General features: G+C 63.4%; 57 protein-coding genes. 36 read left to right on the top strand and 21 right to left on the bottom strand.

The window, feature by feature from the left end; genetic code table 11:
* Nucleotides 1–194 precede the first annotated feature (194 nt).
* Nucleotides 195–572: a nuclear transport factor 2 family protein gene (locus tag CQ020_RS21650; protein ID WP_024818586.1), complete on the top strand. Its 378-nt coding sequence runs from the start codon at nucleotides 195–197 to the stop codon at nucleotides 570–572.
* Between the two features lie 61 nt (nucleotides 573–633).
* On the opposite strand, the gene CQ020_RS21645 is transcribed toward CQ020_RS21650, so the two are convergent.
* From CQ020_RS21645 to CQ020_RS21620, 6 genes are all read right to left on the bottom strand, one after another.
* Nucleotides 634–1,437 carry an aldolase/citrate lyase family protein gene (locus CQ020_RS21645; protein ID WP_105693937.1) on the bottom strand — a complete coding sequence of 268 codons (804 nt, stop codon included), beginning with the start codon at nucleotides 1,435–1,437 and terminating at the stop codon, nucleotides 634–636.
* Complete coding sequence (gene hpaH / locus CQ020_RS21640; protein ID WP_105693936.1) at nucleotides 1,422–2,207, bottom strand: 2-oxo-hept-4-ene-1,7-dioate hydratase; 786 nt, start codon at nucleotides 2,205–2,207, stop codon at nucleotides 1,422–1,424. The genes CQ020_RS21645 and hpaH overlap by 16 nt, the downstream gene beginning before the upstream one ends.
* 3 nt (nucleotides 2,208–2,210) lie before the next feature.
* A complete protein-coding gene (gene hpaD, locus CQ020_RS21635; RefSeq protein WP_105693935.1) occupies nucleotides 2,211–3,305 on the bottom strand; it encodes a 3,4-dihydroxyphenylacetate 2,3-dioxygenase in 1,095 nt (364 codons plus the stop codon).
* A 103-nt stretch (nucleotides 3,306–3,408) separates the two neighbouring features.
* The gene (gene hpaE / locus CQ020_RS21630; protein WP_105693934.1) at nucleotides 3,409–4,920 is read right to left on the bottom strand and encodes a 5-carboxymethyl-2-hydroxymuconate semialdehyde dehydrogenase; all 1,512 of its coding nucleotides are present in this window, start codon (nucleotides 4,918–4,920) and stop codon (nucleotides 3,409–3,411) included.
* Between the two features lie 95 nt (nucleotides 4,921–5,015).
* On the bottom strand, nucleotides 5,016–5,672 hold the full coding sequence (locus CQ020_RS21625; protein WP_105693933.1) for a GntR family transcriptional regulator: 657 nt from the start codon (nucleotides 5,670–5,672) through the stop codon (nucleotides 5,016–5,018).
* On the bottom strand, nucleotides 5,665–7,146 hold the full coding sequence (locus CQ020_RS21620) for a fumarylacetoacetate hydrolase family protein (RefSeq protein ID WP_258142155.1): 1,482 nt from the start codon (nucleotides 7,144–7,146) through the stop codon (nucleotides 5,665–5,667). Before CQ020_RS21620 ends, CQ020_RS21625 begins: the two co-directional genes overlap by 8 nt.
* Nucleotides 7,147–7,381: 235 nt before the next feature.
* On the opposite strand from CQ020_RS21620, the gene CQ020_RS21615 reads away from it, so the two are divergent.
* On the top strand, nucleotides 7,382–7,951 hold the full coding sequence (locus tag CQ020_RS21615) for a YdeI family protein (RefSeq protein WP_105693931.1): 570 nt from the start codon (nucleotides 7,382–7,384) through the stop codon (nucleotides 7,949–7,951).
* Nucleotides 7,952–8,078: 127 nt separating this feature from the next.
* Nucleotides 8,079–8,783, top strand: coding sequence for an alpha/beta fold hydrolase (locus CQ020_RS21610; RefSeq protein WP_105693930.1), 705 nt, complete (start codon nucleotides 8,079–8,081; stop codon nucleotides 8,781–8,783).
* 9 nt (nucleotides 8,784–8,792) lie between these two features.
* On the opposite strand, the gene CQ020_RS21605 is transcribed toward CQ020_RS21610, so the two are convergent.
* Nucleotides 8,793–9,215: a hypothetical protein gene (locus CQ020_RS21605; protein WP_105693929.1), complete on the bottom strand. Its 423-nt coding sequence runs from the start codon at nucleotides 9,213–9,215 to the stop codon at nucleotides 8,793–8,795.
* A 595-nt stretch (nucleotides 9,216–9,810) separates the two neighbouring features.
* On the opposite strand from CQ020_RS21605, the gene CQ020_RS21600 reads away from it, so the two are divergent.
* The 3 genes from CQ020_RS21600 to CQ020_RS21590 all read left to right on the top strand — a co-directional run bounded on the left by CQ020_RS21600 (nucleotide 9,811) and on the right by CQ020_RS21590 (nucleotide 11,470).
* Nucleotides 9,811–10,080, top strand: a complete 270-nt coding sequence (locus tag CQ020_RS21600; protein ID WP_024818596.1) for a GlsB/YeaQ/YmgE family stress response membrane protein — start codon at nucleotides 9,811–9,813, stop codon at nucleotides 10,078–10,080.
* A complete protein-coding gene (locus CQ020_RS21595) occupies nucleotides 10,073–10,333 on the top strand; it encodes a hypothetical protein (protein WP_105693928.1) in 261 nt (86 codons plus the stop codon). Before CQ020_RS21600 ends, CQ020_RS21595 begins: the two co-directional genes overlap by 8 nt.
* Nucleotides 10,334–10,552: 219 nt before the next feature.
* Nucleotides 10,553–11,470: an AraC family transcriptional regulator gene (locus tag CQ020_RS21590; RefSeq protein ID WP_258142154.1), complete on the top strand. Its 918-nt coding sequence runs from the start codon at nucleotides 10,553–10,555 to the stop codon at nucleotides 11,468–11,470.
* 7 nt (nucleotides 11,471–11,477) lie between these two features.
* Here CQ020_RS21590 and CQ020_RS21585 read toward each other — a convergent pair whose 3' ends face one another.
* The 3 genes from CQ020_RS21585 to CQ020_RS21575 all read right to left on the bottom strand — a co-directional run bounded on the left by CQ020_RS21585 (nucleotide 11,478) and on the right by CQ020_RS21575 (nucleotide 14,635).
* On the bottom strand, nucleotides 11,478–12,281 hold the full coding sequence (locus CQ020_RS21585) for a DUF1206 domain-containing protein (protein WP_258142153.1): 804 nt from the start codon (nucleotides 12,279–12,281) through the stop codon (nucleotides 11,478–11,480).
* A gap of 119 nt (nucleotides 12,282–12,400) precedes the next feature.
* Nucleotides 12,401–12,604: a hypothetical protein gene (locus CQ020_RS21580; RefSeq protein WP_105693926.1), complete on the bottom strand. Its 204-nt coding sequence runs from the start codon at nucleotides 12,602–12,604 to the stop codon at nucleotides 12,401–12,403.
* Nucleotides 12,605–12,724: 120 nt separating this feature from the next.
* Nucleotides 12,725–14,635 carry a DUF2264 domain-containing protein gene (locus CQ020_RS21575; RefSeq protein ID WP_105693925.1) on the bottom strand — a complete coding sequence of 637 codons (1,911 nt, stop codon included), beginning with the start codon at nucleotides 14,633–14,635 and terminating at the stop codon, nucleotides 12,725–12,727.
* A gap of 191 nt (nucleotides 14,636–14,826) precedes the next feature.
* Between CQ020_RS21575 and CQ020_RS21570 the strand changes: the two genes are divergently transcribed.
* The 14 genes from CQ020_RS21570 to CQ020_RS21505 all read left to right on the top strand — a co-directional run bounded on the left by CQ020_RS21570 (nucleotide 14,827) and on the right by CQ020_RS21505 (nucleotide 24,703).
* On the top strand, nucleotides 14,827–15,333 hold the full coding sequence (locus CQ020_RS21570) for an Asp23/Gls24 family envelope stress response protein (protein ID WP_105693924.1): 507 nt from the start codon (nucleotides 14,827–14,829) through the stop codon (nucleotides 15,331–15,333).
* Nucleotides 15,330–15,521 (top strand): DUF2273 domain-containing protein, encoded by a 192-nt coding sequence (locus CQ020_RS21565; protein ID WP_024818603.1) that lies wholly within the window; start codon nucleotides 15,330–15,332, stop codon nucleotides 15,519–15,521. The genes CQ020_RS21570 and CQ020_RS21565 overlap by 4 nt, the downstream gene beginning before the upstream one ends.
* The gene (locus CQ020_RS21560; RefSeq protein ID WP_105693923.1) at nucleotides 15,518–15,964 is read left to right on the top strand and encodes a hypothetical protein; all 447 of its coding nucleotides are present in this window, start codon (nucleotides 15,518–15,520) and stop codon (nucleotides 15,962–15,964) included. Before CQ020_RS21565 ends, CQ020_RS21560 begins: the two co-directional genes overlap by 4 nt.
* Entirely contained in the window at nucleotides 15,961–16,542 is a 582-nt protein-coding gene (locus tag CQ020_RS21555) for a hypothetical protein (protein ID WP_105693922.1), read from the top strand. Before CQ020_RS21560 ends, CQ020_RS21555 begins: the two co-directional genes overlap by 4 nt.
* Complete coding sequence (locus CQ020_RS21550) at nucleotides 16,539–17,144, top strand: hypothetical protein (protein WP_105693921.1); 606 nt, start codon at nucleotides 16,539–16,541, stop codon at nucleotides 17,142–17,144. The genes CQ020_RS21555 and CQ020_RS21550 overlap by 4 nt, the downstream gene beginning before the upstream one ends.
* A 95-nt stretch (nucleotides 17,145–17,239) precedes the next feature.
* Nucleotides 17,240–17,470 carry a CsbD family protein gene (locus tag CQ020_RS21545; RefSeq protein WP_105693920.1) on the top strand — a complete coding sequence of 77 codons (231 nt, stop codon included), beginning with the start codon at nucleotides 17,240–17,242 and terminating at the stop codon, nucleotides 17,468–17,470.
* 112 nt (nucleotides 17,471–17,582) lie between these two features.
* Nucleotides 17,583–18,167 (top strand): RNA polymerase sigma factor, encoded by a 585-nt coding sequence (locus CQ020_RS21540; protein WP_024818608.1) that lies wholly within the window; start codon nucleotides 17,583–17,585, stop codon nucleotides 18,165–18,167.
* Complete coding sequence (locus CQ020_RS21535) at nucleotides 18,164–18,811, top strand: Asp23/Gls24 family envelope stress response protein (RefSeq protein WP_146116682.1); 648 nt, start codon at nucleotides 18,164–18,166, stop codon at nucleotides 18,809–18,811. The genes CQ020_RS21540 and CQ020_RS21535 overlap by 4 nt, the downstream gene beginning before the upstream one ends.
* The gene (locus CQ020_RS21530; RefSeq protein ID WP_258142152.1) at nucleotides 18,808–19,176 is read left to right on the top strand and encodes a hypothetical protein; all 369 of its coding nucleotides are present in this window, start codon (nucleotides 18,808–18,810) and stop codon (nucleotides 19,174–19,176) included. Before CQ020_RS21535 ends, CQ020_RS21530 begins: the two co-directional genes overlap by 4 nt.
* Before the next feature lie 84 nt (nucleotides 19,177–19,260).
* On the top strand, nucleotides 19,261–20,361 hold the full coding sequence (locus CQ020_RS21525) for a substrate-binding domain-containing protein (protein WP_105693919.1): 1,101 nt from the start codon (nucleotides 19,261–19,263) through the stop codon (nucleotides 20,359–20,361).
* 108 nt (nucleotides 20,362–20,469) lie between these two features.
* The gene (locus CQ020_RS21520) at nucleotides 20,470–21,777 is read left to right on the top strand and encodes a sugar ABC transporter substrate-binding protein (protein ID WP_105693918.1); all 1,308 of its coding nucleotides are present in this window, start codon (nucleotides 20,470–20,472) and stop codon (nucleotides 21,775–21,777) included.
* A 57-nt stretch (nucleotides 21,778–21,834) separates the two neighbouring features.
* A complete protein-coding gene (locus CQ020_RS21515) occupies nucleotides 21,835–22,791 on the top strand; it encodes a carbohydrate ABC transporter permease (protein WP_105693917.1) in 957 nt (318 codons plus the stop codon).
* Nucleotides 22,788–23,702, top strand: a complete 915-nt coding sequence (locus tag CQ020_RS21510; protein WP_105693916.1) for a carbohydrate ABC transporter permease — start codon at nucleotides 22,788–22,790, stop codon at nucleotides 23,700–23,702. The genes CQ020_RS21515 and CQ020_RS21510 overlap by 4 nt, the downstream gene beginning before the upstream one ends.
* The gene (locus CQ020_RS21505; protein ID WP_105693915.1) at nucleotides 23,699–24,703 is read left to right on the top strand and encodes a hydroxyacid dehydrogenase; all 1,005 of its coding nucleotides are present in this window, start codon (nucleotides 23,699–23,701) and stop codon (nucleotides 24,701–24,703) included. The genes CQ020_RS21510 and CQ020_RS21505 overlap by 4 nt, the downstream gene beginning before the upstream one ends.
* 68 nt (nucleotides 24,704–24,771) lie before the next feature.
* Here CQ020_RS21505 and CQ020_RS21500 read toward each other — a convergent pair whose 3' ends face one another.
* Both CQ020_RS21500 and CQ020_RS21495 read right to left on the bottom strand, forming a co-directional pair.
* Nucleotides 24,772–25,164: an STAS/SEC14 domain-containing protein gene (locus CQ020_RS21500; protein WP_105693914.1), complete on the bottom strand. Its 393-nt coding sequence runs from the start codon at nucleotides 25,162–25,164 to the stop codon at nucleotides 24,772–24,774.
* 125 nt (nucleotides 25,165–25,289) lie between these two features.
* On the bottom strand, nucleotides 25,290–26,705 hold the full coding sequence (locus CQ020_RS21495) for an MFS transporter (RefSeq protein WP_105693913.1): 1,416 nt from the start codon (nucleotides 26,703–26,705) through the stop codon (nucleotides 25,290–25,292).
* A 78-nt stretch (nucleotides 26,706–26,783) separates the two neighbouring features.
* On the opposite strand from CQ020_RS21495, the gene CQ020_RS21490 reads away from it, so the two are divergent.
* Nucleotides 26,784–28,013, top strand: coding sequence for a GAF domain-containing sensor histidine kinase (locus CQ020_RS21490; protein ID WP_105693912.1), 1,230 nt, complete (start codon nucleotides 26,784–26,786; stop codon nucleotides 28,011–28,013).
* A gap of 123 nt (nucleotides 28,014–28,136) precedes the next feature.
* Here the strand turns inward: CQ020_RS21490 and CQ020_RS21485 are convergent, their stop codons facing one another.
* Together CQ020_RS21485 and CQ020_RS21480 are read right to left on the bottom strand one after the other, a co-directional pair.
* Complete coding sequence (locus CQ020_RS21485; RefSeq protein WP_258142151.1) at nucleotides 28,137–29,543, bottom strand: serine/threonine-protein kinase; 1,407 nt, start codon at nucleotides 29,541–29,543, stop codon at nucleotides 28,137–28,139.
* A 229-nt stretch (nucleotides 29,544–29,772) separates the two neighbouring features.
* Nucleotides 29,773–30,414, bottom strand: a complete 642-nt coding sequence (locus CQ020_RS21480; RefSeq protein ID WP_105693911.1) for a TetR/AcrR family transcriptional regulator — start codon at nucleotides 30,412–30,414, stop codon at nucleotides 29,773–29,775.
* A gap of 112 nt (nucleotides 30,415–30,526) precedes the next feature.
* Here CQ020_RS21480 and CQ020_RS21475 point away from each other — a divergent pair, with 112 nt between their 5' ends.
* The 5 genes from CQ020_RS21475 to CQ020_RS21450 all read left to right on the top strand — a co-directional run bounded on the left by CQ020_RS21475 (nucleotide 30,527) and on the right by CQ020_RS21450 (nucleotide 36,427).
* Nucleotides 30,527–31,987 carry a cytosine permease gene (locus CQ020_RS21475; protein ID WP_258142150.1) on the top strand — a complete coding sequence of 487 codons (1,461 nt, stop codon included), beginning with the start codon at nucleotides 30,527–30,529 and terminating at the stop codon, nucleotides 31,985–31,987.
* Nucleotides 31,984–33,222 (top strand): serine hydrolase, encoded by a 1,239-nt coding sequence (locus CQ020_RS21470; protein WP_105693910.1) that lies wholly within the window; start codon nucleotides 31,984–31,986, stop codon nucleotides 33,220–33,222. Before CQ020_RS21475 ends, CQ020_RS21470 begins: the two co-directional genes overlap by 4 nt.
* On the top strand, nucleotides 33,219–34,856 hold the full coding sequence (locus CQ020_RS21465; RefSeq protein ID WP_105693909.1) for an amidohydrolase: 1,638 nt from the start codon (nucleotides 33,219–33,221) through the stop codon (nucleotides 34,854–34,856). The genes CQ020_RS21470 and CQ020_RS21465 overlap by 4 nt, the downstream gene beginning before the upstream one ends.
* Before the next feature lie 135 nt (nucleotides 34,857–34,991).
* Entirely contained in the window at nucleotides 34,992–35,585 is a 594-nt protein-coding gene (locus CQ020_RS21460; protein ID WP_105693908.1) for a histidine phosphatase family protein, read from the top strand.
* 113 nt (nucleotides 35,586–35,698) lie between these two features.
* On the top strand, nucleotides 35,699–36,427 hold the full coding sequence (locus CQ020_RS21450; RefSeq protein WP_146116681.1) for a hypothetical protein: 729 nt from the start codon (nucleotides 35,699–35,701) through the stop codon (nucleotides 36,425–36,427).
* Nucleotides 36,428–36,570: 143 nt separating this feature from the next.
* Here the strand turns inward: CQ020_RS21450 and CQ020_RS21445 are convergent, their stop codons facing one another.
* Complete coding sequence (locus CQ020_RS21445; protein WP_105693905.1) at nucleotides 36,571–36,855, bottom strand: hypothetical protein; 285 nt, start codon at nucleotides 36,853–36,855, stop codon at nucleotides 36,571–36,573.
* A 17-nt stretch (nucleotides 36,856–36,872) separates the two neighbouring features.
* Complete coding sequence (locus CQ020_RS21440) at nucleotides 36,873–37,517, bottom strand: TetR family transcriptional regulator (RefSeq protein ID WP_105693904.1); 645 nt, start codon at nucleotides 37,515–37,517, stop codon at nucleotides 36,873–36,875.
* 134 nt (nucleotides 37,518–37,651) lie between these two features.
* Between CQ020_RS21440 and CQ020_RS21435 the strand changes: the two genes are divergently transcribed.
* The gene (locus CQ020_RS21435) at nucleotides 37,652–39,322 is read left to right on the top strand and encodes an APC family permease (protein WP_105693903.1); all 1,671 of its coding nucleotides are present in this window, start codon (nucleotides 37,652–37,654) and stop codon (nucleotides 39,320–39,322) included.
* Entirely contained in the window at nucleotides 39,323–40,225 is a 903-nt protein-coding gene (locus tag CQ020_RS21430; protein WP_105693902.1) for a carbon-nitrogen hydrolase family protein, read from the top strand.
* Nucleotides 40,226–40,302: 77 nt separating this feature from the next.
* Here the strand turns inward: CQ020_RS21430 and CQ020_RS21425 are convergent, their stop codons facing one another.
* Together CQ020_RS21425 and CQ020_RS21420 are read right to left on the bottom strand one after the other, a co-directional pair.
* Entirely contained in the window at nucleotides 40,303–40,533 is a 231-nt protein-coding gene (locus CQ020_RS21425; protein ID WP_024818630.1) for a DUF6458 family protein, read from the bottom strand.
* A gap of 118 nt (nucleotides 40,534–40,651) precedes the next feature.
* The gene (locus CQ020_RS21420; protein WP_105693901.1) at nucleotides 40,652–41,548 is read right to left on the bottom strand and encodes an SDR family oxidoreductase; all 897 of its coding nucleotides are present in this window, start codon (nucleotides 41,546–41,548) and stop codon (nucleotides 40,652–40,654) included.
* Between the two features lie 117 nt (nucleotides 41,549–41,665).
* On the opposite strand from CQ020_RS21420, the gene CQ020_RS21415 reads away from it, so the two are divergent.
* Nucleotides 41,666–42,268 carry an XRE family transcriptional regulator gene (locus CQ020_RS21415; RefSeq protein WP_105693900.1) on the top strand — a complete coding sequence of 201 codons (603 nt, stop codon included), beginning with the start codon at nucleotides 41,666–41,668 and terminating at the stop codon, nucleotides 42,266–42,268.
* The gene (locus CQ020_RS21410; RefSeq protein WP_105568100.1) at nucleotides 42,265–43,194 is read left to right on the top strand and encodes a DMT family transporter; all 930 of its coding nucleotides are present in this window, start codon (nucleotides 42,265–42,267) and stop codon (nucleotides 43,192–43,194) included. Before CQ020_RS21415 ends, CQ020_RS21410 begins: the two co-directional genes overlap by 4 nt.
* A 94-nt stretch (nucleotides 43,195–43,288) precedes the next feature.
* Here the strand turns inward: CQ020_RS21410 and CQ020_RS21405 are convergent, their stop codons facing one another.
* Nucleotides 43,289–44,371, bottom strand: a complete 1,083-nt coding sequence (locus CQ020_RS21405; RefSeq protein WP_105693938.1) for an NAD(P)-dependent alcohol dehydrogenase — start codon at nucleotides 44,369–44,371, stop codon at nucleotides 43,289–43,291.
* A gap of 181 nt (nucleotides 44,372–44,552) precedes the next feature.
* Between CQ020_RS21405 and CQ020_RS21400 the strand changes: the two genes are divergently transcribed.
* Nucleotides 44,553–45,215, top strand: coding sequence for a TetR/AcrR family transcriptional regulator (locus CQ020_RS21400; protein ID WP_105568071.1), 663 nt, complete (start codon nucleotides 44,553–44,555; stop codon nucleotides 45,213–45,215).
* A gap of 99 nt (nucleotides 45,216–45,314) precedes the next feature.
* Nucleotides 45,315–47,174 (top strand): glycoside hydrolase family 15 protein, encoded by a 1,860-nt coding sequence (locus CQ020_RS21395; RefSeq protein WP_105568072.1) that lies wholly within the window; start codon nucleotides 45,315–45,317, stop codon nucleotides 47,172–47,174.
* Here CQ020_RS21395 and CQ020_RS21390 read toward each other — a convergent pair.
* The gene (locus CQ020_RS21390; protein WP_105568073.1) at nucleotides 47,143–47,355 is read right to left on the bottom strand and encodes a hypothetical protein; all 213 of its coding nucleotides are present in this window, start codon (nucleotides 47,353–47,355) and stop codon (nucleotides 47,143–47,145) included. The two genes, CQ020_RS21395 and CQ020_RS21390, sit on opposite strands and share 32 nt — an antisense overlap.
* Before the next feature lie 350 nt (nucleotides 47,356–47,705).
* On the opposite strand from CQ020_RS21390, the gene CQ020_RS21385 reads away from it, so the two are divergent.
* Nucleotides 47,706–49,106, top strand: a complete 1,401-nt coding sequence (locus tag CQ020_RS21385; RefSeq protein ID WP_105693899.1) for a glutamate decarboxylase — start codon at nucleotides 47,706–47,708, stop codon at nucleotides 49,104–49,106.
* 21 nt (nucleotides 49,107–49,127) lie between these two features.
* Complete coding sequence (locus CQ020_RS21380) at nucleotides 49,128–49,988, top strand: class II glutamine amidotransferase (protein ID WP_105568131.1); 861 nt, start codon at nucleotides 49,128–49,130, stop codon at nucleotides 49,986–49,988.
* A gap of 186 nt (nucleotides 49,989–50,174) precedes the next feature.
* Here CQ020_RS21380 and CQ020_RS21375 read toward each other — a convergent pair whose 3' ends face one another.
* On the bottom strand, nucleotides 50,175–51,557 hold the full coding sequence (locus tag CQ020_RS21375; RefSeq protein ID WP_105693898.1) for an MFS transporter: 1,383 nt from the start codon (nucleotides 51,555–51,557) through the stop codon (nucleotides 50,175–50,177).
* Nucleotides 51,558–51,708: 151 nt separating this feature from the next.
* Between CQ020_RS21375 and CQ020_RS21370 the strand changes: the two genes are divergently transcribed.
* Together CQ020_RS21370 and CQ020_RS21365 are read left to right on the top strand one after the other, a co-directional pair.
* Nucleotides 51,709–52,635: a helix-turn-helix domain-containing protein gene (locus tag CQ020_RS21370; RefSeq protein ID WP_105693897.1), complete on the top strand. Its 927-nt coding sequence runs from the start codon at nucleotides 51,709–51,711 to the stop codon at nucleotides 52,633–52,635.
* 366 nt (nucleotides 52,636–53,001) lie between these two features.
* Nucleotides 53,002–54,563 (top strand): DUF222 domain-containing protein (locus CQ020_RS21365; RefSeq protein ID WP_374956265.1); only part of this gene is annotated, 1,562 nt, incomplete at its 3' end.

Here is a 54,563-nt window from a genome sequence, read left to right as displayed (position 1 = left end):
TTACCCAGCCCCCAGCACTGACCCGGCCCCCGCGAAACGCAGTAAAACAGCAGAAACCAGCCGGCCGTCGTCGTGCATTCCGACCGGCAACTGGGAAGGAACGCAGGACGCCCGCACACCAACCGGGGAGGAACGTTCGGTGAAAGCAACAAACCACCGTTGAACCCACCGGCCCCGGAGGGTAGAACGGGTAGATGACCAACGACGTGAACTCTTGGATGGACAAGTACGAACGAGCGTGGACCTCGAATGAGCCCGACGACGTCCGGGCACTCTTCACCGAGGATGCCGTCTACTACGACAAACCCAACACGGATAAACCGTGGAACGGCCACGAAGAGATCGTCAAAGCGTGGGCCGACGCCGGCGACAAGCCCGAGGACTGGACGTTCGAATGGAACCTTCTGGGCCAGGACGGCGATACGGTTTTCGTCCAAGGCCTGACCACGTATCTCAACGGGGACCCCACCTACGACAATCTGTGGGTGATCCGCTTCGCCGAAGACGGACGCGCCCGCGAATTCACCGAGTGGTACATGGCTCGCAAGAACACCCCACCCTCGCCCAACTGAGTCGCAGTTCAGGCCGTTCTGAGCGCTCAAAACGGCCTGAACTGCGACTCAGTTGGGTCCGTCAGTAGCTTTCGCGCTCGGCCGTCTCGGACACAGGGATGAATTTTGAGGCGAAACCCTCGGACGCGCGGGCCAGCACCGCAACATCGGCGCCGACCAGCACAAAGGAGGCACCGGCGTCGAGATAGGCCCGGGCGGTTGATTCGTTGAAGGCGTTCACGCCGGCGGGCTTACCTGCCGCTTTCGCGGCTTCAAGGCAATGCTCGACGACGGCCCTCACCAAGGGATTTTCCTGCTGTCCCAGCAGGCCCATGGAGGCTGCGAGGTCCGAGGGGCCCAGGAAGATGCCGTCCACGCCGTCGACGGCCAGGATCTCCTCCACCGCCGACGCCGCAGCTTCGGACTCAATCTGGACCGTGAGGCTGATGGTCTCCGAGGCGGAAGCCAGGTAGTCCGGGACACGGTTCCAGCGTGCGGAACGGGCCAGTGCGGATCCGACGCCGCGAACACCGTGCGGAGGGTAGCGGACCGCGGCAACCGCAGCTGCGGCGTCAGAGGCCGAGTTCACCATGGGGATCATCAGGTTCTGCACGCCGAGGTCGAGGTACTGCTTGATGACCACGGTGTCGTTGACCGGTGGTCGGACCATGGCCTGCACGGGGTAACCGCTGACGGCATGGAGTTGGGCGAGGATCGATTCGAGGCCGTTGGGACTGTGCTCGGCGTCGATCAGTACCCAGTCCAGGCCGGATCCGGCGCAGATCTCGGCCACCAGCGGGCTGCCGGAGCAGATCCACATGCCAGCCAGCGGGCGGTCTGCCTCGGAGAGTGCCGAGTAGAAGGTGGGGTTTAGTCGAATTGGCATGTCACCACTCCCAACGGTCCGTAATCCGCGTGCACGGTATCACCTTTGTACACCCACATCGGGCGCGTAAACGAGCCCGCCAGGATGATGTCCCCGGCCTTCATCGAGTCACCGTGGGCGGCGATCTTGTTTGCCAGCCAGTGGACACCGTTGGCCGGGTGGTCCAGCACTCCGGCTGCGACGCCGGTCTCTTCCACTGTCTGGTTTTTGTACAGGATGGCGGAGACCCAACGGAGGTCGACGGCGTCCGGCCGCACCGGGCGGCCGCCCACCACCATGGCGCCCATCGCGGCGTTGTCCGAGATGGTGTCCACGATGGTCCGGCCCTCCATTTCAATCCTGGAGTCCAGGATTTCGAGGGCCGGAACCACGTAATCAGTGGCGTTGAGGACATCGAAAATGGTGCAGCCGGGCCCCTTCAAGGCACTCTTCAGCACGAACGCCAGTTCCACCTCAACCCGTGGGTGCGTGTACTTGTCCCACTGCACGGAGCACCCGGTATCCAGGACCATGTCATCAAAAATGGCACCATAGTCTGGTTCGGTGATGCCCGTAGCGGCCTGCATGGCCTTGGACGTCAGGCCGATCTTCCGCCCCACCAACGTGCGCCCGGCTTCCTCGTTCCGCCGCCGCCACAACTGCTGCACGGCGTAGGAATCCTCCACCGTCATATCGGGGTAGCGGGCAGTCAACCGAGGAACCGGTGTACGGTTACGGCCGGCTTCGAGGAGCTCGTCGGCAATGGCTTCGATCGTCTTCGCGTCCATCATCTTTTAGACCTGCGCCCCCAGCTTGAAGCCCTCGGCAGCCTCGCCGGAAGCACCGTCGGGGCGGGTGTAGGAGAAGCCGTCGGCACCCACGGTGACGGCCATTTCGGACTTGTCCTCGCGTTCAATGATGGGTTGCGGGTTGCCGTCGAGGTCCAGGACCAGGGAGGCCTCGGTGTACCAGGACGGGACTACCGGGTTGCCCCACCAGTCGCGGCGCTGGTTATCGTGGACGTCCCAGGTGACGGTGGGGTTATCCGGATCGCCGGTGTAGTAGTCCTGGGTGTAGATCTCCACGCGGTGGCCGTCCGGGTCCAGGATGTAGAGGTAGAACGCATTGGACACGCCGTGGCGGCCGGGGCCGCGTTCGATCCGGTCGGAGATGCGCAGGGCACCCATCTTGTCGCAGATCTGGATGATGTTGTGCTTTTCGTGCGTGGAGAACGCGATGTGGTGCAGGCGGGGTCCGTTGCCGCCGGTCAGGGCGGTGTCGTGCACCGTCTGCTTGCGGTGCATCCACGCGGCGTACGTGACGCCGTCGGAATCCTTGATGTCCTCGGAGACGCGGAAGCCGAGGTCCTCCAGGTACTTGCGGCCGCGCGGGACGTCCGGGGTGACCTGGTTGAAGTGGTCCAAGCGGACCAGTTCGCCAGCGGAGTAGAGGTCGTAGCGCTGGGTGAGGCGTTCCACATGCTCCACGTCGTAGAAGAACTCGTAGGGGAAGCCCAGGGGGTCTTCCACGCGGACGGAGTCGCCAACGCCCTTGGTGAAGCCTTCCTTGCGGCGCTCTACACGGCAACCCAGCTCGCGGTAGTACGCCTCGGCGGCATCCACTTCGGCCGGGGACTTCACGCGGTATGCGAAGGCTGCAGCTGCGGCGACCGGGCCCTTGCGGAGGACCAGGTTGTGGTGGATGAACTCCTCGAAGGAGCGAAGGTAGATGGTGTTCTCGTCTTCCTCGGTGACGTGCAGGCCGAGGAGGTCAACGTAGAACGCGCGGGACTTGGCCAGGTCCGTGACCACCAGTTCCAGGTACGCGCAGCGGACGATATCCGGTGCCGGGACCGTGGGTGTGGGGATGGGGCCGGTGAAGTTGCTCATGGAATTCTCTCTTCGTTGAAAGGGTGGTGTGGGAACCCAACTGAGTAGCAGTAGATGCCGTTTTGGAGGCTCAAAACGCGCACTATTGCGACCTAGTTGGGTACTAGGCGCCGAATTTAGGTGTGTGAACGGAACCGAGCGTGATGTGCACGGCCTGCTGGTCGGTGTAGAAATCGATGGAGCGGTAGCCGCCCTCGTGGCCCAGGCCGGAGGCTTTCACGCCACCGAACGGGGTGCGGAGATCGCGGACGTTGTGGCTGTTGAGCCACACCATGCCGGCCTCCACGTTCTGGGAGAAGTTGTGGGCCCTGGTGAGGTTCTGGGTCCAGATGTAGGCCGCCAGGCCGTACTTGGTGTTGTTGGCCAAGGCGAGGGCTTCGTCGTCGTTCTCGAAGGGCGTGATGGCCACGACGGGACCGAAGATTTCCTCTTGGAAAATCCGTGCGTCAGGCGCGACGTCGGCAAACACCGTGGGTGCGATGTAGTTGCCTTCGGGCAGGTGGTCGGGTCGGCCGCCGCCGGCCAGGAGCCTGCCTTCGGACTTGCCGATCTCCACGTATGACGCCACCTTGTTGTAGTGCTCCGGGTGAACCAAGGCGCCAACCTGGGTCTTGGGATCGTGGGGATCGCCCACCACGATGTTCTTGGCCCGGGCAGAGTACTTTTCGCAGAATTCGTCGTAGATGGCCCGCTCAACCAGGATGCGGGAGCCGGCGGTGCAGCGTTCGCCGTTGAGCGAGAACACCCCGAACAGCGCCGAATCGATCGCGGCGTCGAGGTCGGCATCGGCGAACACGACGCACGGGGACTTGCCGCCGAGCTCCATGGACAGGCCTTTGAGGTTGGCTGCGGCGTTGCGGAAGATGGTCTGGCCCGTGGTGGTCTCGCCGGTGAAGGAGATCAGGGGTACGTCAGGGTGCTTCACCAGGGCATCGCCGGCTTCTTCGCCCAACCCGTTGACCAGGTTGAACACACCATCCGGGAGACCTGCGTCCTTGAAGATCTGTGCCCAGAGAGACGCGGACAACGGCGTGAACTCGGCAGGCTTCAGGACCACGGTGTTGCCGGTGGCCAGAGCCGGGGCGAGCTTCCAGGACTCCAGCATGAACGGGGTGTTCCACGGCGTGATGAGGCCGGCGACGCCGATCGGCTTGCGGTTCACGTAGTTGATCTGCGAGCCGGGAACCTTCATGGCGTCGTCGAACTGGGCAACGATCAGGTCTGCGAAGAAGCGGAAGTTCTCGGCAGCCCGGAGCGCCTGGCCCTTGGCCTGGGTGATCGGCAGGCCGGTATCGAACGTCTCGAGTTCGGCGAGGCGGGCTTCCTGGGCCTCCACCGCATCAGCGATCTTGTTCAGCACACGGGCACGTTCGCGCGGCTTCATCTTCGGCCACGGGCCATTGACGAAGGCTTCCCGTGCCGCGGCGACGGCGAGGTCAATGTCTTCCTTCTGGCCCGCAGCAGCAGTGGCGTAGTTGCCGTTGGATACCGGGTCCAGGACGTCGAACGTCTTACCGGAAACGGAGTCAACGAACTCGCCGTTGATGAAGTGCTGGATGTGGGACGGAAGGTTCTCGGGAATGTAGTGCTTGGTGGTCTCTACGGAGGTCGTCATCGTTGTCTTCCTTTTCTTCCAACGCGGGGTCACTTTCGGCCCCATTGGGGTGTCTTTAGGGGCCATAAGTGACCCCGCGTTGCTTTAGTTGGCAGTTATTGCTTGGCTTGGGCCAGGTAAGCGTCCAGGGTGGCGGCGCGGTGCTGGCGGGCTGCTTTTTCAATGGTGTCGGCGTCTGCTGCGCCCTCAATGAGCTGCAGCAGCGCCTCGTGTTCGCGCACGGATTCCTGCGCGCGGCCTGGGACGAAGCGGAACGTTGACGAGCGAAGTGACGCCAGCCTGTTCCAGCCCCGGTGGACGAGGTCCAGAATGTGCGGATTGGGGCAATGTTCGAACAGGACACTGTGGAAGTCCTGGTTCAACGCCGTGAAGCGGACGGGGTCGAAGTGTTCCAGGCACTCACGCATCTCCTCGTTCACCGCACGCGCCCGGGCAATGGCCACGGAGTCGATCAAGGGTGCGGACAACGCGGTGGCCGCGCCTTCCACGATGCTCAGCGTCTGCATCGTGTAGAGGTACTCGGTGGGGTCAATCCCGGACACCGTGGCGCCCACGTTCCGCTCGAACTTCACCAGCCCTTCAGCTTCCAGGCGGCGGATCGCTTCCCGGACCGGGACCACGCTGAAACCCAGGTCCTCGGCAATCTTGGCGAGCACCAGCCGGTACCCCGGCGTGTAGGTACCCTCGATGATCCGCGCCTTCACGGCGGCATACGCCTGTTGGGACTTGCTTCCGACGGCGGTTTCAGTCACTGTGGGCTCCTTCCGCGGCTTGCTGGCGGGCGGACCACTCCGCGTAGCGGGCCTGCCACTCCTTGTTCATCGGATACAGCCCATCAACACTGTTGCCCTCTTGGACCATCTGGAAGATGAACGTCTCTTCCTTTTCCTGGACGATGCAGTCGTCCACCAGTTCCTCGGCGATGGCCGGCGGGATCACCAGGATCCCGTCCGAGTCGGCAACGATGATGTCCCCGGGCTGCACGGTCGCGCCACCACACGCGATGGTGATGTCCGTGTCCCACGGAATGTGCCGGCGTCCCAGTACTGCGGGGTGGGGGTTGGCGAAGTAGGTGGGCATCTCCAGGTCAGCCACCGCGGAGTAGTCGCGGACGCCGCCGTCGGTGATGATCGCAGCAGCTCCGCGGACCTGGGCACGCAGCGCCAGGATGTCACCCACGGTGCCGGTGCCTTTCTCGCCGCGGGCTTCCATGACCAGGATTTCGCCGTCGTTCACGGAGTCGATGGCGCGCTTCTGGGCATTGAAACCGCCGCCGTGGGTCTTGAAGAGATCCTCGCGGTTGGGTACGTAGCGCAGGGTCCTGGCCAGGCCCACCACCTTACGGTCCGGGCGGGTGGCCTGCAGTCCGTCGATGCTGACGTTGTTCAGCCCGCGCTTACGCAGCTGGGAAGACAAGGTGGCGGTAGCGACGGACTCCAGCTTTGCCTTCAGTTCCGGTGTCAGGACATTTGCGGCAGCGGCCGGTTCAGAAGGCAGCCCTGCCGCTTCCCGCGAGCCGTACGCTTCCTCCCGCTGGGTGTCATCAGTCTTGGGCCGGGCCCCAAAGTCCGCAAACGGCGTCGTGCCTTCCGTTACTTTGGTGGCCAAACGGCCGCTGCTGAAATCACCGCCGGTGACCTCAATCTCGACGACGTCTCCCGGCTTGGCGACCGACGCGCCGGCCGGGGTGCCGGTGAGGATGATGTCGCCCTCTTCGAGTGTCAGGAGCTGGGAGAGGTCCGCCACGAGCTGAGCGAACGGGAAGAGCAGATCCTCGGTGGTGTCGTCCTGCACTAGGTCACCGTTGTGCCAGGTGCGGATCCGCAACTGGGTGGGGTCAACGGCGTCGGCCGGAATCAGCGCGGGTCCAACGGGAGTGAACCCGTCGCCGCCCTTGGACCGGACGTTGGATCCCTTGTCCGCATAACGGAGATCGTAAACGCCGAGGTCGTTGGACGCCGTGACCCACTCGACGTGGCTCCAAGCGTCTTCCAACCCCACACGGCGGGCGGACTTGCCGATCACCAACGAGATCTCGCCCTCGTAGCCCAGCAGTTCGCAACCGGCCGGGCGCTCAACCGTGCCGGGAACATCCATGGAGCCGAGCGCCAGAGACGAGGACGGCTTCAGGAAGTACGACGGCTGCTCAGGAGTACGCCCGCGCTGGGCAGCGCGGCTGGGGTAATTGATGTGGACGGCAATGACTTTGCGCGTCCGGGCCAGCATGTCCTGGCTGACTTCCTGGGTCCGGAACTCCAGTGTCACGGCGCCTCCTCCTGATCGAACGTTTATCAAGTACGAAATCGTATACGATAACTATGGACCGGGAACGTGATCCACGTCAACCCCTCCCCCGAAACCCAACTGAGTCGCAGCAGAGCGCGTTTTGAGCGTCCATAACGCGCTCTGCTGCGACCTACTTGGGGGATGCTGTACTCAAGCGAGGGGCAGGAGGGACACCATGGAGCATGAGAAAACGCCGGAGATGTTGAGGTTCGCCGATGGCGCGGAATGGGAACACTGGCTCACCGCCAACCACGCCACCGAAGCCGAAGCCTGGCTGGTGATCGGCAAGAAGAACTCAGGCGCCGGACTCATCAGCATAGAAGACGCCCTGGACGGCGCACTCTGCTTCGGCTGGATCGATGGCCAACGGCGCGGTCACGACGAGAAAACCTTCCTGCAGCGCTACTCGCGTCGCCGGGCCAGGAGTTCATGGTCGCAGGTGAACGTGGGCAAAGTGGAGGCCCTGATCCAGGCCGGACGCATGCAGCCCGCGGGTCTCGCCGAGATAGACGCCGCGAAGGCTGATGGCCGCTGGGAAGCAGCGTACGTTTCGCAGGCCAACGCCCAGGTGCCGGAAGACCTGAAGGCGGCCCTCGCCGGCGACGAGGCCGCCAGCCAAGCCTTTGATCGCCTCGGCAAGACAGAGAGGTACCTCATCATCCTTCAGATCCTCAAAGCCCGCACGCCTGAGATGCGCGCAAAAGTGCTGGCGAAAGCCTTGGATCGTCTGGCGGAGCGCGAATGATTCCCTGATCATCAGTCACCTCACCCGAGCCGTTGCGCGAAGCAACGCGGGGCAGGCCATAGGAGGGACCGAATGATTCAGTAAAAAGTGAGTGCATTCTGTCGGTGGGCTCCCGTAGGGTACCGGCATGGACATCATCCTTGTACCCGGTTTCTGGTTGGACGCGTCGTCGTGGGAGGAGGTGACGCCGCCGCTGGTGGCCGCCGGACACACGGTCCATCCGCTGACACTGCCTGGACTGGAGTCGGTGGATGCTCCACGCGCGGGCATCGGCCTCCGGACACACATAGATGCCGTGGCCGCGAAGGTGGACTCCCTGGAGGGCAAAGTGGTCCTGGTGGGTCACTCAGGTGGCGGCGCCATCATCCATGGCGTCGCGGATGCCCGCCCTGACCGGGTGGCACGCGCCGTCTACGTGGACAGCGGACCACTCGGCGAGGGCGGGGTCATCAATGACGAACTGCCCGACGACGGCGACGACCTTCCGCTGCCGCCGTGGGAATTGTTCGAAGAAGAAGACCTCATTGATCTGACGGACGAACTCAAAGAGGCCTTCCGCGCGAGGGCTATCCCGCAACCCAAGGGCGTGGCCTTTGACCAGCAACACCTGAACGACATCCGGCGTTACGACGTACCGGCCACCATCATCGCCTGCCAATTCCCGTCGTCGCTCCTCAAGGAATGGATGGACGCCGGGCACCCGTTCACAGCGGAACTCGCCAGGATCCGGGACGTGGACTACATTGACCTGCCCACGGGCCATTGGCCGCAGTTCACCAAGCCCAAGGAACTGGGCGAGGCGATCCTGGCGGCGGTGGGACGCGCCGGCTAACCCCCGATGTCAGGGCTTGGGCGGCGTGTTGGTGGCCGGTCCCTCCGGCGCAGCGCCGCCCTCGCCAGTCCAGTCGTTTCCCGTGGTGTCATCCAGGGCGGGATCAGATACGACATCCGAGTGGATAGTGGGCCCTGCCTTAGCGGTTGAGGAAGATCCTGCGTGCTGACCTTCCTTGGGGGACGTGATGCCCGGGAACATAGTCTCAGCCCTTTCCATCAGCTTCTTGCCGGCCTCATACAAGTTGTCCAGAATGTCCGGCACCGACTCTTGGACGGCCTCCGTGGCCTGGTGCACGTTCTCTTGAACTTCAGGGTTCTTCCACAGCTTCTCAGTGCCTCCGCGGATCCGCCGATACACCTCCGACCAGGACTTTGAACCCCAAACGTAGCCGACAGCCACGCCTACGGCGAACAATGCTTTCCCTTTCACAGCAATCACTCCTTCCGAGGTGTTATTCCTCGACATTAGCCCCGCAGGCCATGCCGTGTCACCTGAACTTTCATGGCGGGGTGGGTTAACGATCATTTGCCGAAATAAATCGGTTGACTAAAGCGTTATGCCAACAAGCGGATATCCCCAGGAGGCAACCGCATCCGGCGAAAACGCCGGGACCTGCAGGCCGGGGCATCGGCGGGTAGTCGAGGGCAAACCTCAAGCAGCAGGTCAGGAAAGCGGAGGCCGCCGGCAAGAGGGTCGCGGACCCCCTCGAAGAGGCGCCAGGCAGCGGATCCGCGGCATTCCGGGCCTGCAACCAAGGACCGACTAATAGTCAGGTTACTTGCTACCAGCCGCGGGAGCCGCTAGCGTTACTGATGTAGTACCGAGTCTGACCCAATCGGCAGGAGTGCTTTATTGGCTGCATCTAATAAATTCATCGGGGTTTCACACTAGTTCCAATTCCCCACATTCCATAGGGCCTTCAGGGGCCCCATTACGGTGCCTACATCTTGGAACAGGCACCCGGTGAAATTACTCGCTTCATCACGTTCATGGAATTTCCATCAACAAGAAAGTAGGAGCAAAAATGGGTTTCTTTGGTTTTCTTCTGCTCGGTCTTTTGGCCGGCGCTATCGCAAAGCTTATTCTTCCGGGCCGCCAGGGTGGCGGTTGGCTGATCACTCTCCTGTTGGGCGTCGTCGGCGCACTTCTGGGCGGCTGGATCGGCGGGCTCATCTTCGGAACGGGCCTGCAGGAATTCTTCTCCCTCACCACGTGGCTCCTGGCTATCGGCGGCTCCATCATTGTGCTGCTGATCTACGGCCTGGTCACTGGTCGCAAGGCCACTCATGGCTGATCACCAGAACAAGGACGCCAACGGCGACGAACTCGAAGGCCAGTACTCCGAGGGCGACTACGGGAAGACCGGAGTATCACCGGAAACCCTGAAGGATGACGCCGGCGGCGACTACACCGAAGGCGACTACGCCGAGAAGACGGTGCCTTCGGCAGACGCCGAGTTGGACGAAAAGAATACGGAAGACGTCCCTGAGGACCGGCCCTTCTCCTCCGAACCGGATGAAGAAGCGTCAGGCTCAAGTCGCCCGTAGCATCTGAATCTCGAGTCACCCGTAACATCTGAATACAGTCAAGAACCCGGAGAACTGCAACTGCAGTCTCCGGGTTCTTGCGTTGTCCGGGTTCTTGCGTTGCTGCGGCCTTCCGCGTTGTCCGGGTCCCGCGTTGCTGGCGCCTGATACTTTCGGGCATGGATTGTTGGGGCATCCATCCTGACGCCCGCGTAGCGTCAATGGAAAGGATGGAAGCAGATGCGAGAGGCAGACCCGAGGCAAGCGGGAGACCCAGTGCAGGAAGGGGACATGATGCAGGGCTGGAACCGGGCAATAGAGCTGATCGAGCAGGACCTGACCACGGACGTCGAGGTGCAGGTCCTGGCCAGGGCTGCTTTGACGTCCGAGTATCACTTCCGGCGGATGTTCTCCTCCTTGGCGGGCCTGCCCATCTCGGAATACATCCGCAGGCGGCGCCTCACGGCAGCCACGGCGGAGATTCTGGAAGGGGGGACTGTGCTGGACGTTGCCGTGCGCTACGGATACGGATCAGCCGAAGCATTCACCCGCGCGTTCAAGGCCATGCACGGACTGAGCCCCACCGAGGCTCGGCTTCCTGGCGCTGTCCTCCATTCCCAACCTCAGCTGAGGTTCCATCTCCGAGTCGAAGGAAACACCGACATGAAGCACCGCATAGAAGACAAGCCGGCTTTCCGCCTGATTGGCCTGAAAGCCCGCGTTCCGCTGGTTCACGAAGGGCCTAACAACGCCATCATCGAGTTCCAGCGGGGACTGGACCCCGCCACAACCAAGCGAATGCTCGAGTTTGCGGACATAGAACCGTCCGGGCCCGTGTCAGTTACTGACAACATTGATGAGCAGCGGACCGAGGGCAGCGAGCTGGACTACTGGCACGCCGTCGCGTCCAGCAAGCAGGCACCGGAAGGTTTCGAATCCCTTGAGGTCCCGGCCGGCCTGTGGGTGGTGTTCGAAACCGAAGGGAAGTTCCCCGAGGTCCTGCAAAGGATGTGGGCCGATGCCGCAACGGAATGGTTTCCCGCCAATCCCTACAGGTGGGCACCCGGCCCGGAAATGCTCAGCGTCCACGTGGAGCCTGGCGGCACGCATGGCAGCGGGCAGCTCTGGATTCCCATCGAAAAGGAACAAGCCAACTGATGCGGCGCTATGTCCGGAGCGCCTTGGCCTTGACCATGAGGAACAGTCCGTAAGCGATCAGCCCCAGAGCTACCGCAGCCAACAGGTACGGTCCGTACGGCTGCTCCTTCAGGGCTTTCAAGCTGCCGTCCAGCCCGGTCGATTGCTCGGGCTGGGCGCGCACGGTGGCAATGACAACCAGCAAGCCCACAAGGAACAGGGCAATCCCCTTGGCGACATACCCCACCACTCCTACGCCCAGCTGGAACTTTCGGACCGAGCTGGCAGATGACAGCGAAATGTCCTTCTTGAACGTCTGCCGGAATCCCCTGACTGCGAAGACAATGCCCGTGATGGCGATGCCGGCACCGACGGCTATAAGCAGGAACATCCCGAACGGCGCCTTCATGAGCGTGACGGTCACGTCGCTGCTGGACTCCCGGCTGTTCTGCCCTTTTCCTACGACGAACGAGATGAGGGTGGAGGCAAGGGCAGCAAAAACGATTGCCTGCCCCACTGCGGAGAGCCTCTTGGTGATCTTGCCGTCCGGGTCCCTCCGGTAGCCAAAAATGGCGTTGCTCAACTGCCACACGGCGAGGGCCGCGCAGGCGGCAAAACACGCCCACAGCAGGAAGGGTCCGGCGGGTTGGCTGGCCAGGGAAGCCACGGCTCCGGAGACGTCGGCCTCGCCCACACTTCCAAAGGCCAGTTGCAGCGCGATAACGCCGATGAGGACGTGGAGCAGGCCACTGACTGCATAGCCGCCACGGGCAACCATTTCAAAGGCGCGCGAGTTCGCAGCATCCTCAGCCACATCAGCGGCCTTTTTCATCTCTTCCTTGATGGCAAGCCTCCTTATTTTCGCACCGGACTCCATCGTCCCTTAAACGACGTCGGGCAGGGTACCTTCCCGACGAGAAAGGTCCCTGCCCGAATCAAAAGCTATGCGTTCTAGAACCCGACGACGGACTGCGGCCAAATGCTGCGGAGCCCCGCACCGAGAGGATTGAACTGCTCACGGACGGCCACCACTGCACGATTCTGGCCGAGACCTTCGCCTGCCTGATGGACAGCCTCCGCGGCTCCTGCAAAGACATCGGACTTCACGTAGGCGGCGCCGGTGTTCGAGGACGTGGCGGCGATGTGGTCAGTCATTTCGGTGGTCCTTCCTGGAAGCTCCCATCAGCAGATTGGCTGATGTTTCAACCATCGGACCGGGCCCTCAAGAACACCGCCGGGTCATCTCAAGATTGGCTCAAGATTTCACCCGCCGCCTCAAAACGCGAAGGACACCTCCAGCACCTGGCCCGAACCCAAGGTGAGGCGCGCGCTGACCCGGCCACCGTCGTCGAGCACGTCCAGAACCGTGGAAGGCCCGACGGCGGCGGGAACCCACGGCGGTGCCTCGCCGCCGAGGTACACCAGCGAGGCGAAACAGCTTCGCTCCCCGGAGAGCCGCCCCTCAAGGTAGCCGCACGCAGCATGCTCCCCCAGGGGCGAAACATCTTCCCCGCGGTGGATGCCTCCGCCCGTGTAGCCGTGAAGCGGCCAGATAGCAGCATGAAGGTGACCGTCGCTGAGGACGCCATGATGGTCACTCACGGGGGACGCTCCGGCGAGCGCGTAACCGCCGTCGCGGACCGTAAGCCCGGAACCGGCTTCCACAACGTGCACCCGCAATTCATAGCCGCCGGACACCGCTGTGCCCGTCGCCACCTTCCAGGGTGACTGGGCGGGATCATCTCCGTCCCAGATGGGGGCGTGCCAGCTGGCCGCCTGATTGTTCCGTGACTCGAGGCGGTGGATCCTCGCACGGCGGCTGGGAGTTTCGGAGTAGTTGAGGATGGCGAAGTGGTTGTCTACGGGATCCTGGGTGAACAGCGGTGCCGTGTGGCTGGAATAGGCGAGGCGGCGATACAGGGGATCATCCGGGCCTGGAGCATAATACTTGTCGCTGCCATGGTTGAGCACACGGAAAATCCCGTCAGTGGCCGTGGAATGGAGAAGGTAGTTGGGTGCCTCCGCATGCTTGAGGCCGTCCGCGGTTTCCCATGGTGAGCGTTCCTCAACGGCGGTCCACACCGGGTGGTCCGCCGGCAGGAGGAGTCCCACAAAGGCTTTGGAGGTCCAGTACGGCGATGCGGGGCCCGAGTATTCCTGGGTCATCGGTTCGAAAGCGCCCAGCCATCCAAGGGACGGCAGGCCGCCGTCGCAAGCACCGCCGTCGTATGCGCCGCCGTCGAGAAAGTACTTGGCGGCGCCGCTGGCGATCCGTCGGGTCTGGCCCGTACTGATCGGCGTCGCGGAGACTGCCTCGCCCATAAACAGCGGCGCGATGGCCGCGTAGCGGTAGATCAGGGAACGGCCGTGGAAGACCGGGGCGCCGTTCGAGCCAAAGAACCTGACGTGGTCCTCCAGGAAAGCGGAGAGCCTGGTCCGGTAGAGCTCCAGCCGCTCATTGGCCTCCGGGTGCCGTCCCGCCGCGAACTGTGCCCACAGGATGGGGTACAGATGCATGGCCCAGCCGCAGTAATAGTCGAAGAAATCGCCGGTGCCGTCGTTGTCGCCGTCCCGGTACCAGCCCCCGCCGGCGTACCAGTCCTCGAGCCTGTTCAGTCCGTGTTTGATCTGGGATTCGTTGTGGTCGAATCCGGCACCGGCCAGGAATTCGGCAATCATCACTTGGAAGAGCACCCAGTTGTTGTCCACGCAGGTGCTCGTCGAGGAACCTTGCAGCCAGGCGGCCACCTGGGTTTGCTGGTCAGTGCTCAGCCCGTCCCACAACCACGGCTTGGTGAGTTGGAGCCCAAGGACTATGGAGGCGGCTTCCACCATGGGCTGCGAACGGTCACGGATGGGCGGCCACGCTTCCGGACCGCCCTCCTGTGTTCCCTCCAGGAGTCCCTCGCGGTAGAACTCGAAATGTCCGTAGGGATCGCCTCCACGCTCGCCCGCCACGCGGAAGGCCGCCATCAGGAACGTCCGGGCGAATCCCTCCAGACCGTCGGACAAGACTCCCGACGACGACGGCCTGCCGCCCAGCCGGATGGTCGCCTTCCCGGGCGAAAAGTAAGGGCGCACCGCGAGCAACTGCTGATCCGCGAAGGCCACCCAGTGCTCCCGCGTCCACCCTGTGATGGGGCTGAGGTCAAAATCCGGTGCGGGCATGGTGAAGGCGGTTGCCATGAGTCTCCTGCGGGGCGTAGTTCCAGCCTCATTACAGTAGAGCGCCCAGGGTTCGTGCGGGGTGAGTTGAACAATACTGAACGGACGTGATGCAGCTCACATAATTTTCACCGTGAGGATTCGTTGCCGGGCCACGTCCTATTCATGACGGCGCAAAAGAACGCCGCACACAACGGACAGGAGTGATTGCCATGACGATCCAGACCCACACCCCCGCAGACGTCCCCGCAAAGAACACCCAGGCAGCCACCTCCGCATCGGCACTGGACAAGACGGCACACGACGTGACGGTCCAGGACAAGGGCAAGGACGGTCGCGGCGCAACCACTGTGGCTGACGGCGTCGTAGCCAAGATCGCTGGCATCGCCATCCAGGAAATCCCCGGTGTCCACGCCTTGGGCGGCGGCGCGGCCCGTGCCATCGGAAACCTGCGTGAAAAGGTTGGCCAGAAGGACCTCACGCAGGGCGTCAGCGTTGAAGTTGGCCAGACCCAGGTGGCCGTGGACGTCACCCTGGTTGTTGAATACCCGCACCCGCTCCAGGAAGTGGCAGACAATGCCCGCGACGCCGTTTACACGGCAATCGAAGACTTGGTGGGCATGGAAGTCACCGAAGTGAACATCACCATCACGGACATCCACGTGCCGTCCGAGGACTCCGAGGCCGATGACGCCACGCGTGAGCCGAGGGTCGCATGAGCCCCACAGTTACCGGCATGGCCGTAGGAGCGGTCCTGGCACTGGCCGGCCTGGCCTTCGGATTCTGGGGGCTGCTGCTGACAGCATTGTTCGTAGGAATCGGAGCCGTGCTGGGCCGCTCTGCCGAGGGAAAGCTTGACCTGGGCGGGGTGCTGGATGCCCTGCGGGGCAAGCGCTCCTCGTCATGATCAGCGAAGCCGGTGGCCCGGCACCGGAAAACAAAGCCGGAAACAGGGCCGGAAACACAGCCGGGCACAGAACCGGGCACACCAGGATTGCCCGGACCGCGCTCCGCAGGACGGTGGAAACCATTACGGCCCGCGCTTTCCAGGTAGGCGGGAGCAACGTTACGGCTGAACTGGACGACGACTCCGGCAGGCTCGGCGTCAAGGTTTCCGTCCAGCTGGCGCTCCCGCCCCTGTTGGGGCCCCGGCCGGAGGCGGGCACAGCCCTGGACGGCACAGCAACGCATGGCACCGTCTTCGAGAAGGCCCAGGCCGCGCGGACAGAGCTGGTGGCCCGCAGCCTGGAACTCACCGGCATGGAACTTGGCCGCGTAGACATCCGGCTCACTGGATCCAAGCAGGCACAGTTGAGGGAAAGTCATTCCACGGAAAGGAGGGTGCAGTGAAGCAGGACCGAGTCATCCGGCGCATGATCCGCAGGGACACACATTCTTCAAGGTCCGTCCCGTCCGTGGTGGTGGCCTCCATCCTTCTGGTCACGTTCCTCTGGCTGGCGCTGGAATCCGTGCTGTGGCTTCTCAAGGACCAGCCGTTGCTTGCCAGCCCGGCCCAGCTGCGGCAGTGGCTGCTTGACCTTCCCGCCAACACCATCCCGGCGGGCATGACCGCAGCTGGCGTTGGCCTGGGAATTCTGGGGCTGCTGATCATCGGCATAGCGGTTGGCAAGGGACGCCGGCCCAGGCGCGCTCTGGCGAGCGACCGCACGGCAACGGTTGTCGATGACGACGTCATCGCCGCAGCCGTGTCCAGCAAAGCCCGGCTTGCCGCGGGCCTGGCGCCAGGGCAGGTGACCACCACCGTCGGTGGACGGTCCGTACGCGTCCAGGTGCGTCCGACGTCGGGCGTTCCCCTGAACCTTGAGTCCATCAAAACAGCGCTCGACGGCGAACTGGCCACCTATGCACTGGATCGGCCGGTCAAGCGCAACGTACGGGTATTGAACGAAGGAGCAGTGGGGCAATGAGAAGGACCAACCGCGCATTAAACCGCATCCTGCTCACCCTGGTGGGGCTGGCACTTCTGGGCACCGGAGCCGCACTCATCGCGGCCGGAACCCTGCCGGGAGCAGCGGATACGTGGCGGGCCATTGGCTCTACCGTGACGGATCAAGCCCGCACCCTGTCCAGCACCGCCCTTTTGCCTGAACCGGCACGAAGCTGGTGGCTGGTGGCCGGCGTTGCGGTGCTGCTGCTCGGCGCCATACTCAGCGCCGCTTGGCTGGCATCCCAGGGCGGCGGCCGGACACCCCGCCTGGCAGAGCAAGCCGACGGGATCAACGGCCGAACCGTGGTGGACGTTGGACTCATCTCCGCAGCAGTCCACCAGGCCCTGAACGGCAACAAGAACGTCCTGGCTGCCTCAGTCTCCGCCTGGGAATCACGGAGCGGGACGGCGCTGCGGCTCCGCATGCAAGCGCGCAAGGGAACCTCCCCCAGGGAGCTTGCCGATACCGCCGAAGAACTCATCCAAGGAATCGACGTCTGGCTGGGCCATCCACTACCGGTCCTGGTCCGAATCACCAGCGGCGCCCGGACCCGGGTGTCCGGTTCCCGTCGCGCGCGGTGACCGTCTTTCATCAGTCACCGCAGCGAAACAGCTTTCTACCAAATAAAAACCGGCGCGGCTCTCAATGGCCGTCCACAACAAGAAAAGGGAACACCATGGGTATCAACGACAAGATCAACAACGCAGCCACCGAGCACCTCGGTGCCGCCAAGGAAGGCGCAGGAAAGCTCGCCGGCGATCAATCGCTGGAGCGCGAAGGCCAGCAGGACCAAGCACAGGCCAAGATCCAGCAGGCCGGCGAAAAGGTCAAGGACGCTGCAGCGGACATCAGCGAGAACATCAAGGATGCCGCCCAGAAGCTCAAAGAAGGTTTCACCAAGAAGTAAGCGCGGGCAGGGGACGGTTCCACCGGCATCCGGAACCGTCCCGAACGTACCGCCACGATTCACCACTCAAGATTCAGACTCAAGTCCACCGTGCACTGGGAAGGCAGGAAACGTGACTGGTTCACCCGCGGCGCAGCACCAACTGGACCTGGTTCCCGATGCTCTGCTGGCAGGCAGGGCCGCAGATGGTGACACGGCCGCTTTCGAGGCCCTCGCCAGACGCCACGGCCCCCTGATGCGGGCCACAGCCCGTCGGTTGACCGGCTCACTGGCCGACGCCGACGACGTCGTCCAGGAAACACTCGTCCAGGCCTGGAAACAACTGGAGAGCTTGCGGGACCCGGCTGCGGTGAAGGGTTGGCTGCTTCGCATCGTTGGCAGCCGCAGCATCGACCACCTCCGGAAACGCCGCAACCACGCGGACCTTGGCGACGTGGAAAACACAGTGGATGCCACTTCCCCGCCCAAGAACAAAGACCCGGAAACCAACGCCGTCAACAGCTCCCGAATTGAGGCGCTGAAGGCGGCGCTCGCCAAGCTTCCAGAGGAGCAGCGGCGTTGTTGGGTGCTCAAGGAGTTCAATGACCAAAGCTACGAGGAAATTGCGCTGACACTGAACATCAGCCCAGCCAGTGTCCGCGGCCGCCTGGCCCGGGCACGGATCACTCTTGCGCGCACCATGGAGGAATGGCGATGAACACCACCAGCGACACCCTCGAATGCGGCCACAGCCTCGCGGAGCTGAGCGCCTACTTGGACACCGGACAGATCGCAGATCCGGTCCACCTGGAAACATGCCCCGAATGCCAGGCCGGTTTGGCCTCGCTGCGCCACCTCTCCGAGCTGGGACGCGAACTGCTCAGCTCAGACGTGGCGGATGCCGGCTCCGGCACGGACGACTGGATGCAGTCCATCCTGGACAACCTGCGGCTGGAGCTGCGTCCGGGACGGAGCATTCCTTTGCAGTCCGGGAACCCCAACGACACTCTGTGGGAAACGGAAGGATCCATCTCCGCACTCATCCGTTCCGTAGCCGACGCCCTTCCGGGAACAGCCGCCGGCAAATGCCGCCTGCACGGAGACGTCGCCACACCTGGAGCGGGGATCACCGTGGACGTGGAGATAGCGGTCGTTTACGGACACCCCATGGAGGAACGTGCCGCCACGCTTCGCCAGGAACTCGCAGAGACCCTGGCCCTCCATACTGAACTGACCATTCAAGCCATCAACATCACTGTCACCGATGTGCTGGAACCGCCCAAGCCAGCAAGCCCTGCAGATCCCACTACCCCTGCAGATGCCACTACCCCTGCAGATCCCATGACCAAGGAGCAGCCATGACCGAGCCTTTGGAAGTCGGGGACATTGCCCCCGCAACTGCTTCGGGCACCTGGGCAGAGTTGGGCGGTTTGGCCGAACAGCTGCTCGGCGTAGTTCAGTCCGTGGACGGGGTCATTGCCGTGTACCCCGCCCAACCGCTGTGGCAGTCCATTGCAGGCGCGGCGTTGTCCGTGGTCACCGGAGACGCTCCCGCCCTGATCACCCTGACGGACGACGACGAATTGCTGGCCGTGAAGACAAGGATCGCCGTGGGAACATCCCGTCCGGCCCCGGCTGTGGCCCGCGAAGTAGCCGAAGCCGTGCGGCGGCACCTGCTCCCCCGGCCGGCCGCCGTCGACGTTTCGGTGGTAAAAGTAGGGGCCTGAGACGTCTTGAAGCCGCGGAGGCACTCTGTTCTGGTTCATAATGAACAAACTGAACATAAGTGAACTTGATAGGCGGAGACCTGCATGCTGTCCGAGGATCGACAACAGCTCATCCTGAGGGAGCTGGCTTTGCATGGCTCCCTCAATGCCGGAGAGTTCGCGGCCAAGCTGGGGACATCGGGTATGACCATCCGGCGTGATCTTGCCGTGCTAGCCGAGCAGGGCTTGCTGGAGCGCGTGCACGGCGGCGCCATAACCTCAGGGGGCAAACCTGCAGGTCCCGCCGCCCAACAGTCCACGTCCTGGCGTCCAGGCGGGAGGCGGCCGTTGGCGACGATCGGGATGATCGTGCCGTCGGCGTCGTACTACTTCCCGGGCGTGATCCGCGGGGCGGAGGCCGCCGCGCACGAGGCAGGCGTGCGGTTGGTCCTGGGCGTTTCCAACTACTCGGGGGCTGAAGAGCGGCGGCAATTGCGGCGGCTGTACGAACACGGCGTGGACGGAATCCTCATCACGCCCAGCGAGCAATCATTGGCCGGCACGGAGACATTAGACCTGCTCGCCGAAGCCGACGTGCCGGTAGTGGTGGTGGAACGGTCCATCGACGACGCGCAAGACCGCGGCCGGCTCGAATCCGTGCGCAGCGACCATGTGCGCGGCTCGGAGATCGCTGTGAACCACCTGCTGGGACTCGGGCATCGGAAGATCGCCATCTGCCTCCGGGAGAACAGCCCCACCGCCCCGCAACTGATCGATGGCTTCCACCTGGCCATGCAGCGGGCCGGGCATTCCCGCGACGAGTCAATGGTCCGCGCCATGTCCCGCGCGCAGAACGATCCGCAGGCCCACCGCTTGCTGGTGGACGCGATCCTGGACTGGTGCGCCGAATCGCAGGTGACAGCCGCGGTTGTCCACACGGATGAGGACGCGCTTCAGTTCGTGAGCGCCTGCCAGGAGCGGCGGCTGCGGGTACCGGAGGACTTTGCGATTGTCTCGTACGACGACGAGATTGCCGCGCTGGGGGCCGTTCCGCTCACCGCTGTGGCACCGCCGAAATACGACGTCGGACACCAGGCTTTGGTGATGTGCCTGAACCGGATCGGAGGAAGGCGCGGGAGTACCTCGGCGCTCCAGCGGGTCAACCTGTCTCCCGCCTTGGTGGTCAGGGAATCGACGCAGGTGTAGCCCAGAATCTGTTTACTTCTGTTCACTTTGTTGATGATGTTCACTTTTGTGGATTTCATGGTGCCTAGTCCACCACGACTCGCATCGTGAACTTCAAAGGAGAACAGAATGAAGCGTCGCCAGCTTCTGCTTGGAGCAGTCAGCCTCATGGCCACTACTGCCCTCATCACCGGCTGTGGCAGCACCCAGGCCGCCGCACCAACCCCCACCGAAGACCCCTCCGGCACCATCACCTTCTGGTCATCCATGGCAGGGATGGACAAGGTGGCCGAAGCGTTCAACGCCAGCCAGAGCAAGATCAAGGTCACCTTCGAAACCATCCCCAACGGCGGCGCAGGCGGCTATGCCAAGCTCTCCACCGCCATTACGGCAGGCAACGGCCCGGATGTTGCCACGATCGAATACCCGCAGCTGCCCCAGTTCGTCAGCAATGGCCAACTCCAGCCTTTGGACGGATTCATCAACAAGGCCGAAACCGTAGACAAGCTCACTGACGAGACCAAAGCTTTGGTCCAGTTCGGCGATGCAACCTACGCACTCCCCTACGATGCTGCGCCGATGATCATGTGGTACCGCAAGGACATGCTGGACAAGGCCGGTGTGGGAGTCCCCAAGACCTGGCAGGACTTCGAAGAGGCCGGAAAGAAACTGAAGGCCGTAGCGCCGGAAGCACACCTCGCCAGCTTCAACCCGAACGAAGCCGCGCTGACCGCAGCCCTCTCCTGGCAGGCCGGCGCCAAGTGGTTCGGAACCGAAGGCGACAGCTGGAAGGTGGGCATCAACGACGAAGCCACACAGAAGGTGGCAAACTACTGGCAGAAGCTGATCGACCAGAAGATCGTCAAGGTCCAGCAGTCCTTCAGCGACGAATGGTCCGCGGACCTGGCCAGCGGCGCCGTCGTAGGTGTCCTGGGCGCCAACTGGAGCGCAACCGGAATCCAGAAGCGTACCGAAGCCAGCGGCCAGAAGGGCCAGTGGATTGCTGCCGAGGCTCCCAACTGGGGCTCACCCGCTGACGCGTTCTATGGCGGCTCCAGCTTCAACATCACCAAGAGCAGCAAGAACCCGGCAGCCGCCGCGAAGTTCATCGAGTTCCTCGCCACCAGCCAGGATGCCGTCAAGGCCCGCGGCAACACCGGTTCTGCCTTCCTCGCCTACCCGGGCCTGACGCCGGTGGCGCAGCAGGCGTTCGATTCCAGCTACTTCGGCAACGACATCTACGCCGTCTTCGACAAGGCCTACGCCTCCATCACGCCGGGCTGGCAGTGGGGCCCCAACTGGGACATCACCAACACCGCCCTCAAGGACGCCTACGGCAAGCTGACCAGTGGCGGCAAGGTCCTCGACGCCGTCGACACGGCCCAGAGCGCCACGGTGACCGGACTCAAGCAGAACGGTCTCTCCGTCAAGGAGTAGGCCCGCACGGCAGGACGGTTAGGTTCACTGGCCGTCCTGCCAGCGAGGAGATTAAACATGGTCACCCAAGCACCCAACACGCCGTCCGCCGCCGTCAAACCCATACCCCGGATCCCGCGTAAGCCCCGTGCAATGTCCGGGACCGGAGGCCGCACCGCGGCCTTGTTCCTTACCCCGTTTTTCGCCGTCTTCGCCGTGGCCATGGTTGCGCCCGTCATCTACGCGATGGTGCTGAGCTTCTTTGCGCAGCAGAAGTCCGGATTGGGCTTTGGCGAGGCCAAGACCTCGTTTGTGGGCTTGGAAAACTATCTGCAGGTTCTGCAGTCCGAAACCTTCACGGGCGGCATTGGACGCCTCGCGTTGTACTGCCTGTTTTATATCCCCTGCATGGTAGGCGGCGCCTTGTTATTCGCGCTCCTGATGGATGCCGCAGTGGCCCGTGCACGCAAGCTTTTCCAGCTACTGGTCTTCCTCCCCCACGCAGTGCCCGGCGTCATCGCCGCGCTGATCTGGGCCTACCTCTACACTCCGGGCGTCAGCCCGATCGTTTCGGTCCTGGAAACCGGTGGGATCTCGCTGAACTTCCTGGATAACCAGATGATCCTCCCGTCCATCGTGAACATCGCGGTGTGGGAGTGGACGGGCTACAACGTCATCATTCTGTTCACCGCGTTGCAGGCCGTTCCCCGGGAAATCCTGGAAGCCGCAAGGGTGGACGGTGCCGGCGAAATCCGCGCCGCAATCAGCATCAAGCTTCCCCTGATCCTCCCCGCGCTCAGCGTGATCATGCTGTTCACCGTGATTGGCACGCTCCAGCTCTTCACCGAGCCGTCGATCATTTCCAAGGCCACCGCGTCAGTGACCAGCACCTGGGTCCCCAATATGTGGGCCTTTGACGCTGCATTCAACCGGCACAACCTCAACCAGGCCGCAGCCGCCTCCATCATCATTGCCCTCATGGCCGCTGTACTGTCCTGGGCCGTTACCCGCTTCAGCTCAAGGAACAAAGCATGAGCACCTCCACCGTGTCCCGTACCCCTACCGTGGCTCCGGCGCTGCCGCCAAAGCGCCGCCGTTCCGCTGCCCGCAGCGGCGGCTTCGGCAGCACCTTCACGGTGAACGCCCTGCTGATCCTGGGGTGCGCCTACATGGTCCTCCCCGTGGTGTGGCTGTTCTTCGCTTCCACCAAGAACACCGCGGACCTCTATGGAACAGCCGCCTACGCCCTGGGAGAGCCTGCATTCCTCGAGAACATCATGGCGGTCCTGAACCAGGACGGCGGGGTCTTCCTCCGCTGGATGGCCAACTCCATGTTCTACGCGGCCTTCGGAGCGATCCTGGGCGGACTCATCTCCGTCATGGCGGGCTACGCGTTCGACAAATTCCAGTTCCGGGGCAAGGACTCGTTCTTCGGCATCGTCCTGGTGGGCGTCCTGATTCCCAACACGGCCACGGTGCTGCCCATGTACCTGTTGGCCTCGGTCTTCGGCATCACCAACACCATGTGGGCCATCCTCATCCCGGTCCTGTGCAACCCCTTCGGCGTGTACCTTGCCCGGGTCTACTCGGCTGCATATGTTCCCGCTGAAACCTTGGAGGCTGCCCGTGTTGACGGAGCCGGGCCCATCCGGTCTTTCTTCTCCCTGGGCCTTCCAATGATGATGCCTGGTTATGTCACCATTGCCCTGTTCCAGTTCGTGGGGGTGTGGAACAACTTCATGCTGCCCTTGGTGATGCTCCAGGACCAGCAGCTCCTTCCCGTCAGCGTCGGCATCTCCATCTGGCAGGGCTACTCCGTACCGCAGCCCGAATTCACGCCCATGGTCATCACAGGTTCACTGTTGTCCATCATTCCGCTGCTGGTGGCCTTCATCATGCTGCAGCGTTTCTGGAAGTCCGGCCTCACCGCAGGAAGCGTCAAATGAGCCTGAATGTAGCCCTGGCCATGCCGTCCCATACGGCGCGGGCGGTGTTTCCTCCGCGGAGCCTGGACCCGTTGGAGCCAGCGTTGAACCTGCTGAGCCGGGAGCCCATCCAGGACTTTCACACCCCCGAAGGCCGTGCGGTTCTGAAGCATGCGGACATCCTCCTCACGGGCTGGGGCTGCCCGATGATCGACCACGCCGTTCTGGACGCAGCCCCGCGTCTGCGGTACGTCCTGCACGCCGCGGGCAGCGTCAAACACCACATCGGCGATGCCTGCTGGGAACGTGGCATCCAGGTCAGCTCAGCGGCCGACGCCAACGCCATCCCCGTGGCCGAGTACACCGTGGCCATGATTATCCTGGCGAACAAACGGGTCCTGCAGATCGCCCGCGCCCTGCACACCACCCGGACCGACGTCCTGGCCGAACAGCTCTTCCCGGACATGGGCAACTACCGCAAACGCGTGGGCATCATCGGCGCCTCCAAAATCGGCCGGCACGTGATTCGTCTGCTCGCACCCTATGATCTGGACGTCGTAGTTTCGGACCCTTACCTGTCCCCGGAACAAGCCGAGGCCCTGGGCGTCGGGCTGGTCAGCCTGGACCATCTGATGGCAAGCAGCGACGTCGTCAGCCTCCACGCGCCGTCGTTACCTTCCACCAAGAACCTCATCAATGCTGGACTGATCGCGCGGATGCGGCCGGGCACCACCTTCATCAACACCGCGCGTGGTGAGTTGGTGGACCAGGATGCGCTGCTGGCCCGGGTGGAGCAGGGCGACCTCTACGCGATCCTGGACGTCACCACACCGTGGGTCCTCCCGGCAGAGTCCCGGTTCTATTCGCATCCCAACGTCCTGCTCACGCCCCACGTCGCAGGCTCGCTGGGCAACGAACTTGAGCGAATGGCGGCGAGCGCCGTGGACGAGGCCCTGCGGTTGTCCCGAGGGAAAGGGCTGCGTTTCGAGGTCACCGTGGAAGATTTGGCGTTCACGGCTTAGCCGTTCAATCAGCACCTGGGGATAACGCACGACGGCGACCTCCCGCCGTCGTGCGTTAATCGCCCCGCTCAGCCGGCCAGACCCTGCTCATCCTCAGAGGGATTCTTGAGCCAGGCCATCGCCTCAACCTCGGAGCTGAAGAAGCGCGTGGGGCACGGCGGCTCGTGAACGGCCAACTGGTAGTGCGCCAGCATACGGTCAACGGGGTTGTTTCCCAACAACGCGATCCTGGACGCCGCACAGGGTTCCAGGAAGACTTTCCGGGCTGCGTGGCTGAGATGAGCCGTTTCGGCCATCGTCACCAGCAGCGGGTAGCGGCGGCCATCCGCGACGACGTTCACGGCGTCAACCGCTGCCCTGGCGTTCTCTTCTTCAATCCGGACACCCGGTTTCCAGACCAGGGACATGACGTCGCCTTCCTCAAACCAGATGTCGTAATCGCCGGCGTCCGCCTGAGCCATAGAACCGTCTCCATCTCTCGTGGACCGCCCGATTGCCCGAGCGCCATCGTGCCTCGAACTGACTCAACCCTGCACCTTCCGATGGTCATACGGTCTCATCCTAAAAGAATGATTTTTGCCGTCCGCTAGCCAGGGGATGGGGTGTCTGCGTTTTCCTTTTCCTTTTCCTCCGCCGCTGTCTGCGCATAAGAGGCAGACACGCGCCGGTAGACCGGAGTCAGGAAGGCGATCAAGGCTACGGCGATCATGATGATTCCGGCCACCAGGAACACCAGTGCAATGCCGCGGGAGATGCCCTCACCCAGCAGCGGTTCCAACTGCCGGGCGCCTTCGGAAGAGCGTGCGTAAGGGATGATCCAGAACTGCGCGATCGGGGCAATGAGGAATGCTGTGATGGGCGCAGCTGCGGACTCGAATGCCATGGCGAACCCAAACACGCGGCCTTGCCGGGGCAGCGGAACCACCTTCTGGATGACGGTTTGCTCGGCGGCCTCCACCACGGGAACCAGCGCCATGTAGAGCCAGATGCCGACGATATACAGCCAAGCCCATTCCCGCAGCGTGAAGACCGCGCCAAGCAACCCCATCAGTGCCACAGCAATGAGCATGGTCCGCAAGGGATTGGACCCGAGGCCGAACTTGCCGATCAGCGCACCGCCCAGGATGAAGCCCGTGGCACCAATGGCAAAGACGACTCCCCACATTTCCACGGAGAACATCTCCAGGCCGTACGGGTCCATCAACGCCATGTAGACGCCGCCGATGAAGTTGTTGAACGTGGAGAAAAGAATCAACGCGAACAGGCCGGAAATTGCCATGACGGCAGCCCATGAGCCGCGCAGGTCGAAGCCACCCTGGGCATCGGAGGCTGCTGCTTTCACTTCCTCCGGGAGGCGCAGGGTGAGCAAATGTGCGAACGCGAGCGCGGTCAGAATCAGGGCCACAACCACGGTCCATCCCATACCCAACAGGCCCACCGAAAGTCCGGAGAGGACCGAGGTGACAATGAACATGAGCCCTTGGACCATGCCCACCAGCCCGTTGGCGTTGGCCCGCCGATCGGGTTCGATCAGGATGGTGACGGTGGTGGACAGGGCAATGTTCCGCATGTTCTCCACCACCGCACCGATCAGGATGATCATGGTGAAAATCCAGAACCACGGCTGTGCCAGGTCAAGGAGTGCCGGCTCCGGTGTCAGCAGGAACATGACGCCTGACAGGACAAACATCACCATGGTGAAGGCTGCGGCGAAACGCATCACCGCCAGTTTCCGGTATCGGTCCACAAAAGTACCGAAACTGATGCTGGAGAGGGCGATCAGCAGCATGTACGCGCCGCCGATCACTCCTGTGGCAATGACGTTGCGTGTCTCCAAGTACACCCAGAACGTCAAGGCGAACCACAGGTAACTGGTGGTGATGTTTGCCAGGGCAGTATTCACCAGGATCCCGGTAAAGGTTCGGGATCTTTGCGCGGGAGAACGGACGGAGAGATCGATACTGTCAGTAGACGCGGCGGAGGCCGGTTCCTGCTCGGTCATGCGTCCCAGTAAACCACCGCCGTCAGCGTCCCGGTAGTATCGGCAGGGAATCCTAATGACGCTTGGGGGAGTAATAACATGACGGAAGTTCAGGGGCAGCTGTCCTTCACTGATGACATCAGCCGGGACCTGGAATTACAGGAGTATGGCCTGGACCCGGCCGTTGACTCCACCCTGCTTCCCAATGCCGCCGTCATGAGTGCCCTGCAGAACCTGGTGCGGCTCGCCACGGAGCTTTGCGGTGCTCCCTTTGGCGTGGTCAACATCATCAGCGCGGAGTACCAGCACCAGATCGGCGCGTGGGGCGTGGACCCCGGCATCTGTTCACGTGAGGATTCCATGTGCGCCAAGGTTTTCCTCTCCCGTGAACGGACCGTGGTGGCTGATGCGTCGCAGGATCCGCGCTTCGCCGACAATCCCTTTGTTACTGGTGAAATCGGGAACGTCCGCTTCTACGCATCGGTCCCGTTACAAACAGAATCCGGCTTCGTTCCCGGAACCCTGTGCGTGTTCTCGGACAAAACAAATGAGCTGCGCCCCGAACAGGTGAGCATGCTGGAGGTCTTGGCGAAGCAAGTGGTGGAGTTGTTGGAGCTGCAGCACCGCACCGTCCAGCTGGACCGCACCTACGCCGAGCTGAGGGACAGCAACGCCAAGCTCGCAGGGTTTGCCGGACGCGTCAGCCACGACCTCCGCATTCCGCTCACCACCATCCTGGGCTATGTGGAACTGGTGGAAGACGATCCCGACGTTGAACCGAGCAGCACGGCCGCGCGTTACCTTGACCGGATTGGCTCCAGCGGGCGGCGGATGCTGGGCATGCTCGAGGATGTCCTGAGCTACTCCCGGGTGGGCGGCGCAGTCCAACCCACGCAGGTTTCCCTTCGCGAGGTCACCGAAGAAGTTGCCCGTGATGTGGGCATTGAGAATCAACGGATGGTGGAAGTTGAAGATCTGACTCTTCATGCCGACCGTGGACAACTGCGGACCCTGCTGCAGAACCTGCTCTCCAACGCCATGAATTACCGCAGCCCTGAGCGCGATCTCCGCGTCCGGATCAGCGGGGTCTCCAACTATCAGGGCGCCACGATCTTCGTGGCGGACAACGGCAAGGGCATCAAACCCGAGGATCGCACCAAAGCCCTGGAGCCTTTGGTGCGTCTGCGGCGGGAAGGTGACGGCCCGGGTTCCGGACTCGGCCTGGCCACCTGCAGCAGCATTGCCAAGGCACACGGGGGCGACCTCACTTTGACAGAAACTCCCGGCGGCGGAACCACAGTGACGGTCAGTTTTCCCGCCGGCCTCTAGCCGCTCCGGGGTGCGTTGCCGCACTGAACGGCCGGGACGCTGAACTTCCGGAAGGCTCACCTTGCGAGGCATAGAGCACGACGGCGGCAGCTCGCCGTCGTGCGTTCATCCGCCCGAATGGGGCTACTTGCCCTCGCCGGATCCTTTGGCCCTCTCGGGCTTCTTCTCGCCCTTGCCGCCGCTCTTGTCCTTGGCTTTATCCGGTCCCGGCGCCACGGCGGGCGCTGGTGCCGGCGCTTGTACCGGCACTTGTACCGGGTTCTGCGCGGGCTCCTGCAGAGTGACTACCTCGGCAGGCTGAACGTCGGCATTACCGGCATCTACGGGCACAGTGTCAGCGGTCACCGGCGCAACCGGGAGAGCCGGCACAACCGGCGCGGCCGGCTGCGGCTCGGCCTGCGATACATCCGTGTCCGCAGGCTGGGAGGGATCCGTGGTGTTGCCCGTGGGCGTGAGTCCCTGGGAGAGGATCAGCAGGGCGAGCGGAATGGTCACCGCCGCCGCGGCCACGCCACGTACGGTCTTGGGTCGCCGTTTGCTGAAGTCCCTGAGGCTGGTGACGGTGGCCAGCCTCCTGGTCGGCGTGCGCAGTGGCAGCCTGGAGGGTGCGGAAGGCAGCAGCGCGGTCCTTCGCCCGGACTGTATCCCTTCATCGGCGAGCGCCTGCTCCACGTTGTCTGCCGTGGGGCGCTTGCCAGGGTCCATGTCCGTCATCGCTTCGAGCAGCTCCCGCAGCGGACCGGGCAATTCCACGGGGATCTGCGGTGCGCGGTGAAGTCGGGCTGATGCGGTCTCGATAGGAGTTCCCGGGTATTCAGCCTTTCCCGTGAGGCATTCGAGGAGTACCAGGCCCAGCGAGTAGATGTCGCTGGCAGGAGTCAACGCCAATCCCTGGGCCTGCTCGGGGCTGAGGTACTGGGCGGTCCCCACGGTGAAGCCTGTTGCGGTGAGGCGGTGATCGTTCATGACCAGGGCCACGCCGAAGTCAGCCAGTTTGACCGACTGCTGACCCAGGCCGTCGTCGTCGGATACCAGGATGTTGGCTGGCTTGATGTCGCGGTGGATGACGTCATGTTCATGAACCTGGGACAGCGCTCCGGCGAGCCGGATCCCGATCCGGGCGGTCTCTGGCACGGTGAGTGGTCCGTCCGTCAGCACTGCGCGCAAGTCCCGGCCTTCGGCCAGTTCCATGACCAGATACGCGCGTTCTTCATCGTTGCGTGTATCTACCCCGGCGTCGAAGGCTGCCACCAGTCCCGGGTGATCAAAGGCGGCCAGGAGCCGCATTTCGTTCTCCTGCCGGGCCCGGAACGACTCATCGCCGGAACCGGGGAGAAAGATCTTGATGGCTACCTCGCGGCCAAGCAGCGTGTCCTTCGCTTGATAGACGGCGGACATGGCGCCCCTGCCCAGCAGGGATCCCAGCTGGTAGCGGTCGCCAAGTATTTCGGTTGCGCCTGCACGGTCAGGCCCTGCAGTTGCGCCGGAGGTGGGGAAATGGGGGTCCACGGCCTCGTAGTTGTTGCCCACGAATGTCACGTCCTTCAGGCATACCTGGAGTCATGGACCCAACCGCTGTCCTTGCGCCACCCAGGCAATGCCGTCAATCAAACTTTCACGATGGCCGCGCGGCCGTCTGCTTCAGCCACGTGCGGCCCAGGCAAGCAGCCCAAACAGCATCATCCGGTTTACCAGATAAGTAATCAGGATACTGATTAAGCGGCCGGAAGGGTAATGGGAAGGCTCAGGAACCCGGGAGTCAGGCCGCCTGAAGCCTGTCCACGGCCGCACGAAGCACGCCCGCCGGAACGCCCAGCGACCATTCAGCCACGTCGGTGATGAACCGCTTGAAGGCGTCATAGTCGAAGGGCTCAGCGTTGTTGACGTAGGAGCCCACGCCGTCAATGGCCACCCAAATACGAATGCACGCCGCAAAGGGGTCCGCCACCACGAAGTCGCCGGACGCGACGCCATCCTCAATGAGGGTGGTCAGCCGGTTGCGATCCAGTTGTTCCTGCCCCAGCAGCGCCTCGGTGAGCGCGGGTGTAAACCGGCAGAGGTGCCGCGCATTGAGCCATAACCGGGTGAGTTCCAAGGATTTATGACCTTCGCTGCGCGAGACCAGGTGAGCCAGGCGCTGGAGTGGAGTTCCGTCGTCGGGAAACAACTCTTCCCGCTCCTCCGAAACGGCGCGCACAAACGCTGCGATCACCAGGTCTTCAGCAGCCGGGTAGTAGTGGCTGATCAGGCCAGGCCGCACGCCCAGGCGGTCGGCGACGGCGCGGAGGGTAATCCGCTCGAGCCCCTCACTCAAGGCAATGGAAGCGGCTTCGGCGAGGATTTCGGCTCGTCGCTCGTCGGGTAACTTCCGGACTCGTTGGGCTGCGGGGCTTGACACCATGACGTTCAGTCTATTGGATTAGTGACCAATAGCTCATTGGTCACACGACCAATAGTGCCGATGGACCGGTTTCCCAGCGTTGCGAACCGGTCCTTGCCCGAGAGGAACAGCGTTGTCCCACCCCAACTTGACCGATGCGGTCAGCTATCCCGAACCCCTTGCCCACCCCGAAAAACGCGGCATTGAACTCATCGAATCGTCCGAACGCCATGGCCGTGCCCGGGACCTCTTCCCGGTGTGGGCCGCCCCAAACGTCAGCGTCCTCAACTTCACGGTGGGCGCCACGCTGATCCTGCTGGGCATGGAGCTCTGGCAGGCTTTCCTGGTCATCATCGCGGGCAGCCTCCCGTGGATCCTCACTGGCATTGTGGCCACCAGTGGCCCGGCGGCAGGCACCTCCGGCTCGGTCATCACGAGGGCCATCTACGGAATCCGCGGGAACAGGGTGGTTGTCGCCTTCTTTGGCTGGTTCATTTCCGCCGTTTTCCTGGCGCTCAACTGGCTTGCGTCCTCGTTCATGGGCGCAGAGCTCCTGGCGCAGATCGGCTTCACCGATCCCGTCCTCGTGCCGGTGCTCGTCACGATTATTGTTGCCGCCATCACCGTGCTGGTGGCCGTGTTCGGCCACAGCCTGATCCTGCGCAGCTACCCCGTGGTTGCCTCGGTGTTGCTTGCAATCTTCCTGCTGGTGACGGCCTTCGTCCTGCCCCATGTGCAGTGGGGCTACACGGCTCCTGCGCCGCTGGAGGGTCTGCCGCTGTGGTCTGCTATGACCATCGGATTCGCCATCCTCGCTTCCTCTCCCCTGTCCTATTCAAATAGCCCGGACCTGGCGCGCTACCTCCCCAAATCCACCAAGCCTTCGCACATCATCGCGGCCACAGCGCTCGGTGGCGCCCTGCCAGCCATCTTCTTCACATCAGTGGGCGCATTGCTCGCAACAGGGATTGACGCCGCAGCCATGGATCTTGGCATCGAATCGGCGCTTCTGGCCCTGCTCCCAGCCTGGCTCGGACCCATCTTCGTGGTGGGCGTCATCATCAACACCATCGCACTCAACGGTATGACCACCTACACGGCGAGCATGGCGTTCCAGTCCATCGGCGTCCCCATCCGCCGCATCCCCTCGGCGGTGGTAGTTGGAGCGATCGGCACAGCGCTGACCATCTATCTCGTCATGTCCACCAGCCTGCTGGACGCCGTGAACCTCATGCTGCAGCTCTTGGTCCTCATCTCCGGACCCACCATGACCATCTTCGCCACGGACGTCATCCTTCGACGCAACCGCTACAGCGGCGATGACCTCTTTGACGAGCAGCCCGGCAGCCGCTTCTGGTACTCCGGCGGCTGGCACGTCCCCGGCTTGCTCGCCATCGGCCTTGGCGCAGCCGTGGCCTCCCTGTTCCTCACCAGCTCTGTATGGACCGGCCCTATCGCCGCGGCTATGGGCTTCCTGGACCTCTCGGTGCCGGTGTCCATGGTGGTGACAGCCGGGGTCTACATCGCTTTGACGCGCCTCGCCGCGAAACGCCGCCCCACCGCAATCCCCTCCATTGAAGGAGCCCGCGCATGACCACCACCGGAGCCCATCCCCCGCGTTACGGCGGCGCCGCCGGCCAACCCACCGTGGACTCTTGGCAGGAAGGCCCGCACAACCGCTGGACCTTCGCCCACCTTGGTGAAATGCTGCCGACGGCGTCAGTCCCCCGCCACTTCACGTCCGCCCCGGCAGCGGCTACTGAGCGGCTGGCTGCCCTTGCCGTTCCCGGCCTGACTCAGCGCCTTGAGGAAACATACACCGACGCCTTCCTGGTCCTGCACCGCAACAATGTCATTGCGGAGTACTACCGCCCTGGCTTTTCCCCTGATGACCTGCATCTGGTCATGAGCATTTCGAAGTCGATGTGCGGCCTGGTGCTGGGGGCGTTGGTGGATTCCGGAGACATCGTCACGTCCGCCAGTGTTGTTGACTACGTCCCCGAACTCGCCGGATCGGTCTACGACGGTCCCACCGTCCAACACGTCCTGGATATGGCTCTCCACCTCAACTACAGCGAGGACTACCTGGATCCGTCCTCCGAGGTGCAGACCCACGACCGCTCTGCCGGCTGGCGCACCCGCCGGGACGGCGATCCCCAGGACACCTACGAGTTCCTCACCACGCTCACAGGCGACGGAACCGTGGGCCGCTTCCAGTATTGTTCCGCGAACACGGACGTACTGGCGTGGATCATCGAGCGTGTGACCGGGCTCCGCTACTCAGAGGCCCTGTCCAAGTACCTGTGGTCCAAGCTCGACGCCGACCGGGACGCCACCATCACCGTGGATTCCAGCGGCTTCGGCTTCGCTAACGGCGGGGTCTCCTGCACCGCCCGCGACCTGGCGCGGGTGGGCCGGTTGATGCTCGACGGCGGCGAAGGTCAGGCAGGCCGGGTGGTGTCCGAGGGGTGGGTCCGCAGCATACTCGCTGGCGGAAATCGCGAGGCCATGGCCGACGCTTCTTTCACCGGCATACACCCCCACGGCTCTTACACCCGTCAATGGTGGTGCACGGGAAACGAGCGCGGCAACGTGACAGGCATCGGGATCTACGGCCAGTACCTCTGGATCGATCCCGCCACCGATACCGTGGTGGTCCAGCTCTCCACTTGGCCGGAACCGGATAGCGGCCACCTCCACGAACTACAGAATCAGCTGCTCCTCGATGTCAGCCGCTCCCTGGATGAGCCCCTCGCAGCAGGCGAATCAGAACCACAAAAAATCCCAGCAGAAGAAACAGCACCGGAAAGCAAGGAAACCGCAGCGTGAGAACCCAGCTTTACACCAACGCCCGCATTTTCACCTCCGATACCCGCCGTTGGGCTGAGGCCATGCTCGTTCAAGGTGAACGAATCCTCTACGTAGGAGACGCCGCCACAGCCGTGCGCCTTCGCCCTGACGCCGAGAGGATTGACCTCAAGGGCCGTCTGGTTGTCCCTGGTTTCGTCGACGGCCACGCGCACGTAGTCGGTACCGGAGAAGCCCTCAGCCAGGTAAGTCTCTGGGGTGCCAAGTCCGTGGAAGAGATTCAGCACCGCATCAAAGCCAGGGCCACAGAACGCCCGGGTGCTGACCGGGTCCTGGCTACCGGGTGGCTGCACGGCGCGATTCCGGGCGGCGTACCGGACGCAGGGATGCTCGATGCCGTAGTCCAGGACAAGCCCGTATATGCCTTCGCCTACGACTTCCACTCAGCATGGGTGAACACTGCGGCGCTGGCTGAACTCGGGATCGATGAGCACACGCAGAATCCGCACGGCGGCACCATCAAGCGCGATTCGAACGGGCATGCCACCGGCTACATCGACGAAAACGCGTTCTACGACATCGTGCTCCCCTTCCTCGACGCCCAGGTGAGCGATGACGAGCACGAGGCAAGCATCGCCGCCGTCCAACACGCCTACCGCGAGACCGGCGTGACCACGGCGTGCGATATGGGATTCAACGAGACTGACCTCGAAGCCTTCAACCGTGCCGACAAAGACGGCACACTGACCAGCCGCCTCATCGCCTACTGGCGCGTCAACAACGCTGGATCGGCGGAGGAAAACATCGCCCAGGTCCAGCGGGCGGCCGCGCTCGCCGTCGACCATGTTTCGCCTTTCCTCCGCGTGGTGGGCATCAAGGTCATCATTGACGGCACCATCGACGGGTGCACGGCCACTCTGGGAATGCCGTACGCCGATGGTTCGAATGCGGAGCCGATCTGGAGCCTTGAGGAACTCGCGCCCGTGGTTGCCGCGGCAGACACTGCCGGTTTGAAGGTGGCCATGCACGCCATCGGCGACGAATCGGTGAGGATCGCCATCGGCGCCGTGGAGCACGCCGTGGCGCAGAACGGCCCCCGCGAACGCCGTCACCGCATTGAGCATCTCGAGTTGGTGGACAGGGCGGACGTCGATCGCCTCGCCGCGCTGGGGATCACCGCCAGTATGCAGCCGGTCCACGCCGACCCGGCCATCAGTGAAAACTGGGTGGCCAAGTTGGGTGACGACCGAGTGGAGCGCGGCTTCCCGTGGCCGTGGATCACCCAGGCGGGGGCCCGGCTGGCTTTCGGCACGGACTCCCCCACCTCCCCGCACGCACCACTGCCCAACATGTATGTGGCCACCACCCGGGCTTCGGCCCTCGATCCATCCGCCGGGACCAATGTGCCAGACTTCGCCCTTCCGCTGGCCGAATCGATCGAACACGCAACACGCGACTCTGCGTGGACCTGCGGCGCGGAGCACGAGATCGGCCGGCTTGCTGCCGGCCTGTACGCGGACTTCGTGGTCCTGGACACCGACGTGTTCGCTGCAGAGAACCCGGCCTCGCTCCTGGACGCGAAGGTTGTCAGGACAGTGGTGGGTGGGAGAACAGTGCACCAAACAGAGCCGGCTGCTCCCGAGCAGGCTGTGTAGAAACCGGCCAGGTCGGGCGGCACTAACCGCAGCCGAACGCCCGACGGCGACCTCCCGCCGTCGGGCGCTTCTTAAGGTGCGGTAGTGGTGTTACGTGACGTAGGAAACTGCGGCACATGGCGCCTGCAAGGCACAATGGAAGGCATGACCCTCACAACTTTCGCCCTCGTCCGCCACGGCCAAACCGATTGGAACGCGGAGCGCAGGTTACAAGGGGCCACTGACATCCCGCTCAACGACGTCGGCCGCGGCCAGGCGCGCGAAGCCGTCAACTTCCTGTCGGACCAGCAGTGGGACACCGTGGTGTCCTCGCCCCTGAGCCGCGCCGCCGAAACTGCGGAGATCATCGCCGAAGGGCTCGGCCTGAAGGTTGCCCGGCTGGTACCTGAGCTCATAGAGCGCAGCTTCGGTCCCGCCGAAGGACTCCAGGCAGGGCCCGAATTGGAAGCCCTCCGCATCCCGGGCGGCTTCCGTGGCGCCGAAACCGACGTGGCCGCCGCCGACCGCGGCATTGCCGCCTTGGAGTCGTTGGCTGAAGAGTTCGCCAGCAAGCGCGTCCTGGTGGTTGCCCACGGCACATTGATCCGGCTGACACTCAGCCGGGCGATCGGACGCACCCTGGACAGCGTGCAGAACGCGGTACTCAACCTGGCCCATCACCACGTGGCTGACGGCTGGCAGCTGGAGTACTTCAACGGCGAGCGCGTCACGGCTGACGTCGAGGCCTGAGCCGCCGCCCTTCCCCCGTCCAAGGACTGCCAGCGCAGGCGCTCAGGACCGATAGGGTTATCTCGGCTGAGAATCACTCAGTCCGGAAAAGTAGCACCCGATGGGGGAATGAAGTGAAGAAGTTTGCGCTGCAAAGTGCCGGAATATCGGCACTGGTAATGATGGCCTTGACCGGCTGTGGCGGGTCCACGGGATCCACCGAATCAACCGGGTCCACGGAGCCGGCATCCCCGTCGGCAACTCCCACCGTGGCCAAGCAGTACACCAATGACGAGCTCATGGCCATGGTCAAGCAGATCAAGAGCCCGTCGGGCAAGGACCTCAGCGTTGTCTCGAGCGAAGAACTCGCACAGGAAAATCCCATGAAGGCCCTTCTGAGCATGTTCACCGTTGAACCTGCCGAGTGCAAGGACCTCGGAACCCTGGGTGGTTCTGAAGTTCTTGAGGGCTCAACAACGGCCGCCGGGGCAGACTTGAACGCTGAAACCGGTGTTATGACCATGGTGACCCTGACGTCCGGTGTGGATGTTCAGAAGCTGCAGGACAGCATGGCCAAGAGCGCCGATCAGGCCAGCAAGTGCGCCACCATGACGTTGTCCATGTCCGGCCAATCCATGACCGTCTCCACGGAAAAGTTTGAAGGCATCAGCACGGTCCCCGGAACCCTGGGGTATAAGACCGCCATGTCCTCCGCCAGCGGCTCTTCCCAAACCACGTACATGGCGTACGTCATCAAGGACGGCGTCATGATCTCCGCTACCGCATCCGGAAAGGGTGCCGAGGCAGCTGGTGTCGCTGCCGCCGGCGCAATGATGGACCAGGCCGCAGCACAGATCAAGTAGTTAACGCTTCGGGCAACCGGCAGTTCGGGTAACCCGGCAGCTCGGCAACAGGCAAGGGCCGTGATCCTCGGGTGAGGTTCACGGCCCTTGCTGTTTTGTTCGCGGGCAGCTTTGTTTGCGGGTCAGTGCCCCAATCCAGAAAACTACTGCGCTTCCAGCCGCGCCTTCAGTTGCTCAGCGTAATCCGTGTAAGCGGCAGCAATCTCTTCCAGGTCAACGGTCTGAGGGAAGTCGATCACGGGTTGATGTTCGGCCAGATACGACGTGGTTTCTTCAACAACACGCTGCTCGTCGAATCCATCCAGGCCAACCTCGGCCAGGAAATCCGGGTTGGTGTGGACCAAGGACTCTCCGCTTTGGCCTTCCGAGGCCCACCGCACCAGGTACTCGTTCTGATTGACCAGTTCAATGTCGAATGACGTCTCCATGGCAGCAGCCTACGCCGTTACGGAGCAGGTGCTGACACGCCCCGGGCCGCAATGAGCTGGAGCAGGTTCTCCGCTTTGAAGCCCAGAAGAGCAGCCGCGAGGCTCCCCATCAGGTCAAGCACGTACTCGCTGCTGGCACTTCCGGCCAGCACGTCCATCACCAGTCCATCTTCCTGGGCAACCAGGGTCCGGGCGATCTTGGCCGGGTCCAGAAGGGGAGAGAACTCGCCGGCGCGGGTTCCGGCGTCGATGATGTCCCGGTAGACGCGTTCCTGCGCTTTGGTGAGCTCTTCCTGGATTCGGCGTTGCTCTACATCGCGGAGCATGTGGGGCCAGTATTCGTAGAGAATCCGGGAGACGTCGTCGTCCAGCCCGGCAGTAGTGCCCGCGCTGATTACCGCTGCGAGCCGGGCCGTGGGACTCATATCCGCGTCAACGGATTCGGCGAGCTTCTCAAGGAACCTGCCGGAGGAAGCCTGCACAGCGGAGGCGATGATCTCGGCATGGCTCCCGAAGTAGTACAGCACGGCATTGGCGGCCATGCCCGCCTCTGCTGCAATGGCGCGAAGCGTCGCGCCCTCCGCGCCGTCACGGGCAGCCACGGCCTGGGCTGCAGCCACGATTTCCTGGCGTCGGATTTCCTTCTTGTCTACCTTTGCCACTGCCGCTCCCCCGTGGGCTCTTTGAAGATTCCTGTTGACATTGACTCTAGACCGGTATTGAATGGCATTCAAATTTGAATGTGATTCAAATTACTGACTTGAGATACCAACAACAGATTCAACGAGGAGTCTCCGTGTCACAGCCCCCTTCCCCCACCCCGCTCGTGAACGAACCAACACCAAAGCGCCCAACACCACGCGAGCCAACGCCAAAGCACCCAACGCCAATGGACCCCGCGGCACCACGGGACCCAACATCCAAAGGCCTGAAAGCCGGATCGATCGGCATTGGCCCCACCGTCGCCCTGGGTCTGGCGGCCGTAGCCCCCGCCTACAGCCTGGCCGTGACACTCGGCTTCGTGGTCCTCGCTGTTGGAACGAGCACCCCTGCAGCGTTCCTCCTGGGCTTCGTTCCCATCCTGTTTACCGCGCTGGCATTCAGGGACCTCAATAAGGAGATGCCCGATTGCGGCGGCGTCTTCGTCTGGATCTCCCGCGTCTTTGGGCCGACTGCCGGGTGGTTCCTGGGCGGCTGGGTTCCGCAGATGGCCACGTTCATTGCGGGCGCCGCTGTGGCTCAAGTCGCCACCACGTACCTGCTCACGTTCTTTGGCTTGGCATCCATCGCCGCGGAACCGCTTGCCGTAGCCGCCATTGCGTGTGGGCTGATCGTCCTGAGCGCATGGATCGCGGCGAGGGGAATCGAACTCTCCGCCTGGGTACAGTACGCGCTGATTGGCCTCCAGCTGGTGGCACTCGGCGGATTCTGCGTGGCTGCCTTCACCGCCATGGCCACAGGCACCTCCGCCGGAATGGCAGAAGGCGGCGCAGAAAAGCCGGGCCTGGACTGGTTCAACCCCTTTGCATCCGGTGACATGTCAGGGCTCGTGTCCGGCGTCATTCTCTGCCTGTTCATTTACTGGGGATGGGATGCCCTGATAGCGGTGAATGAGGAAACCACGGACCGTCAAGGCACACCCGGCAAGGCTGTGGTGATCACCACCGTCATCCTGCTGTTCTTCTACGTGGTGACGGCTACGGCCGCCGTCGGATTTGCCGGAACTGCGAGCATCACCAATCCCGAAACCGTCTCGGATGTCCTCTCGGTCCTTGGTCCGCAGGCGACAGGGAGCGTGTTTGGCCAGGTCATCGTCCTCGCAGTGGGCCTGTCTGCGTTGGCGGCATTGTTGACAGTAGCCGTGAGCACGCCCAGGACCTGGCTCAGCATGGGCACGTACGGCGCCCTCCCCAAGGCGACCACAAAGATGCACCCAAAGCGTGGAACACCCACCACCTCCATCGCTTGGTGGGCTGCCATCACCATGGCCATAACGTTGGGACTGACAGCAATCAGCGCGGACTTCATCGGCCTGGCCATCCTCTCGGTGGGCCTGATGATCGCTGCGTACTATGCGGCCACAGCCCTGGCCTCCGTGGTGTACTTCGCCCCGCATATGCGCACTTCCGCATCAGCCCTCATCCTGAAGGGCATCCTCCCCGGCCTCGGAGCCCTCCTGATGGTCGGAGCGTTCGCGTATAGCGCCGTGGACATGCTGTCCCCTGAGTACGCGGGGCTTTCCTGGCTGGGAATTGGTTCGGTGTTCTGGATCGGGATCGGCGCGCTGTGCCTGGGATTGCTGGTCACCGCGATCCTAAGGACCAAGCTACGCCGCTTCTTTTCCGGCGAATCCATCCCTCGCGGAAACGTCACCACCCGCCACCACCTTCCATCCATTCTCAGCGGCGAAACTCTCAGCAACCAGACCCCTGGCAAGGCAACTCCCAGCAACGAAACCGAGGCATAAATGCGCATCCTGTCCATCGCAGCAATCCAGACCAACCCCGTCCCGCACGATCTCGAAGCCACGTGGGCACGCTTCGAAGCACAGGCCGAGTCAGCCAAGAAGCTCGGCCCCGACGTGGACGTCATCGTGGTTCCGGAACTGCTGCTTTCCGCCCCGGGCGAGTTCCTGCTCCCGGATCCGGAGGGCGAAACCCGTTCCGCTGCTCCCATCCCCAGCCCCCTGACCCACCGCATCTCGGCACTCGCCCGCAGACTTAACGTGTGGCTCGTGCCCGGCTCACTTCTGGAAACGGACAACGGCAACACCTACAACACGGCCATCGCCGTCTCACCTCAAGGCGAGATTGTGGCCCGCTACCGGAAGCTCTTCCCGTGGCGCCCGTTCGAGACCACCACGCCCGGGGATTCCTTTGTCACGTTCGACATCCCCGGCTGTGGACGCATTGGCCTGGCCATCTGCTTCGACGGCAGCTTCCCTGAGGTTGCGAGGCAGCTGGCGTGGCTCGGAGCCGAAGTCATCATCCAGCCCACGCTCACCACCACCCGCGACAGGGCCATGGAGATCGTCATGTCCCAGGCCAACGCCTTCGCCAACCAGGTATATGTGGTGAACGTCAACGGAGCGTCCCCGTGCGGCGTGGGCGAGAGCGTCATCGTGGACCCCGAGGGCACCATCATGCAGCAGGCCCGGGGCGGGGAAGAGATCCTCTTCGCCGTCTTGGATCTTGACCGCGTCACCCAGCTCCGCCGCTACGGAACCCATGGCATCAACCGGCCCTGGGCTCAACTCCGGGACCAGGAGGGCCTGCTGTCCTTCCCGATGTTCGGCGGTGCGCACTTCCAGTCACCGGATTGGAGCGCTTCCAGCACCGCGGGCCACCCCAGCGGAGTTGCCTCGGCTTAAGCTGTCCAGACCCTTAACGGAAGAAGCGCACGACGGCGATGGTCGCCGTCGTGCGCTTCTTCCGTATGTTGCGGCTGCTAGACCTCCGGGCGCCGCTCGACAACCGTTTCGGGAGCGGTTCGACGTTCAACGACGGTCCGGCGCGTCCGGCCGGACATGGCGATGGAAATGATGAGTCCGATGACGCCGACCACCATCAGGATGTAGCCCACAAGGACTTGATCGAGGAAGGGGATAAGTCCGGGTGCGAGCGCGAAGGCCAGAATAGCTCCAACGGCAATCAGGGCAATGGAAGAACCGATTCTCATAACGTGCTCCTCGTGTCTTTTCGGCGCAGTCAGGGATTACGGCCGAATCTGTGTCATCAGGATACTTATGATCTTCTTCTTCGGCCAGTCACTACCGCGCCGCACTAGTCCGTGTTGATTAGTGGCCGTAGCGTTCAGCCACCCGGACGACAGCGTCCTCGGGAGTGGGCGCGGGGCCGAATACCTGCTCCTGGCGAGTGACGTCAGCGACGTATTTTCCAGTCTCGAACCACGCCACCATGCTTGCCATATCGCCCACCAACGGCAGGACCTTTGCGGTCACCTTGCCGAGCCCCGCAATGGCGCCGGCCGGTATGGACATCACCTTGATCTGCCTGCCGGCCCGGCGGCCAGCCACTTCCGCTGCTTCATGGATGCTCACGGGCCGGCTCCACCCAATATCAATGCGCTCGCCCTCAACAATGTCTGCGTCCACGGCCTCCGCAAGGTACGCAGCGACGTCGCTGGCCAGGACGAACGTGAGCCGGGCGTCCTTTGAGCCGAGCCACACAAAGCGGCCCTTCGCAAAGGGATCCCCTCCCATCCCCACCGCTTGGTCAAAGAAGGCGCCGGGCCTGAGTGCCACAAACGGAACGCCGAGCTCTTCGAAGGCGTCCTCGGCCAGCTTCTTGTTCCAGAAATGGGGGATCTGGGGAGTCTCGTCGCAGGTGACGATGCTGATCAGCACGAAGCGCGGCACTCCAGCGTGCTTGGCCGCGACAGCCAAGTTGCTATTGCCAAACGTGTCTATCGCTTTGGCATTCTTGTCATTGCGCGTATAGCCGGCCGCGGTGGAGATGGCCGCGGAGACCCCGGTCATCGCGGCGATCAAGGAGGCGGCATCCAGCATGTCGCCGCGGGCGATCTCAACGCCCTTGGCCTCAAGTTTGGCGGCGTTGGACTTGGGCCTCACCAAGGCACGGACTTTCTTGCCGCGCTTGAGAAGCTCGTCCACCACTTGGCCGCCCAGGAAACCTGTGGCGCCAACAACAAGGACAGGAAGGTCTTCGGCCACGGTTTCTCCTCAGGGGTTTGCTCCTAGGGTCAGTGGTAGCACGCGGTGGGAGCTCCGGGCTAGGGCATGTTTAGTCCGAATACACAGAGTGCACTCAAAGTGCATTATGATGCACTTATGGATGAAAGCACCACCACCCTCTCTTTGGCGATCGGAGCCAGGGTCAAGCAAGAGCGCCAAACCCGCGGCTGGACGCTGGATCAACTGGCCGAGGCAGCTGGCGTGAGCCGGCGGATGATTATCAACGTGGAGCAGGGAGCCGCAAACCCCAGCGTCGGGACACTGCTGCGGATCAGCGATGCCCTGGGTGTCGGGCTTCCCGCGCTGGTGGAGTCACCACGCCCCAAGCCGATCAAAGTAACCCGCAGCGGCGAAGGCGCAACCTTGTGGAGCAGCGAACGGGGTGGACGCGGTGTCCTGGTGGCTGGCACCGAGTCCCCGGACGTCGTGGAACTATGGGACTGGACCTTGGGCCCGGGAGACCACCACGGCAGCGAAGCCCACGCCTCCGGAACCAAGGAGCTCCTGCAGGTCCTCCAGGGCACCCTGACCGTGGACGTCGATGGCCAGATGAGCACCCTCGAGGTGGGCGACTCCATGACTTTTCCGGGCGACATCGCCCACTCCTACGCAAACACCGGCACGGATCCCGCCCGATTCTCCCTGGCAGTTTTTGAGCCTGGCGTGGGTTCGGGACACCTGCAGGAGACGGGTTCATGAGGACTCCTCAGCGCACCCCCGTTCCGCCGTGGGGACTTGCAGTTGCAGCCATGATCTCCGTGCAGCTGAGCTCCGCCTTCTCGGTTAACCTCATTGCCGAGGTAGGCCCCGCAGGTACTGCCTGGCTGAGGTTGAGCATGGGGGCCATCATCTTCCTCGCCATTGCCCGGCCACCGCTTCGCTCGGTCCGCCGGCCGGACGTTCTCCCCCTCCTGGGACTCGGCGTCGCCACCGGCCTCATGACCATCATGTTCCTCGCCGCGATTGAGCGGATTCCCTTGGGCACCACGGTGGCCATCGAGTTTCTTGGGCCGCTGACAGTGGCCGCGATCCGAAGCCACAACCGCAAAGCCTTGGCCTGGCCGGTGTTGGCGCTGGCCGGCGTCGTCCTTTTAACAGAACCCTGGCATGGCCAGATCGATGCCCTCGGCGTCATGTTCGCAGCCATCGCGGCCGCCGGTTGGGGCGTCTACATCCTCCTGACCCAACTGATCGGTGATCGCTTCACGGGAACCGGAGCGCTGTCACTCACCGTCCCGGTGGCCGCCATTACAGCCGCAATCGTCGGAGTGCCACAGGCCGCGGGTCACCTCAGCGTGGGGGTCCTGCTGGCCGCCCTCGGAGTCGCCGTGCTCATGCCAGTACTCCCCTTCATCCTGGAAATGATGGCTTTGCGGCGCATGACGTCCACCGCTTTCGGCACGCTGATGTCCCTGGAACCGGCATTCGGCGTCCTCCTTGGGCTGCTGGTGCTACATCAACAACCGTCCATCATCCAGTTCATCGGCATCACGCTGGTGGTGGTTGCGGGCGCCGCAGCCCAGCGCGGCGGGGACAGGCGCCCGCCGACGCCGGATCCCGTCGCCGGCCTGGAACCGCCCCTCACCCAAGCCCTGCCCGCCACCAACCCGCGAAACGAAAGCTGAGACGCGCGGACTCGGCCAGGGCTGCTGATCCAATCCTTGGAGTTCAGTGTGGGATTCCTGCGCGGCTTATCCTGCATGGCTTATCCTGCGTGGCTCAAATGGTGATGACCACTTTCCCGCGGGCTTTACCGGCGTCGAAGTAACGCATGGCCTCGGGGACCTGCGCCAGCGGAAACGTGCGGTCAATGACAGGAGTGATGATTCCCGCGTCCAAAAGCCCAGCAAGGTATTCCAGATCCCCAGCCGTCTGGGTGCCCACAATCATGGTGAGCCGCTGCTTGATGAACGGGGAGAGTGCCACTGCCCGCAGTTGGCGATCCATACTGCCCGTCCACGAGCCGCCTTCCTCGCCACCGGTGATCACAGCCGTGCCGTCAGGAGTGAGCGACCGCCGAAGTCGGGCAACGGACGGGTTGCCTGCGATGTCGATGATGACGTCGTAGCGTTCCGTGCCATCAGCAAAATCCTGCGTGGTGTAGTCGACCACGTGGTCTGCGCCGAGCGATCGAACCAAGTCCAGCTTGGCAGTGCTGGCAACGCCTGTGACCTGGGCGCCGGCCGCCTTGGCGAGCTGCACCGCATAGCTGCCCACACCTCCGGAGGCGCCGGTGATCAGGACCTTGAGCTCCTTGGACGTCGAGCCCTTAGCTTTCGGCTCTTTCGACGTCGGGCCCTTCACGGGATCCACACCGCCGGCACGCAGCGCGATCAGGGCAGTGCAGGCTGACACCGGCACGGCCGCGGCCTGCTCGAAGCTGATACCCGCGGGCTTGTGGGCCAGGTTATTTTCGTGGGCAGCGGCGTACTCCGCGAACGAACCCTTCCCCGACCCAAAGACGTGGTCACCCACAACAAACCGCGTCACTTGTGAGCCGACGGCCTCAACAGTACCGGCGAGGTCCAGCCCGGGAACGGGATGCCTCGGAGCGCGGAAACCGTAGACCGGGCGCAGCGCATACGGCAACCCGCTGGTGATGTGCCATGTCCCGCGATCCAACCCGGCGGCGTGAACCTTCACCAGCACTTCATTCTCACGGATGGCGGGGCGCGGGACCTGAGCCTCGTGCAGGACGTCGGCGGAGCCGTAGGCCTCCTGAACAATGGCCCTCATGAACGGACCCGGCATGGACCGCCGCTTGTGATGACGTGATTCCTTGGCTTGCTGACCAGTGGTCATGGCCGGACCTTTCAGGTGTGCTTTCAGGGTGTTCAGGGTTGCTTCAGCGAATTCGTACGCTGTACTAAAGACGTTACCGTACACTGTACTAAAGTTCTAGGGGTCCTGAGGATCCAGACCACCAAAGCACCAGCACCAGCACCAAACCGCCAGAGACCCGTTCCGAGCCGAGGGAGATCCCGTGACCGCAGCACCCCAGCGCCTCCCCCTGAGCCGGGAGCGCGTCCTGGAGTGCGCCGTCGCGCTCGCGGACGAATCCGGGCTAGCTGCCTTGACCATCCGCACGCTTGCTCACAGCATGGGAACCAAACCCATGTCGCTCTACTACTACGTAGCCAACAAGGACGAAATCCTGGACGGAATCGTGGACATGGTCTTCAGCGAAATCGACCTTCCCGCGTCCGACGGCGATTGGAGCGAAGAGATGCGGAGGCGGGCAACGGGAGTGCGAGCGGCACTAAAACGGCACCCTTGGGCCGTCGGGCTGGTGGAAAGCCGGTCCGCCCCGGGACCGGCCACCCTCCGACACCATGAAGCGACACTCGCCACCTTGCGGACCGCGGGCTTCTCCGTGCAACTGACCGCCCACGCCTATGCCCTGCTGGACAGCTACATCTACGGATTCGCCGTCCAGGAAGCTGCCCTGCCGTTCGAGGGCCGCGACACTGCAGCGGAAATCACCAAACCCATCATGGAGCGCTTCTCCACCGGTGAGTATCCGCGCATGGTGGAGATCGCCGTCGAGCATGTCCTCAAACCCGGCTATGACTTTGGCGACGAGTTCATGTTCGGCCTCGACCTCATCCTGGACGGCCTTCATCGCTTGAAAGCCGGCACCGAATAAAAGCTCTCCCGCAGGAGGCGCGAGTCTCATTGGAGGCACTCAGGCCCACGGGGTACGGTTCGGGCATAGCTGACGACGCCGACTAAGGGAGTTTTGTTCATGGCCAGGATCGAGGACTATGCCATCATCGGGGACCTGAATACGGCTGCCCTGGTGGGGCGCAGCGGTTCCATTGACTGGATGTGCCTGCCGCGCTTCGATTCCCCGGCCTGCTTCGCCGCACTGCTGCATAACCCCGACGCCGGCCGCTGGCTCCTCGCACCCGCCGGGACACCGGACGGCGGCAACTGCACGCGCCGTCAATACCGCGAGGACACGCTGATCCTGGAAACGGAATGGGAAGTTGACGGAGGCTCGGTCCGGGTCATCGATTTCATGCCCGTCCGCGACGACGCGGTTGATCTGGTGCGGATTGTCGAGGGACTGTCCGGCGAGGTCACCATGCAGATGGAACTGGTTCTGCGCTTCGACTACGGCCGCGTGGTGCCGTGGGTCCGGCATAGCGAGCACGGCATCAGCGCGGTGGCCGGCCCCGACTCGGCGTACCTCACCACGCCTGTCACCTTGGAGGGCCACGACAAGCGCACGTTCAGTGAATTCACGGTTAAAGCCGGCGAGCGCGTTCCTTTCGTGCTGCGGTGGGCGCCAAGCCACGAGCGGGAGCCGCGGCGGATCGACCCCTTCCGGGCGCTTTCCGGAACGGAGAAGTTCTGGCTGGAATGGATTGGCCGCAGCGAGATGACCGGCAAGTACAAGGAGCCGGTGGAGCGGTCCTTGATCACTCTCAAAGCCCTGACGTACGCACCGACCGGTGGGATCGTGGCTGCCGCAACCACGTCCTTGCCCGAGCAACTGGGCGGACCACGCAACTGGGATTACCGCTACTGCTGGCTGCGCGACGCCACCCTGACCTTGCAGTCACTGCTCGCCGCGGGCTACACCGAGGAAGCCTCCGCATGGCGGGATTGGCTGCTGCGCGCTATCGCCGGCGACCCGTCGGAACTTCAGATTGTGTACGGGCTCGACGGCGCCAGGAGACTCCCGGAGGCGGACATTCCCTGGCTCTCCGGTTATGAAGGTTCACAGCCGGTCCGTACCGGAAATGCTGCTGCCCCGCAGCTCCAGCTGGACGTATGGGGCGAGGTGCTGGATGGTCTATCACTGACCCGGGCGGCTTCCCCTGACAGCTCGGTGGATACGTCCTGGGACATCCAGGTGGCCTTGATGGAGTACTTGGAGGGTGCGTGGAACCAGCCCGATAACGGGCTGTGGGAAATGCGCGGACAGCGCCGGCACTTCACCCATTCCAAAGTGATGGCGTGGGTGGCTGCGGACCGTATGGTCAAAGGAGTTCGAACATCCGGGTTGCCGGGCCCTGCTGACAGGTGGGCCGCCCTTCGCAGCGAAATCCACGCAGATGTGATGACCAAGGGCTTTGACGAGAAACTCAACACCTTTGTACAGTCCTACGGCAGTACGGAATTGGACGCGAGCCTGCTCCTGATCCCACGGGTGGGCTTCCTGCCGCATCGGCATCCACGGGTGGCGGGGACGGTGGACGCCATCCAGAAAGGACTCAGTGACGATGGCTTGGTCCTCCGGTATCGCACCCAGTCCGGCCATGACGGACTTCCGGGCGACGAAGGTGTTTTCCTGGCTTGTTCGTTCTGGCTGGTTGATGCGCTGCTGGGCATCGGCCGCACAGGGGAAGCGACCCAGCTCTTCGAACGGCTCCTTACCTTGCGCAATGATGTGGGGCTGCTGAGCGAGGAGTGGGATCCGCGGACGCAACGGCACCTCGGCAACACACCGCAAGCCTTCAGCCACTTCCCGCTGATTCACAGCGCCCTGCAGCTTCATCAGGGTGAAGCTCACAGCAGTGACACGCCGCTCCGTAAACCCAAACATCCGGGGCGGGCCAGCGGTTCTACGCTTCGGAATGATCCTCGCCTTCGGTAGCAGACGGTTCGCCTTTGTGGCTCGCTTCCTCCAAGTGACGGTCCAGCTTGCGTTCGGCTTCGCGTCGGCGCTGGCCAACGGTCCGCATCTGCTGCGTGGAGGGGTCTCCCCGATCTTCTGACATTGCGCTGCCTGATGATGCTGCGCCCTCGACGGGCTGCACATTCTCTTGTTCGCCCATAGGTCAATGGTCCCATCACCAGTTCGTCAGCGATAGCTCAAACTCCTGTTGTGAGGCCCGTTCTGCGCACTATCCCGAGCATTTGGGGCGCAGAGCGGGCCTCACACCATGCGTTTAGCACCAGTTTTGGTCGACGCTGCCAGTTTTGGCCGACGCCGCCCGTTCTGCGCACTCACAACGGCCGCTCACCTCAGCGGCACCCACGGCGAAAGACGCACGACGGCAAGCTACCGCCGTCGTGCGCTTATTGCGGGCTGTCCAGGAGCTTGGGTGGGCGGGCCGTCCCCGGTAGCGTGAGCCGGAGACAGGTTGCGCCCCGCGCAAGCGGACGAATCCCAAGGAGTTGCCCCATGAGCAGATCCCACCGAGCGTCACAGCATGAACCGGACACTGCCGTCGAACTCAATCCTTTGTTCAGCCGGCCCGGAGAATCCACCATTTTTCCTCGATTCACCCTGCCGGACGGTGAGTCCTTACCCGCCACGGCCTACCAGGTTGTCCACGATGAAGCGATGCTGGACGGCAATTCCCGGCTGAACCTGGCCACGTTTGTGGGGACGTGGATGGAGACGGAAGCCTCAAAGCTGTATGCCGAGACGTTCGACAAGAACATGATCGACAAGGATGAGTATCCCCAAACGGCGCTTATTGAAACCCGCTGCTGGCGGATGCTCGCGGACTTGTGGAATGCGCCGGATCCCGCGAAGAGCATTGGCACCTCCACCATCGGTTCCTCCGAGGCGTGCATGCTGGGTGGGTTGGCGTTGAAGCGGCGCTGGCAACACGCAAGGCGCGCCGCCGGGAAGTCCACGGAGAAACCCAACCTCATCCTCAGCTCGGCGGTCCAGGTGTGCTGGGAGAAGTTCTGCAACTACTGGGATGTGGAGCCCCGTTTTGTCCCGGTCTCGGCCGAGCACCCAACCTTGGACGGCCATGACCTGGACCAGTACGTGGACGAAAACACCATTGGCGTCGTGGCCATCCTGGGCGTCACTTACACCGGCAAATACGAACCCGTGGAACTCATCTCCGAAGCCTTGGACGAGATCCAGGCACGCCGCGGACTGGACATACCCATCCATGTGGACGGGGCTTCAGGAGCCATGGTGGCGCCGTTCCTGCAACCGGAAACGGTATGGGATTTCCGGCTCCCCCGCGTTGCCTCGATCAACACGTCCGGCCATAAATACGGGCTGGTGTACCCCGGCCTCGGATGGGTGGTGTGGCGGGATGCGGCGGCGCTCCCCGAGGACCTGATCTTCCATGTCAGTTACCTTGGCGGGGACATGCCCACGTTTGCCCTGAACTTCTCCCGCCCCGGCGCCCAGGTGTTGCTGCAGTACTACCTCTTCCTCCGCCTGGGTTTTGCCGGCTACAGGTCCGTCCAAGCAACGTCCCGGGATGTGGCGCTTTACCTCTCCAGCGAGATCGGGGCCATGGACGCCTTCACGTTGTGGAGCGACGGTTCCGACATTCCGGTGTTCGCTTGGCAACTCAGCGAGGGTCACACCGAACACTGGAACCTGCACCACCTCTCGGAGCGGCTCAGAATGAACGGCTGGCTGGTTCCGGCGTACCCCCTGCCAGATGGTTTGAGTGAGGTTACAGTCCAGAGGATCGTGGTCCGCAACGGTTTCACCCGCGACCTCGCCTCCAGTTTCCTGGATGACCTCAAAAAGGAAGTCGACTACCTCGATAGCCTCACGGCGCCGATGCCCACGAACAAGCAATCAGAAGGCTTCCACCACTAACCCTTGGAAAGGCAATTCGCTATGTGCCGTCTCTTTGGGCTCCACGCCGGGCCACGGCCGGTGCGCGCCACGTTCTGGTTGCTGGACGCCCCGGACAGCCTTTCCGTTCAAAGCCGACGCGAGCCCGACGGCGCCGGCATCGGCACTTTTGATACCGCCGGCAAAGCTCATGTGGCCAAACAGCCGTTGGCAGCGTGGGAGGATCACGCTTTCGCCCGGGAAGCGAGAGTCCTGTTGAGCACCACGTTCCTGGCGCATGTGCGGTATGCCAGCACCGGCGCGCTCACCATGGTCAACACGCATCCGTTTGAGCAGGACGGGCGGTTGTTTGCGCACAACGGCGTTCTTCACGGCCTGGAAGACCTCGATCAGCGCCTCAACGAGCTCGGCGTGATGGACCTGGTGCTGGGACAGTCTGACAGTGAGCGCCTCTTTGCGCTGATCACAGCGGAAACGCGCAGGGCCGGAGGAGACGTAGGGACCGGCATTGTGGAGGCCATCAACTGGGTGGCCAGGGAACTACCCGTGTTCAGCCTCAACTTCATCCTGTCCACCGCAACAGACATGTGGGCGCTGAGGTATCCAGCCACCCACGAGTTGTACGTGCTCGAAAGGCATCCGGCCACTGCCGCCGCCCCGCTGGACGCTCGAAGTCACCGCATCCGTTCGAAGAGCACCGGGCTTTCCCATTCCCCGCATGTTCTCTTCGCCACTGAACCCATGGACGCCAACCTGGGCTGGCGTCCCATGGAATCAGGCGAGCTGATCCATGTTGGCCCCGGCCTTGGCCTCACCTCCACTGTGCCCTTCCCGAATGCTCCCACCCATCTGCTCGCCCTCGCCGACCTCGAACCGACCGCGGCAGCGTCGCAGCAGCCCTGACCGCCACTGGTCCGTCGGCGCCCAACGGGTGTCAGCCCGCGCCCAAGGTCCGTCGGCCCGCGCCCAACAGGTGTCAGCCCGCGCCCAAGGCCCGTCGGCCCGCGCCCAAGACGTGCCCGCGCTCAACGGGACAAGCGCACGACGGCGACCTCCCGCCGTCGTGCGCTTCATGACTCTTCCGCGGCGTCAGGCCACACGTGGCTTCTTGAGGAAAATCGCAACCGCTGCGGCAGCCGCGAGGCAAAGGGCCGCGTTCACGGCAATGGCCGCCGTGACGCCGCTCAGCACTGCGGGCGCGTCGCTCGCGCCGACGGCAATCAATTGAGCGGTGAAGACCGCACTCATGACGGGGATGCCCAAGGTGATGCCGATCTGTTGGCTCATGGTGGCCAGGCCGGTTGCCATACCTTGATCTGCGTCCGGGAGGCCTGACGTGGCGGTAACCATGAAGCCCACGATGACCACCAGGTTGGCCACGCCGCCTATGAATGTCGCCACCAGGAGGAGCCCGATCGAGGCCGGATCTGAGTTGAGCAACAGCAAGGCTCCCGTAGCCACCGCCTGAACCACGAACCCGTAGACAATGGCGTTCTTGCTGCCCACCCTCGCGATCACCCTCGGTCCTGCCATGCCGCCCAGGACCGTACCCAGGCCCAGGACAGCGAAGGAAAGTCCCGCGCCCAGCGGCGTGTAGCCGAGAACCTGCTGCAGGTACAGGGTCAGCAGGAACACCAAGGATGTCTCGGTAACGAAGGCCAGAACTCCCGCCACGTTGCCCCACGCCACGTTTGAACGCCTAAGGATGGCAAGAGGCACCAGCGGGTGCGGTGCGCGGCTTTCCACCCAGGCAAAGACGGCAAAGAGGACGACGGCGACCGCAAGCGCACCGAGCGTCAGAGGGTTCGTCCATGAGTTCGCGGCCGCGTGAGTGAAGGCGAAGACCAAGGCGAACAGGCCCAAGGTGACGGTGATGGCGCCGGGAACGTCGAGCCGGAGCTTGGAAGTGGGCCTGCTCTCGGCGAGGACAACGGGGGCGATAAGGAGAACGGCTGCCGCAACGGGAACATTGATGAAGAAAGCCCACCGCCAGCTCAAGAGGTCGGTCAGTAGCCCACCCAGAATTGCGCCGGTGGTAAATCCGGCAGCCATCAGGGAGCCATTGAGGCCAAGTGCTTTATCCCGAAGAGGGCCTTCCGGAAATGAAACCAACAACAAGGACAAGGCCGCCGGCACCACCATGGCCGTGGCGATACCCTGGCCCACCCTTGCCAGTAGCAGCAACGCAGGCTCGGCGGCCAGCCCACCCGCCAGTGACGCTGCCCCGAGCAGCGCCATGCCGATCAAGAACATCTTCCGCCGCCCCGCCAGATCCGCCACGCGACCGAACAACAAGGTCAGCCCGGCGGCGCAGAGCGCGAAAGCTGTTGCGACCCATTGCAGGTTTTCCAACGAGAAGCCCACGTCCGAGCCGATGGCAGGCAGGGCGACGTTGAGGATGGAGAAATCGACAGCCAGCGTGAAACTGGCTGTCAGGAGGACGATGAGCGCCAGCCGTTGCTTGGTGGTCATGCTTTGTGTTGGCGCGGCGTCGGGGTGGCTGACTTTATTAGTTGTTGGCATGCCTACAGCGTGGCCATTTCCGTAAACGGTAACCACACCCCGCTGTGGGTACCACTGGCAGTGACAGGACAATCCCGGCCAATGGCTGAACAATGGGGGCATGGGTACACACAGTGAACTTGGGGAGTTCCTCCGCGTCCGCAGGGCAGCCTTGCAACCTGAGGACGTTGGCGTCCTGAATTACGGCATCCGCCGTGTCCCCGGTCTGCGGCGGGAGGAGCTCGCCATGCTGGCCGGGGTCAGCACCACGTATTACACCCGGCTGGAACAGGGACTGAGCACAAATGCCTCAGACGCTGTCATCGACGCAATTGCCCGCGCCTTGAACCTCAGCATGGACGAACGCGCACATCTGTTCAATCTGGCCCGCCCGGGAAAGACTAAGCGGCGCTCGCCGGCCAAGCCGGACAAAGTTCGGCCCGGGACTTTGAGGTTGATCCAGTCCATGTCCGGTACGCCAGCGGTGGTGCTGGGCCGTCGAAGCGAAGTTCTGGCGTGGAATGCCTTGGGACACCGGCTCGTTGCGGGGCACGTTGACTTCGCCGCTCCGGAGAGCCCCTCCAGCCGTCCCAACATGACCCGATTGCTGTTCCTCGACGATCACACACGGGAGCTGTACGCCCGGTGGCCGGAGGAGGCGAGCAGGGCGGTGGCATCATTGCGCCTCGTGGCAGGAAAATCAGCTGATGACCAGGAACTGGCTTCCCTGGTGGGTGAGCTCACGTTGAAGAGCCAGGAATTCGCGACTCTGTGGGCCAAGCATCCGGTGGAGAACTGCATGTCCGGCGTGAAATACCTGCACCACCCTGAGGTTGGCTACCTGGAGTTGAACTTCGAGGTCCTTACGCCCCCGGACGAATCCGGGCACCGGGTGCTCCTGTATGCCGCAGACCCGGGATCTCCTGCGGCGACGGCCCTGCAGCTTCTTCAAGGTTCGGGTGGCATCGAGGCAATCCCGCGCGTTTTGGCGGAAATCGACGCAGGTAGGCCAGCCGGCATCGACCCCCAAACCGGTCTGATCTGTTAGGCCCCGAATGACGGTCAGCCCCGCGTCGTGGTGGGAGCATTGCAACGGCAACTCGAGCCTGGGACCAAGTTTTCCACATAGCGTCGATTGGGGCTGATAGCTGCCGAGCCCTCGTGACAGGGTTGACTTATGGAAGGCAAAGGGCAGATCTTGGCGCGGCGGGCAGGTTGGTCCGACGCCAGTGAGGTGCCCCGGAACGCCTCTTCTGTCTCTCTCGACACGCCTTCCCGGCCCCCAGCAAGCAAGTGCCCGACGGCGGCAGGAACCAACGGGGGAACCTCACGGAGCGCTGGGCTACTTGGTGGATTTGAGCCGCTGCCCATGGCGGGGGAAGCATCCCGGCCTGGTGGTGCCGTGCCTCGGACGATGCCAGGGACGGCATCCACGGTTTTGCCGGCGGCATTGCCAGAGGCGGTCCCCGCGACGTTGCTGGGGACCGCCTCCGCGGCTGTGCCCACGGCGGCTTTGCCCCTGCCAGAGGTAACCAGACCGAAAGAGGTACCCGAATGGGTGTCCGAGGAGTCTTCGTTAGCCGGTGCGGCAGCACTGGAAGCGGCGCTTCTTGAGGGTACTGCCGCGACCGAGGCGTTGAGGTCCATGGCGGCCGACGAGGTGCGGTTGTTTGGCTTTGTTGAGGCTGCTGATTTTGCAGGCAGGGTGGAGGAAATTTCCCGGTCGATTGAGTATTTGCAGGTGGTCGCGGCCCAGGCGGTGGAACGGACCCGGAGTGAAGCACAACAAGCCGGTCCGAGGTCATCGGCAGCGCCAGCAGCAGCGGCGGCAGCACCGGAGTGGCGGACGGGCTGGACCGAACCAGCCCCGGGCACAACGGTTCCGGAGCCGACCCATGGTATGGATGATGGGCACAGTGTGGTGGATGATGGGTATCGGGACGCGGCGCAGTTCCTTCGGGCACGGTTGCGGATCAGTATCGGTGAGGCCCGGCGCAGGCTAGCCCTCGCCCCCGAGGTCCTCCCCCAAACCGGAATGACCGGTCAACAGATCCCGGCCCGACGCGAAATCCTCGCCGACGCTGTCGGATCCGCGTTGGTGCCTTCCCGGTCCGCGACGACCATCAGCACCGCCCTGGACAAAGTCCGGCACCTCACCGACGAGGACACCATCACCCGGATGGAACACTCCCTGACCACCACCGCGGTGGAGACCGACCCGGACTTCGTCACCACCATGACCAAACGCTGGATCGACTCCATCGACCACGACGGCCCCGAACCTTCCGAAGAAGTCCTCCGCCAGCACCAAGGCGCGTTCCTGCGCCGCCGGCGCCGCTACGGACTCCACCACATCGAGATCTTCGCCACCGACGAACAATACGAAACCCTCACCACCGTCATGAACACCGCCACCAACCCCAGACTCACCACCGGAGCCGAGTCCAACACCGGCACCGCAGACGACACCGGCACTGCAGCCGCAGCCGCAGCTGACACGGAAGCCGGAGACGGCGCCGGGGCCGGGCCAGTTCTGGACCTGCGTACCCGGCCCCAGAAACACCTCAACGGCCTCGTCGGGGCCTGCAGTATCGCGATGACCACCGGGAAACTACCCTACAACGGTGGACTCCGACCCCAACTCACCGTCACCATCGACTACCAAGAACTCCTCAACCAACTCAACGACACCAGCCACCACGAAGACCACGGCCGCGCCGGAACAGGCCCGAACCACGGCAACGGCGGCCTTCCCAGCACCAGCACCGGCACCAGGACCGGGACCGGGACCGGGATAGGGGCAGGCAACAAAGACGGGACCGGCGCCGGGACAAGGACAGGGTCTGGGTCTGGGTCTGGGTCAAGGTCGGGGCGTGGGTCAAGGTCGGGGTCCGGGACGGCGACGTTCCTCGGACCGATCCACCCCACCACCATCCGCAAAATCGCCTGCGACGCCGACATCCTCCCCGTCCTGCT

It is taken from the genome of Arthrobacter sp. MYb23, assembly GCF_002979775.1.
In the GTDB taxonomy this organism is placed as follows: Bacteria; Actinomycetota; Actinomycetes; order Actinomycetales; family Micrococcaceae; genus Arthrobacter.
The sequence above is the reverse complement of the archived record's forward strand: the minus strand, read 5'-3'. Positions and strand labels throughout refer to the sequence as shown.

What these genes read in the sequence shown, in the direction of transcription:
- CQ020_RS21495 (WP_105693913.1), bottom strand. Translation starts at nt 26,705, where the DNA reads ATGACCGAGCAGGAACCGGCCTCCGCCGCGTCTACTGACAGTATCGAT.
- CQ020_RS21415 (WP_105693900.1), top strand. Translation starts at nt 41,666, where the DNA reads ATGGATGAAAGCACCACCACCCTCTCTTTGGCGATCGGAGCCAGGGTC.
- CQ020_RS21550 (WP_105693921.1), top strand. Translation starts at nt 16,539, where the DNA reads ATGAGAAGGACCAACCGCGCATTAAACCGCATCCTGCTCACCCTGGTG.
- CQ020_RS21380 (WP_105568131.1), top strand. Translation starts at nt 49,128, where the DNA reads ATGTGCCGTCTCTTTGGGCTCCACGCCGGGCCACGGCCGGTGCGCGCC.
- CQ020_RS21500 (WP_105693914.1), bottom strand. Translation starts at nt 25,164, where the DNA reads ATGGCTCAGGCGGACGCCGGCGATTACGACATCTGGTTTGAGGAAGGC.
- CQ020_RS21445 (WP_105693905.1), bottom strand. Translation starts at nt 36,855, where the DNA reads ATGGAGACGTCATTCGACATTGAACTGGTCAATCAGAACGAGTACCTG.
- CQ020_RS21515 (WP_105693917.1), top strand. Translation starts at nt 21,835, where the DNA reads ATGGTCACCCAAGCACCCAACACGCCGTCCGCCGCCGTCAAACCCATA.
- CQ020_RS21395 (WP_105568072.1), top strand. Translation starts at nt 45,315, where the DNA reads ATGGCCAGGATCGAGGACTATGCCATCATCGGGGACCTGAATACGGCT.
- CQ020_RS21510 (WP_105693916.1), top strand. Translation starts at nt 22,788, where the DNA reads ATGAGCACCTCCACCGTGTCCCGTACCCCTACCGTGGCTCCGGCGCTG.
- CQ020_RS21645 (WP_105693937.1), bottom strand. Translation starts at nt 1,437, where the DNA reads ATGCCAATTCGACTAAACCCCACCTTCTACTCGGCACTCTCCGAGGCA.
- CQ020_RS21525 (WP_105693919.1), top strand. Translation starts at nt 19,261, where the DNA reads ATGCTGTCCGAGGATCGACAACAGCTCATCCTGAGGGAGCTGGCTTTG.
- CQ020_RS21370 (WP_105693897.1), top strand. Translation starts at nt 51,709, where the DNA reads ATGGGTACACACAGTGAACTTGGGGAGTTCCTCCGCGTCCGCAGGGCA.
- CQ020_RS21490 (WP_105693912.1), top strand. Translation starts at nt 26,784, where the DNA reads ATGACGGAAGTTCAGGGGCAGCTGTCCTTCACTGATGACATCAGCCGG.
- CQ020_RS21560 (WP_105693923.1), top strand. Translation starts at nt 15,518, where the DNA reads ATGATCAGCGAAGCCGGTGGCCCGGCACCGGAAAACAAAGCCGGAAAC.
- CQ020_RS21595 (WP_105693928.1), top strand. Translation starts at nt 10,073, where the DNA reads ATGGCTGATCACCAGAACAAGGACGCCAACGGCGACGAACTCGAAGGC.
- CQ020_RS21405 (WP_105693938.1), bottom strand. Translation starts at nt 44,371, where the DNA reads ATGACCACTGGTCAGCAAGCCAAGGAATCACGTCATCACAAGCGGCGG.
- CQ020_RS21505 (WP_105693915.1), top strand. Translation starts at nt 23,699, where the DNA reads ATGAGCCTGAATGTAGCCCTGGCCATGCCGTCCCATACGGCGCGGGCG.
- CQ020_RS21535 (WP_146116682.1), top strand. Translation starts at nt 18,164, where the DNA reads ATGAACACCACCAGCGACACCCTCGAATGCGGCCACAGCCTCGCGGAG.
- CQ020_RS21545 (WP_105693920.1), top strand. Translation starts at nt 17,240, where the DNA reads ATGGGTATCAACGACAAGATCAACAACGCAGCCACCGAGCACCTCGGT.
- CQ020_RS21610 (WP_105693930.1), top strand. Translation starts at nt 8,079, where the DNA reads ATGGACATCATCCTTGTACCCGGTTTCTGGTTGGACGCGTCGTCGTGG.
- CQ020_RS21600 (WP_024818596.1), top strand. Translation starts at nt 9,811, where the DNA reads ATGGGTTTCTTTGGTTTTCTTCTGCTCGGTCTTTTGGCCGGCGCTATC.
- CQ020_RS21385 (WP_105693899.1), top strand. Translation starts at nt 47,706, where the DNA reads ATGAGCAGATCCCACCGAGCGTCACAGCATGAACCGGACACTGCCGTC.
- CQ020_RS21470 (WP_105693910.1), top strand. Translation starts at nt 31,984, where the DNA reads ATGACCACCACCGGAGCCCATCCCCCGCGTTACGGCGGCGCCGCCGGC.
- CQ020_RS21425 (WP_024818630.1), bottom strand. Translation starts at nt 40,533, where the DNA reads ATGAGAATCGGTTCTTCCATTGCCCTGATTGCCGTTGGAGCTATTCTG.
- CQ020_RS21480 (WP_105693911.1), bottom strand. Translation starts at nt 30,414, where the DNA reads ATGGTGTCAAGCCCCGCAGCCCAACGAGTCCGGAAGTTACCCGACGAG.
- CQ020_RS21530 (WP_258142152.1), top strand. Translation starts at nt 18,808, where the DNA reads ATGACCGAGCCTTTGGAAGTCGGGGACATTGCCCCCGCAACTGCTTCG.
- CQ020_RS21615 (WP_105693931.1), top strand. Translation starts at nt 7,382, where the DNA reads ATGGAGCATGAGAAAACGCCGGAGATGTTGAGGTTCGCCGATGGCGCG.
- CQ020_RS21620 (WP_258142155.1), bottom strand. Translation starts at nt 7,146, where the DNA reads ATGCTGGCCCGGACGCGCAAAGTCATTGCCGTCCACATCAATTACCCC.
- CQ020_RS21585 (WP_258142153.1), bottom strand. Translation starts at nt 12,281, where the DNA reads ATGAAAAAGGCCGCTGATGTGGCTGAGGATGCTGCGAACTCGCGCGCC.
- CQ020_RS21520 (WP_105693918.1), top strand. Translation starts at nt 20,470, where the DNA reads ATGAAGCGTCGCCAGCTTCTGCTTGGAGCAGTCAGCCTCATGGCCACT.
- CQ020_RS21565 (WP_024818603.1), top strand. Translation starts at nt 15,330, where the DNA reads ATGAGCCCCACAGTTACCGGCATGGCCGTAGGAGCGGTCCTGGCACTG.
- CQ020_RS21460 (WP_105693908.1), top strand. Translation starts at nt 34,992, where the DNA reads ATGGAAGGCATGACCCTCACAACTTTCGCCCTCGTCCGCCACGGCCAA.
- CQ020_RS21410 (WP_105568100.1), top strand. Translation starts at nt 42,265, where the DNA reads ATGAGGACTCCTCAGCGCACCCCCGTTCCGCCGTGGGGACTTGCAGTT.
- CQ020_RS21650 (WP_024818586.1), top strand. Translation starts at nt 195, where the DNA reads ATGACCAACGACGTGAACTCTTGGATGGACAAGTACGAACGAGCGTGG.
- CQ020_RS21430 (WP_105693902.1), top strand. Translation starts at nt 39,323, where the DNA reads ATGCGCATCCTGTCCATCGCAGCAATCCAGACCAACCCCGTCCCGCAC.
- CQ020_RS21390 (WP_105568073.1), bottom strand. Translation starts at nt 47,355, where the DNA reads ATGGGCGAACAAGAGAATGTGCAGCCCGTCGAGGGCGCAGCATCATCA.
- CQ020_RS21580 (WP_105693926.1), bottom strand. Translation starts at nt 12,604, where the DNA reads ATGACTGACCACATCGCCGCCACGTCCTCGAACACCGGCGCCGCCTAC.
- CQ020_RS21375 (WP_105693898.1), bottom strand. Translation starts at nt 51,557, where the DNA reads ATGACCACCAAGCAACGGCTGGCGCTCATCGTCCTCCTGACAGCCAGT.
- CQ020_RS21570 (WP_105693924.1), top strand. Translation starts at nt 14,827, where the DNA reads ATGACGATCCAGACCCACACCCCCGCAGACGTCCCCGCAAAGAACACC.
- CQ020_RS21590 (WP_258142154.1), top strand. Translation starts at nt 10,553, where the DNA reads ATGCGAGAGGCAGACCCGAGGCAAGCGGGAGACCCAGTGCAGGAAGGG.
- hpaD (WP_105693935.1), bottom strand. Translation starts at nt 3,305, where the DNA reads ATGAGCAACTTCACCGGCCCCATCCCCACACCCACGGTCCCGGCACCG.
- hpaH (WP_105693936.1), bottom strand. Translation starts at nt 2,207, where the DNA reads ATGATGGACGCGAAGACGATCGAAGCCATTGCCGACGAGCTCCTCGAA.
- hpaE (WP_105693934.1), bottom strand. Translation starts at nt 4,920, where the DNA reads ATGACGACCTCCGTAGAGACCACCAAGCACTACATTCCCGAGAACCTT.
- CQ020_RS21575 (WP_105693925.1), bottom strand. Translation starts at nt 14,635, where the DNA reads ATGGCAACCGCCTTCACCATGCCCGCACCGGATTTTGACCTCAGCCCC.